This window comes from Bradyrhizobium sp. USDA 4449, from assembly GCF_054056275.1.
The window spans coordinates 281284-335250 of sequence record NZ_JBSRYD010000001.1; the positions used below are offsets into that span (position 1 = coordinate 281284).

The 53967-nt window shown below is 64.1% G+C and carries 58 protein-coding genes, 2 pseudogenes and 1 riboswitch (2 of these 61 cut by a window edge); of the genes and pseudogenes, 34 read left to right on the forward strand and 26 right to left on the reverse strand.

The window, feature by feature from the left end; genetic code table 11:
* From ACVIIW_RS01335 to ACVIIW_RS01375, 9 genes and pseudogenes are all read left to right on the forward strand, one after another.
* Positions 1-44 carry the end of a transglycosylase SLT domain-containing protein gene (locus tag ACVIIW_RS01335; protein ID WP_456699091.1) on the forward strand. Its footprint begins 502 nt before the window's first position, so the window shows 44 of its 546 coding nt (coding positions 503-546); the start codon falls outside the window, past its left edge; its stop codon occupies positions 42-44.
* 77 nt (positions 45-121) lie between these two features.
* Positions 122-266: riboswitch (TPP riboswitch) on the forward strand.
* Positions 254-1279, forward strand: a complete 1026-nt coding sequence (locus ACVIIW_RS01340; protein ID WP_456699092.1) for an FAD-dependent oxidoreductase — start codon at positions 254-256, stop codon at positions 1277-1279. (Overlaps the previous riboswitch by 13 nt.)
* Positions 1270-1467, forward strand: coding sequence for a sulfur carrier protein ThiS (gene thiS, locus ACVIIW_RS01345; protein WP_092228243.1), 198 nt, complete (start codon positions 1270-1272; stop codon positions 1465-1467). The genes ACVIIW_RS01340 and thiS overlap by 10 nt, the downstream gene beginning before the upstream one ends.
* Before the next feature lie 157 nt (positions 1468-1624).
* Positions 1625-2407, forward strand: a complete 783-nt coding sequence (locus ACVIIW_RS01350; RefSeq protein WP_456699093.1) for a thiazole synthase — start codon at positions 1625-1627, stop codon at positions 2405-2407.
* Entirely contained in the window at positions 2394-3038 is a 645-nt protein-coding gene (locus ACVIIW_RS01355; protein ID WP_456699094.1) for a thiamine phosphate synthase, read from the forward strand. The genes ACVIIW_RS01350 and ACVIIW_RS01355 overlap by 14 nt, the downstream gene beginning before the upstream one ends.
* A 162-nt stretch (positions 3039-3200) precedes the next feature.
* Complete coding sequence (gene thiC / locus ACVIIW_RS01360; RefSeq protein ID WP_456699095.1) at positions 3201-5099, forward strand: phosphomethylpyrimidine synthase ThiC; 1899 nt, start codon at positions 3201-3203, stop codon at positions 5097-5099.
* A 5-nt stretch (positions 5100-5104) separates the two neighbouring features.
* On the forward strand, positions 5105-5620 hold the full coding sequence (locus tag ACVIIW_RS01365; RefSeq protein ID WP_456699096.1) for an AAA family ATPase: 516 nt from the start codon (positions 5105-5107) through the stop codon (positions 5618-5620).
* 2 nt (positions 5621-5622) lie between these two features.
* Positions 5623-6984 (forward strand): toll/interleukin-1 receptor domain-containing protein, encoded by a 1362-nt coding sequence (locus ACVIIW_RS01370; protein ID WP_456699097.1) that lies wholly within the window; start codon positions 5623-5625, stop codon positions 6982-6984.
* A gap of 63 nt (positions 6985-7047) precedes the next feature.
* Positions 7048-7302, forward strand: a pseudogene (locus ACVIIW_RS01375) (mismatch-specific DNA-glycosylase); the annotation flags it as partial.
* Positions 7303-7491: 189 nt separating this feature from the next.
* Here ACVIIW_RS01375 and ACVIIW_RS01380 read toward each other — a convergent pair.
* A complete protein-coding gene (locus ACVIIW_RS01380; protein ID WP_456699098.1) occupies positions 7492-8037 on the reverse strand; it encodes an HD domain-containing protein in 546 nt (181 codons plus the stop codon).
* Positions 8038-8085: 48 nt separating this feature from the next.
* On the opposite strand from ACVIIW_RS01380, the gene ACVIIW_RS01385 reads away from it, so the two are divergent.
* On the forward strand, positions 8086-8604 hold the full coding sequence (locus tag ACVIIW_RS01385; protein ID WP_456699099.1) for a mismatch-specific DNA-glycosylase: 519 nt from the start codon (positions 8086-8088) through the stop codon (positions 8602-8604).
* A gap of 156 nt (positions 8605-8760) precedes the next feature.
* Here the strand turns inward: ACVIIW_RS01385 and ACVIIW_RS01390 are convergent, their stop codons facing one another.
* Positions 8761-9489, reverse strand: a complete 729-nt coding sequence (locus tag ACVIIW_RS01390; RefSeq protein ID WP_456699100.1) for an SDR family oxidoreductase — start codon at positions 9487-9489, stop codon at positions 8761-8763.
* Positions 9490-9709: 220 nt separating this feature from the next.
* On the opposite strand from ACVIIW_RS01390, the gene ACVIIW_RS01395 reads away from it, so the two are divergent.
* Both ACVIIW_RS01395 and ACVIIW_RS01400 read left to right on the forward strand, forming a co-directional pair.
* Entirely contained in the window at positions 9710-10102 is a 393-nt protein-coding gene (locus ACVIIW_RS01395) for a hypothetical protein (protein ID WP_456699101.1), read from the forward strand.
* 116 nt (positions 10103-10218) lie between these two features.
* Positions 10219-10914 carry a glutathione S-transferase family protein gene (locus tag ACVIIW_RS01400; protein ID WP_456699102.1) on the forward strand — a complete coding sequence of 232 codons (696 nt, stop codon included), beginning with the start codon at positions 10219-10221 and terminating at the stop codon, positions 10912-10914.
* 97 nt (positions 10915-11011) lie between these two features.
* Here ACVIIW_RS01400 and ACVIIW_RS01405 read toward each other — a convergent pair whose 3' ends face one another.
* Complete coding sequence (locus ACVIIW_RS01405) at positions 11012-11446, reverse strand: hypothetical protein (protein ID WP_456699103.1); 435 nt, start codon at positions 11444-11446, stop codon at positions 11012-11014.
* A 332-nt stretch (positions 11447-11778) separates the two neighbouring features.
* Between ACVIIW_RS01405 and ACVIIW_RS01410 the strand changes: the two genes are divergently transcribed.
* Entirely contained in the window at positions 11779-12039 is a 261-nt protein-coding gene (locus ACVIIW_RS01410) for a hypothetical protein (RefSeq protein WP_456699104.1), read from the forward strand.
* Positions 12040-12233: 194 nt separating this feature from the next.
* A complete protein-coding gene (locus ACVIIW_RS01415; protein ID WP_456699105.1) occupies positions 12234-12485 on the forward strand; it encodes a hypothetical protein in 252 nt (83 codons plus the stop codon).
* 93 nt (positions 12486-12578) lie between these two features.
* Here the strand turns inward: ACVIIW_RS01415 and ACVIIW_RS01420 are convergent, their stop codons facing one another.
* Complete coding sequence (locus ACVIIW_RS01420; RefSeq protein ID WP_456699106.1) at positions 12579-13064, reverse strand: J domain-containing protein; 486 nt, start codon at positions 13062-13064, stop codon at positions 12579-12581.
* 111 nt (positions 13065-13175) lie between these two features.
* Here ACVIIW_RS01420 and ACVIIW_RS01425 point away from each other — a divergent pair, with 111 nt between their 5' ends.
* From ACVIIW_RS01425 to ACVIIW_RS01435, 3 genes and pseudogenes are all read left to right on the forward strand, one after another.
* Entirely contained in the window at positions 13176-13943 is a 768-nt protein-coding gene (locus tag ACVIIW_RS01425; RefSeq protein WP_456699107.1) for an SDR family NAD(P)-dependent oxidoreductase, read from the forward strand.
* A gap of 198 nt (positions 13944-14141) precedes the next feature.
* Complete coding sequence (locus tag ACVIIW_RS01430; RefSeq protein WP_456699108.1) at positions 14142-14390, forward strand: helix-turn-helix domain-containing protein; 249 nt, start codon at positions 14142-14144, stop codon at positions 14388-14390.
* A 123-nt stretch (positions 14391-14513) separates the two neighbouring features.
* A pseudogene (locus ACVIIW_RS01435) lies at positions 14514-15024 on the forward strand (collagen-like protein).
* Between the two features lie 8 nt (positions 15025-15032).
* On the opposite strand, the gene ACVIIW_RS01440 reads toward ACVIIW_RS01435, so the two are convergent.
* Positions 15033-15248 (reverse strand): hypothetical protein, encoded by a 216-nt coding sequence (locus ACVIIW_RS01440; protein WP_456699109.1) that lies wholly within the window; start codon positions 15246-15248, stop codon positions 15033-15035.
* An 83-nt stretch (positions 15249-15331) separates the two neighbouring features.
* Entirely contained in the window at positions 15332-15598 is a 267-nt protein-coding gene (locus tag ACVIIW_RS01445; protein ID WP_456699110.1) for a DUF2277 domain-containing protein, read from the reverse strand.
* Between the two features lie 133 nt (positions 15599-15731).
* On the opposite strand from ACVIIW_RS01445, the gene ACVIIW_RS01450 reads away from it, so the two are divergent.
* Positions 15732-16793 carry an alpha/beta fold hydrolase gene (locus ACVIIW_RS01450; RefSeq protein WP_456699111.1) on the forward strand — a complete coding sequence of 354 codons (1062 nt, stop codon included), beginning with the start codon at positions 15732-15734 and terminating at the stop codon, positions 16791-16793.
* Between the two features lie 126 nt (positions 16794-16919).
* On the forward strand, positions 16920-17522 hold the full coding sequence (locus tag ACVIIW_RS01455; protein ID WP_456699112.1) for a pyridoxamine 5'-phosphate oxidase family protein: 603 nt from the start codon (positions 16920-16922) through the stop codon (positions 17520-17522).
* A 75-nt stretch (positions 17523-17597) separates the two neighbouring features.
* Here the strand turns inward: ACVIIW_RS01455 and bfr are convergent, their stop codons facing one another.
* The 3 genes from bfr to ACVIIW_RS01470 form a co-directional block, all read right to left on the reverse strand.
* Positions 17598-18086 carry a bacterioferritin gene (bfr, locus tag ACVIIW_RS01460; protein WP_011089420.1) on the reverse strand — a complete coding sequence of 163 codons (489 nt, stop codon included), beginning with the start codon at positions 18084-18086 and terminating at the stop codon, positions 17598-17600.
* A gap of 134 nt (positions 18087-18220) precedes the next feature.
* Entirely contained in the window at positions 18221-18493 is a 273-nt protein-coding gene (locus tag ACVIIW_RS01465; RefSeq protein WP_456699113.1) for a (2Fe-2S)-binding protein, read from the reverse strand.
* 164 nt (positions 18494-18657) lie between these two features.
* Positions 18658-18945: a hypothetical protein gene (locus tag ACVIIW_RS01470; protein ID WP_456699114.1), complete on the reverse strand. Its 288-nt coding sequence runs from the start codon at positions 18943-18945 to the stop codon at positions 18658-18660.
* A 128-nt stretch (positions 18946-19073) separates the two neighbouring features.
* On the opposite strand from ACVIIW_RS01470, the gene ACVIIW_RS01475 reads away from it, so the two are divergent.
* Together ACVIIW_RS01475 and ACVIIW_RS01480 are read left to right on the forward strand one after the other, a co-directional pair.
* The gene (locus ACVIIW_RS01475) at positions 19074-19412 is read left to right on the forward strand and encodes a hypothetical protein (RefSeq protein ID WP_456699115.1); all 339 of its coding nucleotides are present in this window, start codon (positions 19074-19076) and stop codon (positions 19410-19412) included.
* Between the two features lie 238 nt (positions 19413-19650).
* On the forward strand, positions 19651-19935 hold the full coding sequence (locus ACVIIW_RS01480) for a hypothetical protein (RefSeq protein WP_456699116.1): 285 nt from the start codon (positions 19651-19653) through the stop codon (positions 19933-19935).
* Positions 19936-20017: 82 nt separating this feature from the next.
* Here ACVIIW_RS01480 and ACVIIW_RS01485 read toward each other — a convergent pair whose 3' ends face one another.
* Positions 20018-21244, reverse strand: coding sequence for a lytic murein transglycosylase (locus ACVIIW_RS01485; RefSeq protein ID WP_456699117.1), 1227 nt, complete (start codon positions 21242-21244; stop codon positions 20018-20020).
* 4 nt (positions 21245-21248) lie between these two features.
* Positions 21249-22898 carry an energy-dependent translational throttle protein EttA gene (gene ettA / locus ACVIIW_RS01490; protein ID WP_456699118.1) on the reverse strand — a complete coding sequence of 550 codons (1650 nt, stop codon included), beginning with the start codon at positions 22896-22898 and terminating at the stop codon, positions 21249-21251.
* Positions 22899-23131: 233 nt separating this feature from the next.
* Here ettA and ACVIIW_RS01495 point away from each other — a divergent pair, with 233 nt between their 5' ends.
* Positions 23132-23347 (forward strand): hypothetical protein, encoded by a 216-nt coding sequence (locus ACVIIW_RS01495; RefSeq protein ID WP_456699119.1) that lies wholly within the window; start codon positions 23132-23134, stop codon positions 23345-23347.
* A 131-nt stretch (positions 23348-23478) separates the two neighbouring features.
* Positions 23479-24441: a D-2-hydroxyacid dehydrogenase family protein gene (locus ACVIIW_RS01500; RefSeq protein ID WP_456705057.1), complete on the forward strand. Its 963-nt coding sequence runs from the start codon at positions 23479-23481 to the stop codon at positions 24439-24441.
* Here ACVIIW_RS01500 and ACVIIW_RS01505 read toward each other — a convergent pair.
* Positions 24404-24589: an NAD-dependent epimerase/dehydratase family protein gene (locus ACVIIW_RS01505; protein WP_456699120.1), complete on the reverse strand. Its 186-nt coding sequence runs from the start codon at positions 24587-24589 to the stop codon at positions 24404-24406. The genes ACVIIW_RS01500 and ACVIIW_RS01505 overlap by 38 nt on opposite strands.
* A 156-nt stretch (positions 24590-24745) precedes the next feature.
* Positions 24746-25921: a L,D-transpeptidase family protein gene (locus ACVIIW_RS01510; RefSeq protein WP_456699121.1), complete on the reverse strand. Its 1176-nt coding sequence runs from the start codon at positions 25919-25921 to the stop codon at positions 24746-24748.
* A gap of 369 nt (positions 25922-26290) precedes the next feature.
* Between ACVIIW_RS01510 and ACVIIW_RS01515 the strand changes: the two genes are divergently transcribed.
* Complete coding sequence (locus ACVIIW_RS01515) at positions 26291-27079, forward strand: hypothetical protein (protein ID WP_456699122.1); 789 nt, start codon at positions 26291-26293, stop codon at positions 27077-27079.
* 2 nt (positions 27080-27081) lie between these two features.
* On the opposite strand, the gene sseA is transcribed toward ACVIIW_RS01515, so the two are convergent.
* From sseA to ACVIIW_RS01530, 3 genes are all read right to left on the reverse strand, one after another.
* Positions 27082-27939, reverse strand: a complete 858-nt coding sequence (gene sseA, locus ACVIIW_RS01520) for a 3-mercaptopyruvate sulfurtransferase (protein WP_456699123.1) — start codon at positions 27937-27939, stop codon at positions 27082-27084.
* Positions 27940-28073: 134 nt separating this feature from the next.
* Positions 28074-28487: a rhodanese-like domain-containing protein gene (locus tag ACVIIW_RS01525; protein ID WP_456699124.1), complete on the reverse strand. Its 414-nt coding sequence runs from the start codon at positions 28485-28487 to the stop codon at positions 28074-28076.
* A gap of 38 nt (positions 28488-28525) precedes the next feature.
* Positions 28526-29701 carry a vWA domain-containing protein gene (locus ACVIIW_RS01530; protein ID WP_456699125.1) on the reverse strand — a complete coding sequence of 392 codons (1176 nt, stop codon included), beginning with the start codon at positions 29699-29701 and terminating at the stop codon, positions 28526-28528.
* Positions 29702-29824: 123 nt separating this feature from the next.
* Between ACVIIW_RS01530 and ACVIIW_RS01535 the strand changes: the two genes are divergently transcribed.
* Complete coding sequence (locus tag ACVIIW_RS01535) at positions 29825-30070, forward strand: GlsB/YeaQ/YmgE family stress response membrane protein (RefSeq protein ID WP_092239638.1); 246 nt, start codon at positions 29825-29827, stop codon at positions 30068-30070.
* 103 nt (positions 30071-30173) lie between these two features.
* Complete coding sequence (locus ACVIIW_RS01540; RefSeq protein WP_063201884.1) at positions 30174-31016, forward strand: AAA family ATPase; 843 nt, start codon at positions 30174-30176, stop codon at positions 31014-31016.
* 359 nt (positions 31017-31375) lie between these two features.
* On the opposite strand, the gene ACVIIW_RS01545 is transcribed toward ACVIIW_RS01540, so the two are convergent.
* The 5 genes from ACVIIW_RS01545 to ACVIIW_RS01565 form a co-directional block, all read right to left on the reverse strand.
* A complete protein-coding gene (locus ACVIIW_RS01545; protein ID WP_456699126.1) occupies positions 31376-33022 on the reverse strand; it encodes a GMC family oxidoreductase in 1647 nt (548 codons plus the stop codon).
* 16 nt (positions 33023-33038) lie between these two features.
* Entirely contained in the window at positions 33039-33632 is a 594-nt protein-coding gene (locus tag ACVIIW_RS01550) for a GNAT family N-acetyltransferase (RefSeq protein WP_456699127.1), read from the reverse strand.
* A gap of 114 nt (positions 33633-33746) precedes the next feature.
* Positions 33747-34673, reverse strand: a complete 927-nt coding sequence (locus ACVIIW_RS01555) for an SMP-30/gluconolactonase/LRE family protein (protein WP_456699128.1) — start codon at positions 34671-34673, stop codon at positions 33747-33749.
* A 136-nt stretch (positions 34674-34809) separates the two neighbouring features.
* Positions 34810-35655: an AraC family transcriptional regulator gene (locus ACVIIW_RS01560; RefSeq protein WP_456699129.1), complete on the reverse strand. Its 846-nt coding sequence runs from the start codon at positions 35653-35655 to the stop codon at positions 34810-34812.
* An 85-nt stretch (positions 35656-35740) separates the two neighbouring features.
* A complete protein-coding gene (locus ACVIIW_RS01565; protein ID WP_456699130.1) occupies positions 35741-36094 on the reverse strand; it encodes a hypothetical protein in 354 nt (117 codons plus the stop codon).
* Positions 36095-36278: 184 nt separating this feature from the next.
* Between ACVIIW_RS01565 and ACVIIW_RS01570 the strand changes: the two genes are divergently transcribed.
* Positions 36279-36503 carry a hypothetical protein gene (locus ACVIIW_RS01570; RefSeq protein ID WP_092239630.1) on the forward strand — a complete coding sequence of 75 codons (225 nt, stop codon included), beginning with the start codon at positions 36279-36281 and terminating at the stop codon, positions 36501-36503.
* A gap of 281 nt (positions 36504-36784) precedes the next feature.
* Here ACVIIW_RS01570 and ACVIIW_RS01575 read toward each other — a convergent pair whose 3' ends face one another.
* Positions 36785-37441, reverse strand: coding sequence for a glutathione S-transferase family protein (locus tag ACVIIW_RS01575; RefSeq protein ID WP_456699131.1), 657 nt, complete (start codon positions 37439-37441; stop codon positions 36785-36787).
* Between the two features lie 120 nt (positions 37442-37561).
* Between ACVIIW_RS01575 and ACVIIW_RS01580 the strand changes: the two genes are divergently transcribed.
* Complete coding sequence (locus tag ACVIIW_RS01580) at positions 37562-38785, forward strand: polyhydroxyalkanoate depolymerase (RefSeq protein ID WP_456699132.1); 1224 nt, start codon at positions 37562-37564, stop codon at positions 38783-38785.
* 50 nt (positions 38786-38835) lie between these two features.
* Here the strand turns inward: ACVIIW_RS01580 and ACVIIW_RS01585 are convergent, their stop codons facing one another.
* Positions 38836-40164: an NAD(P)/FAD-dependent oxidoreductase gene (locus ACVIIW_RS01585; protein WP_456699133.1), complete on the reverse strand. Its 1329-nt coding sequence runs from the start codon at positions 40162-40164 to the stop codon at positions 38836-38838.
* Between the two features lie 177 nt (positions 40165-40341).
* Here ACVIIW_RS01585 and ACVIIW_RS01590 point away from each other — a divergent pair, with 177 nt between their 5' ends.
* The gene (locus tag ACVIIW_RS01590) at positions 40342-42195 is read left to right on the forward strand and encodes an ATP-binding protein (protein WP_456699134.1); all 1854 of its coding nucleotides are present in this window, start codon (positions 40342-40344) and stop codon (positions 42193-42195) included.
* Here ACVIIW_RS01590 and ACVIIW_RS01595 read toward each other — a convergent pair.
* Positions 42184-43224: an AraC family transcriptional regulator gene (locus tag ACVIIW_RS01595; protein ID WP_456705058.1), complete on the reverse strand. Its 1041-nt coding sequence runs from the start codon at positions 43222-43224 to the stop codon at positions 42184-42186. The genes ACVIIW_RS01590 and ACVIIW_RS01595 overlap by 12 nt on opposite strands.
* A gap of 184 nt (positions 43225-43408) precedes the next feature.
* Between ACVIIW_RS01595 and ACVIIW_RS01600 the strand changes: the two genes are divergently transcribed.
* The 5 genes from ACVIIW_RS01600 to ACVIIW_RS01620 all read left to right on the forward strand — a co-directional run bounded on the left by ACVIIW_RS01600 (position 43409) and on the right by ACVIIW_RS01620 (position 51127).
* The gene (locus ACVIIW_RS01600; RefSeq protein WP_456699135.1) at positions 43409-43858 is read left to right on the forward strand and encodes a cupin domain-containing protein; all 450 of its coding nucleotides are present in this window, start codon (positions 43409-43411) and stop codon (positions 43856-43858) included.
* Positions 43859-43960: 102 nt separating this feature from the next.
* Positions 43961-45454, forward strand: coding sequence for a flavin-containing monooxygenase (locus tag ACVIIW_RS01605; RefSeq protein ID WP_456699136.1), 1494 nt, complete (start codon positions 43961-43963; stop codon positions 45452-45454).
* 90 nt (positions 45455-45544) lie between these two features.
* Positions 45545-46618 (forward strand): hypothetical protein, encoded by a 1074-nt coding sequence (locus tag ACVIIW_RS01610; protein WP_456699137.1) that lies wholly within the window; start codon positions 45545-45547, stop codon positions 46616-46618.
* A 130-nt stretch (positions 46619-46748) separates the two neighbouring features.
* Complete coding sequence (locus ACVIIW_RS01615) at positions 46749-47942, forward strand: efflux RND transporter periplasmic adaptor subunit (protein WP_456699138.1); 1194 nt, start codon at positions 46749-46751, stop codon at positions 47940-47942.
* An 11-nt stretch (positions 47943-47953) separates the two neighbouring features.
* Positions 47954-51127, forward strand: coding sequence for an efflux RND transporter permease subunit (locus ACVIIW_RS01620; protein ID WP_456699139.1), 3174 nt, complete (start codon positions 47954-47956; stop codon positions 51125-51127).
* Between the two features lie 144 nt (positions 51128-51271).
* Here the strand turns inward: ACVIIW_RS01620 and ACVIIW_RS01625 are convergent, their stop codons facing one another.
* On the reverse strand, positions 51272-53521 hold the full coding sequence (locus ACVIIW_RS01625; RefSeq protein ID WP_456699140.1) for a cation:proton antiporter domain-containing protein: 2250 nt from the start codon (positions 53519-53521) through the stop codon (positions 51272-51274).
* Between the two features lie 149 nt (positions 53522-53670).
* Positions 53671-53967, reverse strand: partial view of a methyl-accepting chemotaxis protein gene (locus tag ACVIIW_RS01630; RefSeq protein WP_456699141.1) — the 3' end only. Its footprint extends 1398 nt past the window's final position; 297 of the gene's 1695 nt are visible here — the last part of the coding sequence; the start codon falls outside the window, past its right edge — the gene reads right to left on this strand; its stop codon occupies positions 53671-53673.

A 53967-nucleotide genomic window follows, 5' to 3' on the forward strand; every position in this document is an offset into this window, starting at 1 on the left:
CCGATCACCTCCGCAACGCGCGGGCGCAGGCGCCCAACCGCTAGCCACCGTCATGGCCGGGACGAGCCCGGGCATGACGACCGATAACGCGTTGACACAGGCCCCCACAAGCCTACATTAGAGCCGTTCCGAGGGGTGCTCCGAGGAGGAGCTGAGATACCGCTAAACGGGCAAGCCTGCACTTCAGCAAGCCTGCCCAGGACCGCGGTGACCCTTTGAACCTGATCCGGGTCATGCCGGCGAAGGGACAGGGATGTTGCAGACGACCAAGCGAGCGGATTCACCGGTATCCATCATCGGCGCAGGCATTGCGGGCGCGTGGCAGGCGCTGTTGTTCGCGCAGGCCGGCCATGCCGTGACGCTCCACGAGCGCGGTGACGCCGCCATGGCCGGTTCCACCAGCCATTGGGCGGGCGGCATGCTCGCGCCCTATTGCGAGGCGGAGGTCGCCGAACCCGTCATTTCCAGGCTCGGCCTGCGCTCGCTCGACATCTGGCGGCGCGAGCTGCCGGATACGCCCTTCAACGGCTCGCTGGTCGTCGCCCATCCGCGCGAGCGCAACGACTTCGAGCGCTTTGCCCGGATGACCGAGGGGCACCGCCGGCTTGATGCCGCAGGCCTTGCCGCGCTCGAGCCGTCGCTGGAGGGCCGCTTCCGCGATGCGTTGTTCTTCCCGACCGAGGGTCATGTCGAGCCGCGCCGCGTGCTGCCGAAACTGCACGCGCGCATCGTCGCCGCCGGCGGCACCATCAGGTTCGGCAGCGATGTCAGCGCCAACGATCTCGCCAACCTTGATCCCGAAGGCCTGGTGATCGACTGCCGCGGCCTGTCCGCGCGCGACGAGCAAAGCGCGCTGCGCGGCGTCAAGGGCGAGATGATCCTGATCGAGACCAGCGAGGTGCAGCTGGCGCGCCCGGTCCGCCTGATCCATCCGCGCTGGCCGCTCTACGTGATCCCGCGCGAGGACAATCTGTTCATGCTGGGCGCGACCTCGATCGAGACCGAGGATACCGGCGTCAGCGTCCGCTCCGCGCTGGAGCTCTTGGGCGCGGCTTATGCCGTGCATCCGGCGTTCGGCGAGGCGCGCATCGTCGAATTCGGCTCGGGCCTGCGCCCGGCATATCCGGACAATTTGCCGCGCATCGGCGTGCGCGGCGGCAAGATCAGCGTCAACGGGCTCTACCGCCACGGCTTCCTGCTTGCCCCCGCGCTTGCCGAGCTGACGCTCGCCTATGTCGAGCGCGGCCAGATCGACAATGAGGTGATGCAATGCGCGTGATCGTGAATGGTGAGCAGCGGGAGATAAACTCGGCCAGCGTCGACGCGCTGCTCTCGGAGCTCGACTACGAGGGCACCCATTTCGCCATCGCGCTGAATTACGACGTCGTGCCGAAAAGCCGCTGGGCCGAGACCCACCTCAAGGCCGGCGACGAGATCGAGATCATCACGCCGCGGCAGGGAGGGTGAGGAAGATGCAGCTCGCGCCCCACACTCAGCTGTCATCGCCCGGCTTGACCGGGCGATCCAGTACGCCGCGGCTTCGCGATTCCAGCCGCGCCGCCGCGGAGTACTGGATCCCCGCTTTCGCGGGGATGACACTGTCATTCAAGGAGACACCTCGGACATGGTGACCTTCTACGGCAAAACCTTCGCCTCCCGCCTGCTGATCGGCAGCGCGCTCTATCCCTCGCCTGCGATCATGCAGGACGCGATCCGCGCCTCCGGGTCGAACATCGTCACGGTGTCGTTGCGGCGTGAATCCGCCGGCGGCAAAACGGGCGACGCGTTCTGGAAGCTGATCCGCGAGCTCGACGTATCAGTGCTGCCGAACACCGCCGGCTGCCGCAGCGTGCGCGAGGCCGTGACCACCGCCAAGCTCGCGCGTGAATTGTTCGGCACGACCTGGATCAAGCTCGAAGTCATCGCCGACAACGACACGCTGCAGCCTGACGTCATCGGCCTCGTCGAAGCCGCCACCATGCTGATCAAGGACGGCTTTGAAGTGTTCCCCTATTGCACCGAAGACCTCTCGGTCGCGAACCGGCTGGTCGATGCCGGCTGCAAAGTCGTCATGCCCTGGGCAGCTCCCATCGGCAGCGCCAAGGGCATCATCAACCGCGATGCGCTGAAGCTGCTGCGCGAGCGGCTGCCCGACATCACGCTCGTGGTCGACGCCGGCATTGGCGCGCCGAGCCACGCCGCCGAAGCGCTCGAGCTCGGCTACGACGCCGTGCTGCTCAACACCGCGATCGCCAAGGCCGCCGATCCCGTCGCGATGGCGAAAGCCTTCCGCCTCGGCTGTGAGGCCGGCCGCACCGCGTTTGAGGCTGGGCTGATGAACGCCCGCGACTTCGCCTCCCCCTCCACCCCTGTCGTTGGGACCCCGTTCTGGCATGCCGTATCCTGATCGCAACGCGTATCCTGATCGCAACGCGTATCCTGATCGCTTCTACCCCGTCGTCGACAGCCTCGCCTGGGTCGAGCGCCTGACCAAGCTCGGCGTCGGCACCATCCAGCTGCGCGCGAAAAATCTCGACGACGCGCAGGCCTTGCAGATCGTCACCGACGCGCTGGCGATCACGCAAGGCACGCAGGCCAAGCTGGTGGTGAACGACTATTGGCGCGCCGCGATCGTCGCCGGCGCAAAATATCTGCATCTCGGCCAGGAGGATCTCGCCGACGCAGACCTCGAGGCCATCCGCGAGGCCGGCCTGTCGCTCGGCATCTCCACCCATGACGACGAGGAGCTCGCGACCGCGCTGAAGGCAAAACCGGACTACGTCGCGCTCGGTCCGATCTTCTTCACCACGCTGAAATCGATGCGTTTCGAACCGCAGGGCATTCCGAAGATCACGGAATGGAAGAAGCGCATCGGCGACATCCCGCTGGTCGCGATCGGCGGCATCAAGTTCGAGCACGCCGCGGAGATCTTTGCCGCGGGCGCGGATTCCATCGCGGTGGTCAGCGACGTCACCCAGAACGCCGACCCCGATGCCCGCGTACGGCAGTGGCTCGGCCAGGCTACGGAGGCGGCATGATGCATGTCCGTCCCCATTTGATCCGTCACCCTGAGGTGGCCCGCTTCTTCAGCGGCCCTCGAAGGGCGACGGCCCGGCTCTTTCATCCTTCGAGGCACGCAAGTGCGCGCACCTCAGGATGACGACAGCGACAGCATTCATACCAATTAGAAGGAGGATCCCATGAACATCCGCTCCAATCCCGACAAGACCGTCCCCGCCGTCACCACCGGCCCGCTTCCCTCCTCGCGAAAAATCTTCGCCTCGCCCGACGCCGCGCCCGATCTGCGCGTGCCGCTGCGCGAGATCATCCTGTCGGAAGGTGCCGGCGAGCCGAACCTGCCGGTTTACGACACCTCGGGCCCCTACACCGATCCATCCGTGACCATCGACGTGAACGCCGGCCTTCCCCGCAACCGCAAGCAGTGGGTGCTGGAGCGCGGCGGCGTCGAGGAATATGAGGGCCGGCAGATCAAGCCGGAGGACAATGGCAGCGTCTCCACCGACAACGCCGCGCGCGCGTTCAGCGCCTATCACAAGCCCTTGCGCGGCCTCGACGGCCACAAGATCACGCAGCTCGAATTCGCCCGCGCCGGCATCATCACCAAGGAGATGATCTACGTCGCCGCGCGCGAGAACCTCGGCCGCAAGCAGCAGCTCGAGCGCGCGGAAGCCGCGCTGGCCGATGGCGAGAGCTTCGGCGCCGCGGTGCCCGCCTTCATCACGCCGGAGTTCGTGCGCTCAGAGATCGCGCGCGGCCGCGCCATCATCCCCTCCAACATCAACCACTCCGAGCTCGAGCCGATGATCATCGGCCGCAACTTCCTGACCAAGATCAACGCCAATATCGGCAACTCGGCGGTGACCTCGTCGGTCGAGGAAGAGGTCGAGAAGATGGTGTGGGCGATCCGCTGGGGCGCCGACACCGTGATGGACCTCTCGACGGGGCGCAACATCCACACCACCCGCGAATGGATTTTGCGCAACGCGCCCGTGCCGATCGGCACGGTGCCGATCTACCAGGCCCTGGAGAAGTGCAACGGCGATCCCGTGAAGCTGACCTGGGAGCTCTACAAGGACACGCTGATCGAGCAGTGCGAGCAGGGCGTCGATTATTTCACCATCCACGCCGGCGTCCGCCTGCAATACATCCACCTCACCGCCAGCCGCGTCACCGGCATCGTCAGCCGCGGCGGTTCGATCATGGCGAAGTGGTGCCTGGCGCATCACAAGGAAAGCTTCCTCTACACGCATTTCGACGAGATCTGCGACCTCATGCGCAAGTATGACGTCTCGTTCTCGCTCGGCGACGGCCTGCGTCCCGGCTCGATCGCGGACGCGAATGACCGCGCGCAATTTGCCGAACTCGAAACGCTCGGCGAATTGACCAAGATCGCATGGGACAAGGGCTGCCAGGTCATGATCGAAGGCCCCGGCCACGTGCCGATGCACAAGATCAAGATCAACATGGACAAGCAGCTGAAGGAGTGCGGCGAAGCGCCGTTCTACACGTTGGGACCGCTGACCACCGACATCGCGCCGGGCTATGACCACATCACCTCGGGCATCGGTGCGGCGATGATCGGCTGGTTCGGCTGCGCCATGCTGTGCTACGTCACGCCGAAGGAGCATCTCGGCCTGCCCGATCGCAACGACGTCAAGACCGGCGTCATCACCTACAAGATCGCGGCCCACGCCAGCGATCTCGCCAAGGGCCACCCCGCCGCGCAACTGCGCGACGACGCCCTCTCCCGCGCGAGATTCGAATTCCGCTGGACCGACCAGTTCAACCTCGGCCTCGACCCCGATACCGCAAAAAGCTTCCACGACGAAACCCTGCCGAAGGAAGCCCACAAGGTCGCGCATTTCTGCTCGATGTGCGGCCCGAAATTCTGCTCGATGAAGATCACGCAGGACGTGCGCGACTACGCGGCGACGCTCAACGATCCGAACAGCGTGGGCATGTCGATGGCCGGCACCGCCGAAGACGGCATGGCCAAGATGAGCGCGAAGTTCAAGGAGATGGGCGAGAGCTTGTATCTCGATGCGGAGAAGGTGAAAGAGAGCAATCGGGTGCTCTAGGCCCTATGCCCGACATGATAATCATTGCCGGCCCCAATGGGGCCGGAAAAACCTCTTTCGCGAGAGAGTATCTCTCGAAGGATGGGCTACGCTTCGAATTTGTCAACGCTGACGAGATAGCCCGCGGATTGGCCCTGGAGGGTGGAACGCTGGACCAATCCGATATTCAAGCCGGTAGGGTGATGCTCAAGCGGATTGATGATCTCGTTAGCCAGAAACTTGATTTTGCTATCGAAACCACTCTAGCTACATTGATCTACGCTCCCAGGATCGCGGCTTGGCGCAACCAGGGATACCATGTGGCGCTTGTCTATTTGCGATTGGCATCCGAAGAAGACGCGCTTGAGCGTGTCCGGCGGCGTGTAGCGGCGGGCGGCCACGACATTCCCGCTGACGTGATTGCGAGGCGATTTAAGAAGAGCAGAACCTATTTTGAACAGGTCTACAAACCAATAGTCGATCAATGGTATGTTTATGAGAGTCGCGAGGGAGAATTTGCTCCCTTAGAATCTTCGGAATAGCGATGGTCGAGAAGCTTGATACGTCGAAAATCGAAGCCGCTCTCGAAAGAGCGGCTCACAAATCAGTGCAAGGCGGACGAGAGGATCGGTCCGGTCGCTTCATGGCGCCTAGGGCATTCATTTCGTATTCTCACGATTCAGATGAACATAAGCAGTGGGTTCTTAAACTCGGATCAGACCTGCGTAACATGGGTGTTGACGTCGTGCTCGACCAATGGGACCTCGTCCCTGGTCAAGATGTCAGCATGTTTATGCAAAGAGGGATCACAGAAGCCGACTGCGTCGTTCTGGTCTGCTCGGCTTCGTACGTTTCAAAATCCGAGAAGGGAACCGGAGGAGTCGGTTACGAGCGCCTCATTGTGACGGGTGAAGTCGTGCAATCAATCGACACAATAAAGTTCATTCCGATTTTGCGAGGATCCAGTCCCACCAATAAGGTCCCCTCGTTTTTGGGGCCGCGGCTATACATCGATTTCGAGGACGACGGAGACTACGACGTTAAGCTCGTCGAACTCGCCAGACGCATTCATGGCGCACCAGCGGTTTCGAAACCGCCCCTCGGACAAAATCCGTTCTCTACTTCCGCTATGGCTTCTACCCTGAGGAAACCCACCGAGGCCCGAGGAGCAGCAATTCCGAATGTTGATAGCCAATGGTTCACATCGGAAGAAGCCGCCGCCCGAGGTGGAATTGAAAAGCTCAAGCTGCTGGGATGCATGGAGCTTCGCGCGAGCATTTCGCATCCCCTAGCGAAATCCCAAGTTGAGCTCTTGAATGCCGTCAAACACTCTGAAATTCGTACGTTCGGGTGGCCAATTGGCGTTACTTTAGAGAATCGCGAGGAATATAGGCCCCGACCATACGGGGATGGTATCAGAGCAGAAATTTCAATAGGCGACCAGGAAGAGGATGGACGAACATCCTACGACTATTGGGCTCTTCGATCGAATGGCGATTTTTTTCTCCTTCAGAGTCTTTTCGAGGATAGCCGGAAGCCAAGTGAGATCTTCTTTGATACGCGCATAGTGCGGGTAACAGAAAGTCTGATGTTCTTGGAGCGCCTGTATAACAATCTCGGGGCTCCCTCAGAAACACAAGTAAAGATCAGAGTAACTCACAGAGGCTTTAAAGGGCGAACCCTTGGCAGCGCTTCGCCCAATCGAAGCCTATTTCGATCTCGAAGGACCAACGAGGACGTTTCTTCGTTTGAATTTTTTGCTGAACTTGGCGATATGCAAAGCACCAGGGTTGATGACGTCAAGAATATTCTTGCGCCGATGTTTGTGCTCTTCGACTACATGGAGCTCAATACCGACGTTTACTCAGACATCGTTAGAAAATTCGAGGCCGGGCGAGTAAGCTAAGCAAGCCGGAGGGGTGGAAGATGTAAATTCCAGTCATTTCGAACTCCTATGCTTCGGACTTCGATGATCACAGCGCACCGCCTCCCCGATCTCCTCCGCCCCAACCTCCGACTCGTCTTCGTCGGCACGGCCGCCTCGACGCGCTCGGCGAAGCTCGGGCACTATTACGCCCATCCCGGCAACCGCTTCTGGCGCGCGATCCATGAGGTCGGGATCACGCCGCGGCGTTACCAGCCGGGCGAGTTTGCTTCGCTGATCGAGCTTGGAATCGGCTTCACCGATCTCTCCAAGACGGGCGCTGGGATGGATCACCAGCTCGTAAGGTGGGTTAGCGTGGCGTAACCCACCACTTTGCATCCAAGGCCAGTCCGTAGGGTGGGTTAGCGTAGCGTAACCCACCATCTTGCATTCAAAGCCTCTCTAGACATGGTGGGTTACGCCTTGCGCCGTCGCGCGTTGAAAGTCCATGCGTGTGGGCGGCTAACCCACCCTACGCAGCTACGCGGCTCAGCTCAGCGCCGCCAATTCACGCGCGAGATTGGCGCGGGCGCGGCGGTCGTATGTGGCGGCGAAGCTGGAGTCGGGATAGATGACCGGGCGGGCGGCGAACCGGCGCAACACCGCGGCGCGGCCGGCGCGATAGTCGGCGTCGCTGACATGGATGAACTCCTGCCGGATGGCGGCGGCATAGGCGTCGTAACGCGCCGGCTCCGCGCCCAGGATGCCGAGGTCGATCGTGATCAGGATGGCCCCAAGGCGATCGTCGGCCTTCACCTCGTGCGTCCGCGTCAGGCGGATCAGGCGGCCGACCTCGCTGCTGATGTCGGCGCGCACGTGCCGTTCGGCCAGTTGTGCGCTGAGCTCTTCGTTGTCGAAGCGGGTCGGATCGTAGACGACATCGTGCCACCAGATCGCCTCGGACAAAATCTCGCGCTCGCTCGCCGAGAGGCCCTCGATTTGCGCGAGCACGGCGAGGCAGTCCTCGATATGTGCGAGGTTGTGGTACTGGCGGCCGGGTGCCGCATAGGCGGCGGCCAGTGCTTGGCGGTCCATCGCCGAGGTATAGGATGAATGCTGCGGAGATGGTAGCCATGGCTCAAGATGTCCGATAGCGATCTGCACCGCCTCCCCGACCAGCTCCGCGAAAATCTGCGCCTCGTCTTCGTCGGCACCGCCGCCTCGACGCGTTCGGCCGAGCTCGGGCACTACTACGCCCATCCCGGCAACCGCTTCTGGCGCGCGATCCACGAGGCCGGCATCACGCCGCGGCGCTATCAGCCAAGCGAGTTCGCCGCGCTGATCGAGCTCGGGATCGGCTTCACCGATCTCTCCAAATCGGGCGCGGGGATGGATCATCAGATCGCACCTGACACGATCGACGTATCCGGCTTCAGGGCAAAGATGAAGACGTACCAGCCGCGGACGATTGCGTTCACGAGCAAGAAGGCAGCGAGCTTGTTTTACGGCCGGGCGTCAGCTGCGATTTCGCTGGGGCGGCAGGTGCGCGATGCGAGCTTGCCGGAGATCTTCGTGCTGCCGTCGCCATCGGGGGCGGCGTCGGGACATTGGACGCTGGAGCCGTGGCGGGAGCTTGCGAGGTGGATTGGTTCTGATTCGTAGGGTTGGTTAGCTGCGCGGAAGCGCGAAGCGCGGGCCGCGCGGCGTAACCCACCGCTTCTGTCGCCGCGGAAACATACGTGGTGGGTTACGCCTTGCATTTTTCGCCTGATTCACGATCGCGCTTGCGGGCGGCTAACCCACCCTACGAGCCCGCGCCTACAAATCGAAGTTCGTCGGCATCATCACGACGTCGCGGATGGTCATGCCGCGCGGGCGCGTCAGCATGAACATCACGACTTCAGCCACTTCGCTGGCCTCAAGCAGGCTGCCCGAGTCCCTCGCGTCCTGCAGCTTCTTGGCCGGCCAGTCCGCGAGCAGCGCGGTGACGACGGGGCCGGGCGAGATCGAGCCGACGCGGATGCCGTGCTTGAAGACCTGGCGCCGCACGGTCTGGACGAAGCAGTTGATCGCCCATTTCGACGACGCGTAGACCGGCTCCCATGGCGTCGGAAAATGCGCCGCCAGCGAACTCGTGACGATGATGTCGCCGGTCCGGCGCGCGATCATGTGCGGCAGCACGTCGTGCACGTTCTTCATTACGACGTTGACATTCAGGTTCAGCATCCGGTCGATCGCCGTCACGTCGGCATCGACCAGATCGCCGCCGACATAGCTGCCTGCATTCGCATGCAGGATATCGAGCTGCCCTGCCCTTTCCAGGACGCGCGGGAGCAGCGTTGCGCAATCCCCGGGATCCAGGAGGTCGATAACCAGCGGCATCACGGCCTCGCCGTGCTTGTCGCAGAGCGCGTTGAGCGCCGCCTCATCGCGGTCGACCATCACCACGCGCGCGCCGGCGGCCAACATCGCCTCGGTGCTCGCGAGCCCGATGCCCGACGCGGCCCCGGTCACGGCGGCAATCTTGCCTTCCAATTGTCTTGCCATGAGATCACCATCCTGCTGAGGTCAGACAGTATAGCGATCTCAAACGAATTGGCGACGCGGATCACCGGCTTCGTAAGGCCGGTCAGGCCTTCTCCGATCGATCGACGTCGCACGCAGAGACTTGCAAGCGCCTCACGGCAGCGATACGACTTCGAGTGGAAGCACAGAGTGGACCGGCCGGGCCTCACCCGGCGCGCATATGTCGAGGAAGCCGCCGCAAATGAGCGACGATCTCTCCGGTGTCTGGGACGGCACGTACATCCAGCCCGGCACGGGAATGGTCACGTTCACGGCGACGCTGGTCGAGGCCGGCGGTGCGCTGAGCGGCAGCGTGACCGAGCCCTGCTCGAACCCGCGCTGCCCGCTGCGTACTCACAGCGCCTCGATTACTGGCCATCGCTCAGGCCACGCCGTGTCGTTCGTCAAGCGCTACGAGCCGCCGGGTTACGGCTTCGACATCGTCCAGTACGACGGCATCATGAATGGAGAGGCGACCGAGATCGACGGTCGCTGGCGGCTGCCCGGCACCTCAGGCTCGTTCCTGATGATCCGCTCCAGCAAGCGCGCGCAGGCTGCCACCACAGATGACAAGGCCAAGCTGTCAGCGCGCTGAGAGCGAGATGAGATTGATTGAACCGATGTGAGCCGTGGACTTGGATCACCTCCTCCCGGAGGGAGAGGTGTTCAAGAGGCGGCCGGCTTGATTGATATGCGCAAAGAGGTGCCATCATGCTGACCCTCTATTCCTACCCGCAATTGTTCGGCGTCGCCGACAACAACGGCTACGGGCTCAAGGTCTACGCCTTCCTGAAACTGTCGGGCGTTCCGTTCGTGCATGAGCATGTGTTCGATGCCTCCGCGGCTCCGCGCGGGCAGCTTCCCTATGTCGTCGACGACGGCGAGACCATCGGCGACAGCGAGACGATCATTGCGCATGCGATCGCCAGATATCACCTCACCATCGACGCCGCGCTGTCGCCGGCGCAGCGCCGCACCCATCATTTCGTCACGCGCATGCTGGATGATCTCTACTGGGTGATGTCCTATTCGCGCTGGAAGGACGAGCGCTATTATCCCGCGTTTCGCGACGGCTTCATTGCGCAGCATCCGCAGATCGACGTAGATGGATTCGAGAAGGCGAAGGCCTACAACGCGCAGCGTTATCATTATCAGGGCATCGGCCGCTACACGCCGGAGCAGGCCTATGCGCGCGGGCTTGCCGATTTACAGGTACTCGCCGAGATCCTTCCGGCGACCGGTTTCGTCGATGGCGAGCGGCCGACCAGCTGCGATGCCGGCATCTACGGCTTCATCGCGAACATCCATTATTTTCCGATCCCGACGCCACTGAAGGCGTTCGTCGAAGCGCAGAAGAACCTCGTCACGCATTGCGAGCGGGTTCATGCAATGGTGGGGGGAAAGTAGTTCGATCCGTCATTGCGAGCGTAGCAAAGCAATCCAGACTGTTGCCGCGGAGGAACTCTGGATTGCTTCGCTCGCAACGACGGCGTTGATGCACCGTTTAGCGCATCGTGATCGCAAGCCCGCTCAGATCCGCATTCGCCATCAGGCCGGTCTGATAGCCCGACAACTCCAGCACCGCGCCCTTCTGGTTGGTCAGCACGATGGCGCGGGCGCCGCGGCCGAGCGCGAGGCCGGCACCGGCCGCGCCGTAAACGCCGGCGACATCGGAAGGCCTGATGATGTTGGAGACACGGCCGCGCAACACGGTCTTGGAGCCGCCGAAGACGAGGCCGTAGTCGAGGCCGCCGGTCGAGAGTGCATAGGAGCGGCCTCGGAAGTTCAGCACGCCCGAGCCGCCCGAACCGCCGATGATCCAGCCCGCCTTGTAGATCGTCAGCACCACGGTGCCGCCATCGGCCATCGCCGAGGTCGTGAGGCCGGCCAGCGCGGCCAAAGCGACGAGCGCGGCACGCAAGGTGGAAGCAAACTTCATGGGGCGTCTCCGGAGGCTATTTTTCTGCGGGGGATAGCGAATCAGAAACCGCAATTTACCTGATCGATCGCGGCGGCAACATGAAGGGGCACCCGCATCACCCCACGATGCCATCCTGCCGATGTTTTGCCCGACGGGTCAAGACGAATTTTTGTTTTACCGAATTCGGCCGGCCATTGATTTCTACTGTGCATGGGGTTGTTTTCGCGCTTTCGTATCGGAGCACGCGGCCCCGCTTCTGACATATCCGTGAACGGCCCTGCCGCGGCTTGCCAGAGGCGCCGTTTTGCCGCACCAGTTTCCTCGTCACGTTCCCATAGGAGATTTTTTTCATGCGTCGCGTTTTCGCCCTTTGTGCCGTCGCCGGCATCGCCAGCTCCGTCTTCGCCGTGCCCGCGTCCGCAAAGACCGGCTATTACGTGATCCGCTGGGACAACACCGGCATCTGCCAGGTCTGGAACGAGGACCTCCGTTACAAGCCGCTGCAGTGGGGCGTCTCGACCTACAAGGTCGTCAGCAAGCCGCTCCCCACTTTCACTGAGGCGTCCGACCTCCAGATCAAGATGCGCGCCGAGCGTCGCTGCACGCTCTGATCGGGTCCGGCCAGTCCGGTTCGGGGGCGGGTTGCGTGAGCAGCCCGCCCTTTGCTTTTGCGCGTGCGCTTTGAACCCGATCAGCACACCGAACTACTCACATCTTGTCCGGGGCGCAGCTGAGGCGCCCCGCGATCCCCCTCCCCGTCATTGTCGGGAGGCGCATCACATCTTTCATTTTGAGGAGCTGATCCATGCGTCGTATTTCCATGCTTTGCGCTGCCGCCGGTCTCGCCGCTGCCGCCTTCGTGGCCGCGAGCCCTGCCGAAGCCGGCTATCATTTGGTCCGCTGGCACGACAGCGGCGTGTGCCAGATCTGGGACGAGAGCATCCCGACCACGCCGTGGCCGGCCGGGTATCATCGCGCCAGCGCCTCGGTGCCGACCTTCCTGGACGCACTCGCGCTGAAGGATCACGCGTTGAAGGCCGGCCACTGCAGCTGGTAGGAATTCGATCGGCGGACGACAAGAACCGGGCCAGGATGCGATGCCAGCATCCTTGCCCGTGCGTTTTTTACCTCGCAGACGAGCTGAGCGTCGTCACGCGTCCTTGTGCGCGCCGGGATGGATCAGAACATCGCGCGCGGCGGAGAGGTCGATGAAGGCCTGTGCGCTGCCGCCCCGGTCGGGATGCATGCCCTTGGCGGCACGGCGATAGGCCTGGTTGATGTCGTCGCAGGTGAGCTGCACCGCGAGCGGCAGGCCGAGCATCTTGCGCGCACGATCCTCGCTCGACAGTTTCTTCGGTGCTGCGTTGCGCCGGCCGAAGCGTGGCGCGGTCAGATCGTGGATGACGTCGAGAATCACCCCGACACGGCGCCGGGCCGCCAACGCGACGCCGTGGTCGTCGGTGTCCGCGGCCTGACGCAGCACGGGCAGCGCCTGCTCGGCGGCCTGCCGCAACATCACATCGGTGCTCATCCTGATGATCTCGGCCACCAGCCGGGCGGCCTCGGCCCAATCGGCGCCGTCCGTCGACCGCAGCCGCTCGAGAGCGAGTTTCCAGGATTCAAGCCGTTCCATCATGCGCGCAACGTTTAGCAACGGAAATCAGTATGCCAAGGCCGCCGTTTCCGACCGCTTAATTTCGAGTTAGCCTTTCATGAAACTTAGAAACGAATCCGGAAGGAAATCGCCATGGCATTGCTCGCAAACCACATCGCCGTTGTCACGGGCGCTGGCTCCGGCATCGGCCGGGCGATCGCCGCCGGCTACGCCCGCGAGGGCGCGCAAGTCGTGCTGCTCGACGTCAACGCCGACACGGTCGCCGAGGCCGCCGAGGAGATCCGCAAGGCCGGCGGCAAGGCCGAGAGCTTTGTGCTCGACGTGACCCGGCGCGACGATTGTTTCGCGCTGGCGAAGCAGGTCGCCGAAAAGGTCGGACAGGTCTCGATCCTCGTCAACAATGCCGGCATCACGCGCCGCAACGCCTTTACCGCCGAAACGGAAGCGGTGGCGAAAGACTGGAACGACATCATCTCGCTCAACCTCAACGGCGTCTTCAACATGACGCAGGCCTTGCTCGCTCCCCTGCGCGCCAGCAAGGGCCGCATCGTCAATATCGGCTCGATCCAGTCATTCATGCATCTGCGGACACCAAGCTCGGCGGCGTACACGACCTCGAAGCACGGTGTGCTGGGCTTCACCAAGGCACTCGCAGTCGAGCTCGGCAAGGAAGGCGTGCGCGTCAACGCGATCGGCCCGGGCTTCATCGAGACCAACCTGAACGCCAATGTGCGCGCCACCAATCCGGCGCTGGTACAGGCCTTCATCGACCACACCCCGCTCGCACGCGCCGGCAAGCCCGAGGACATCGTCGGCCCCGCGCTCTTCCTTGCGTCGGACTTGTCGGCCTATGTCACGGGAACGATCGTGATGGTGGACGGCGGATATCGGACAGTGTGAGCGAGATCGGGCCACCTTGCTATGCATTTTGCGCCAATCGCGGCGGCGCGGCGGCATTCTCAAGGTCAATTCGTGCGATGTCTCGCGATTTAACCTTTCGTTAACCAAAACCATCGACCGTAGATCTACGGCTTGGGGATCGCTTGTTCTCGATCCGCTTCCAACGGTGGAAGCGGGCGTTGATCGGGGAGTTCGTTGATGACCACTGTTCATGTCGCCGCGCCCGAGCAGGGCGGATACTTGCTGCCCCCCAACAAGATCGTTCCGCTGCTGATCGGTGCGACCGTCGGCGAGATCGAGCGCGAGCTCGTGCTCCAGACGCTGGCACGCTGCGACGGCAATCGCACGCGGGCCTCGCGCGTGCTCGGCCTGTCGGTGCGCACGCTGCGCAACAAGATCAGGACCTACGCGGCGTCCGGCATCAAGGTGCCGGCCTATCACGATTGACGCGTGAGGGCCGCGCGCCGTCCCGCCGATCGATGTTGATCCAGCCCGGCATGATGCGTGGGCGGAATTGCTGCTGTCGTCAAACGCCGCTAAGTAGCTTGCGTGCGCAGAAGGAGCGGCGGCGTGGCAGACGATCAGGGACGGCAGGGACCTCCGGGTCCGCGCGGGCGGCAGGGCGAGCCGGGACGGCCGGGGACCGCAGGGTCATCCAGGCAAGCGTGGCCCTGACGGCGCACGCGGCAAGCCCGGCCCGCAGGGCAAGCCGGGACCAGTCGGAAAGGCCGGTCCACAAGGCAAGGCCGGTCTGCCGGGCAAGCCAGGCGACCCCGGTCCGCGCGGAGCCGCCGGACCGCAAGGCCCCGCCGGTCCTCAGGGCCCGCGCGGCGAGGCCGGTCCGGCCGGACAATTGCCATCCATCGAGCAGATTCTGCCGTGGCTGGAGCAGCTGTTCGACGCCTGGGACGAACGCCGCCGCCAGCGCGAGCAGGAGGCCGCCGAGCGCGCCGCCCTCGAAGCCGCGGTCCACGAGGGTGAAGACGCCACGGTCAGCGACGACGACACCGCGGGCGACGAAGCCGAAGGCGACGAGCACAAGAAAAAGAAGAAAAAGAAGAAGCACGCTCACAAGGGCTGATGGCGCTGCTACTTCGCCTGGTCCTCACGCCGCGGCACCATGCCCATGCGCTCGAACTGCCAGCGCATGGCACGGTACCAGAGATAGCCGACCGCAGCGCCGCAGACAGCGAAGATCACCACGTACTCGCTCGAGAACGAGCCGCTCCACCACATCATCCACGAGGTCCACAACATCGTGAAAACGATGGCACCTGCTTTCAGCGGAAGAAACGGTCGGCTCATCATCGTGCTCCGGTTGTCAAAACCCCGGCCCACATCATTGCGCGTGAGGGTCGCCGCCGCCGTGAGCCAGATCACGGTAGCACCTAGCCGAAGCGCAGCCGCGAACGCTCCTTCGCTTTCTCCGCCTCGACCTCGCGGTCGCGGGCCGGTGCATGGGTGTGCAGCGAGGTCAGAAGCTTCCGCGCAGCTTCCGAGACCTCCGCAACAGCGCGATCGAAGGCCGCTTCATTCGCCTGCGAAGGCTTGTTGAAGCCTGACAGCTTGCGCACGAACTGGATCGCGCTGGCTTGGATCTCATCCTCCGTCGCCGGCGGCTCGAAATTGAACAGGGTCTTGATGTTACGGCACATGCAGTCTCTCCAGTCTCTCCGGCGGCTTCCTCTTAAGACGATCGGCGGAGCCGAAATCCTACATCCTTCCGGCTCGTTCTGCTAAGGTCCATGTCAACGCGGCCGCCTGGTGTGAGCCGCAAGGGAGAGGAACATGAAAGCTTCTTGCGCGGCGCTGGCGGCCGTTCTGCTGTCGATCTCAACGTCGGCACTCGCATCCGACTATCCGGCACCCAAGCAGGGCGACTGGATCGCCAAGGATTTCAAGTTCCACACCGGCGAGGTCATGCCGGAGCTAAAGCTGCATTACACCACCGTTGGCGAACCAACCGGACAGCCCGTGCTGGTGCTGCACGGCACCGGCGGCTCCGGCGCGAGCATGCTGACACCTGCCTTCGCCGGCGAGTTGTTCGGCTCCGGACAGCCGCTCGATGCATCCAAATATTACATCATCATTCCAGACGCGATCGGTCACGGCCGCTCGTCAAAGCCGTCCGACGGCATGAAAGCGAGCTTTCCGAAATACGATTACGACGACATGGTCGAGGCGCAGCATCGCCTCGTGACCGAAGGCCTCGGCGTCAAGCACCTGCGGCTCGTGATCGGCAATTCGATGGGCGGCATGCAGACTTGGATGTGGGGCGAGAAATATCCGAAGGACATGGACGCGCTGGTGCCGATGGCTTCGCAGCCGACCGAGATGGCGTCGCGGAACTGGATGCTGAGGCGGATCATGCTCGACACCATCAGGAACGACCCGGATTACGAGGGCGGCAACTACACCAGCCAGCCCCGCATGATGAAATACGCCATCACCGCCTACGGCATCGCCAGCAGCGGCGGCACGCTGGCCTATCAGCAACAGGCGCCGACCGCGGCCAAGGCCGATGAGATCGTCGGGGAGCGCCTTGCGACGCCGATCACGACGGATGCCAACGACTACGTCTACCAGTGGGACTCCTCGCACGACTACAATGCCGCCGAGAAGCTGGAGACAATCGAGGCTTCGCTGCTGCTGATCAATTCTGCCGATGACGAACGCAACCCTCCCGAGACCGGCATCACGGACGCCGCGATGAAACGGGTCAAGAACGGCAAGCTGTATCTCATCCCCGCAAGCACCGAGACGCGCGGCCACGGCACCACCGCCAACGCAAAATTCTACAGCGAGCAAGTCCGGCAATTGCTGCAAACCGCGCCGCAGCGCACGATGTAGGGGTCGTCGGAACTCGCCGCAGCGGCATCATCAGCATCGCTCGTACCCGCGGACGCGGCTCTGATTTCGTTGGCTGGGGACAGCCGATCGGGTAGTTTGGCTCCGAACCCATGCGGAGGCACGCCGTTGACCGATCTTTGCGCTGAAGACCTCGCCACCATCTATGCGAAACCGACGCCGCGCGTGATCGCGAAAGCGCGTCCTGCGATCGACGTGCATGCGAGGAAATTTATCGAGATGTCGCCGTTCTGCGTGCTCGCGACATCAGGCCTCGATGGCAGCGTCGATGCGTCACCGCGTGGTGGCTGCGTTGGCTTTGTCCATGTCGCTGGCCCGAATCGATTGCTGATGCCAGACCGCGCCGGCAACAACCGCATCGACAGTTTTCGCAACGTCGTCGAGGGCTCGGGCTTCGTCCACTTGTTGTTCTTCGTACCCGGCATCGATGAGACGCTGCGCGTCGGCGGGCGCGGTACGCTAGCGGCCGATCCGGATCTGCTCGCCTCGATGGTTGAGTTCGGAAAGCCCCCACGCGCGGTGTTGAACGTCGCCGTCAGCGAAGTCTATTTTCATTGCGGCAAGGCGCTGATGCGCTCAAAGCTGTGGTCACCGGAGAAGGTGCAGCGCTCGGTAATGCCGAGCATCAGCCAGATCATCCACGACCAGACCAGTCTCGGCGAGCCGGAAAGCCAGGAGATTGTGGAAGAGCGTTACAAGACGCAATTGTAACGAGCGCCCGAACTAAAATGTCGCCCCGGAAGGCGGGACGACATTGAAGGGTGCTGCTGACATGGATGCCGGAGGTTAGTGTCCCTCGCCCTCGAGCCCGCCAACGTGCTTCTGTGTGTAGAGTTCGAGGCCGATGCGGCCGATCAAATCAAGCTGGGTTTCCAGGAAGTCGATGTGGTGCTCCTCGTCGCTCATCAGCTTCTCGAACAGGTCGCGCGTGACGTAGTCCTTGACACCGTGGCAGTAGGTCGCCGCTTCCTGGTAGAGCGCGCGCGCGCTCATTTCAGCAGCGAGATCGCATTCGATGATTTCCTTGACATTCTGGCCAATGCGCAGGGGATCGAGCACCTGCATGTTCGGGAAGCCGTCGAAGAACAGGATGCGGGCAGTGAGCTTGTCGGCGTGCTCCATCTCCTCGATGGACTCCTTGCGCCAGACCTTGGCCATGTCGAGGAGGCCCCAATTGTCGAGGAACCGGTAGTGCAGCCAGTACTGATTGATCGCAGTCAGCTCGTGACGCAGCGCCTTGTTGAGATAGTCGATGACTTTTGCGTCGCCCTGCATGGTTCACTCCAGCTCTTGCAGTCCAAAATCGGACCCGTCCGACTTTAGAAAGCTTCTAAATGACATTAAACATCAGAGCAATCAGCGACAGGACGCAGCCGTGGAAAAGCTCAGCCGAAGTTGCGGAAGCTCTTTCAGCAGGCCGCGAGAGCGAACTGGACGGGACCGGCCGTCTCGTCGTTGGCGGCCACGGTGTGGCTGTGCGGGCAACCGGAACAGCACGAAGCGGCGCAGGGGCCGAGCGCTTCGTCGATGATCGCCTTGATGGTGCGGGCGCACCGGCCGCACTCGGCGCTGCAGCCGAGACATCCATAGACCTGCTTGGCATGACGCACAGCATCATCGGACTCGGCGACGGCGGCGCGGATGTCGTCATCGCTCAGCACGTTACAGGAACAAACGATCATGGAAGCGGTAGGCCCTTCAGTGATGCGTCGTCATCGATATTTAAGGGGCCGCCCGGATGCAAAAGGAAAAACCGGTATTTCAAGCTATTCCAAACTGGCCCGCAGGCAGTCTAGAACGGCTCTAAAGCAGGGAGCTGCGCCGGATCAAGATAATCCCGACGGGCTTAATCGCCGCTCCCGCCACCGCCTCCGCAATCTCCGCCGCTGCTACCGCTATCGCCGGCGGAGCAACTGCCGCTGTCGGTCGAACTTCCGGAACTGTCGCTGGAGAACCAGCTTCCCGGTGAGAAGATGTCACTCGACGTACCCGAATAGCTGTCGCCGCTTCCGCTGCCGTCGCCACTCGTTCGGGCGCGCGGTCGTGGCACGCGGTTCTGCAAATGGGTGATCAGGGCATAACCAACCACGCCGACGGCGCCGAGCGCGATCAGGGCATTGGTCAGGGCGCTCATCCCGTCTCCTGGGCTTGGATCTCGTCCAATTGGTCGCACATGGCCCACAGACCGTTCATTGATCGTTCAAGCGAAATATGGAACTTTAGCCCCGAGAGTTCCGCATTCGCTGTGAAAGGGCCGAGCCAATGAAGACGACGTTTATGGCAGTCGCTGCCGCCGCCACCCTGGTCCTGACCGCGGGAACGCCGGCCCATGCTCAGCGCGGCGTCGCTGCTGGGGTTGCTGCCGGGATTATCGGTGGGGCCATTGTCGGCGGCGCTCTGGCTTCTCCGTATTATTACGGACCCGGCCCCGGCTATGCTTATGGTCCGGGATACGATCCTGGCTACTATCCGCCCCGCTACTACGCGCCGGGTCCCGGCTACGTCGCCGATGACTATTATGGCGGCGGTTGTGTCTGGCAGAAGCAGCGCTTCTGGGACGGCTATGCCTGGCGCGTCCGCCGCGTCCGAGTCTGTGGCTGAGGCGCACCGGACCGCTCGCCCTGCCCCATTCAGCCGGGCCGGTTCAGTACGGATGCGCCGTTCATTTCCGGGCCCGAAAAAGACCGCTTTTTCTCGTCACAGCTCCGTGCGCGTTTACCGTGGATTGACCATTTGCGCGCTTCCTAGCTGCAAGACCAATTCCATCAGCGTGTACGTAGACCTTTGAACCCCGGACGTTCCGAACAAGGGACGTCCTTCTCCCAGGAGAGCCAAGAGCATGAAGAAGACTATTGTTGCCGCCCTCACGGTTGCGACGGTCGCCGGTTCGCTGGTGACCGCCACGCCGTCCGCCCAGGCCCATGACGGCGTCGGCGCCGGCATCGCAGCCGGCCTGCTCGGCGGCGCGATCATTGGCGGCGCTATCGCCTCGAGCCGTCCGGCCTACGGTGGCCCGGTTTACGTCGCCGAGCCCGCTCCGCCCCCGCCACCCTGCTACTGGCAGCGCCAGCGGTACTGGGACGGCTACGGCTGGGTCGTTCGCCCGGTTCGCGTTTGCTACTGATCTGATCGTGAGACGCTCCTGAGCGCCGCGATCGATGCCCGGCCGAGACCATCGGCCGGGCTTTTTCTTTTGGGAAGCTGGTTCAGCGCGCTGCCTGGATCGATCGCAGCACGGCTTCGCTGGGCCAGCAATCGACCTTGAGCCCCGCCGACTTCTGATAGGCGCCCAGCGCGGCACGCGTCTGCATCCCCGCCTTGCCGTCGATCTTGTCCTTGTAGAGGCCGGCGCGCGTTAACCCACGCTGCATCGCCTCGACATCCGTGGTGCGCAGCTGCTTCGACGCCGACCATGGCGTCGCAAACGGCAGCGGGCTCGTCATGCGGTCGCTGAGATGGCCGACGAACAGCACGTAGAGGTCGGAGAAATTGTATTCCTTGATGACAAAGTAGTTCTTCGTCGTCAGGAACGCCGGACCGTAGATGCCCTCCGGCTGGAGCAGCGAAGCGGGCTGTGCCTGCTCGGCGGCACTGAGCTTCTCGCCACGCACCGGCACAAAGCCTTCACGCAGCCACTGGCCGATCGGTTTCGTCACCTCGGGCACGCCGACCGTGCAATCGACTTTCGCCGGCGCCTGCACCTCATAGGCCCAGCGCACGCCGCTCTGCCAGCCCTTGTTGACGAGTTGCTGCGCGGCCGAGGCCAGCGCATCCGGCACCGAGTGCCAGATGTCGATGCGGCCATCGCCGTCGAAATCGACGCCATGCTTGTAATATTCGGATGGCAGGAACTGGGTGAGCCCGGTGGCGCCCGCCCACGAGGAGCGCATGTCCTTGCGCGTCACCACGCCCTCGCCTAGGATCTTCAACGCGAGGATGAACTCGTTGCGATAGGTGTCCTTGCGGCGGCCGACATAGGCCTGTGTCGCCAGCACGCGAACGAGATCGTAGGGCAGCGTGTAGCGGCCGTAGTCGGTCTCGCGTCCCCAAATCGCCAGCATGACGGTTGCAGGCACGCCGGAGCTTTTCTCGATCTTCGTCAGCGCGGCGTTGTATTTTTGCAGCAGCCGCTGCCCCTCGCTTGCGAGATTGGCGATGGAGGCTTCTCTGACATAGTCCGCCGGCACCTGCACGAATTCGGCCTGCGACGGCGCGCCGGTCTCGGGCCGCCCCGGCAGGATCAGATCGGGCAGCTTGTAGTCCGGCTCGAGCCCGCGGGTCTCTCGCTCGAACGTCGCACGCGAAACGCCCGCGGCCTGCGCTTCCGGCCAGAGCGAGGCGATGAACTGCGTGAAGGCAGCATCGGCGGCGCGGGCGGACGACCATCCGCAGGTGAGAACGATCACCACCGCGATGAGCGCCCGCCGCATCATGCCATCACCGCGTCAGCTTCTTGTACTTCACGCGGTGCGGGATGATGCTGTCCTGGCCGAGTCGGCGCATCTTGTCCTTCTCGTAATCCTGGAAGTTGCCTTCGAACCATTCGACATGGCTGTCGCCTTCGAAGGCCAGGATGTGGGTCGCGATGCGGTCGAGGAACCAGCGATCGTGGCTGATGATGACGGCGCAGCCGGCGAAATCCTCCAGCGCCTCTTCGAGCGCGCGCAGCGTGTCCACATCGAGGTCGTTGGTCGGCTCGTCGAGCAGCAGCACGTTGGCGCCTGATTTCAGCATCTTGGCGAGATGCACGCGGTTGCGTTCACCACCCGAGAGCGCGCCGACCTTCTTCTGCTGGTCGGCACCCTTGAAGTTGAAGGACGAGCAATAGCCGCGTGAGTTCACTTCCTTTTTGCCGAGCAGAATCAGTTCGTTGCCGCCGGAGATTTCCTCCCACACGGTCTTCTTGCCGTCGAGCGCGTCACGCGACTGGTCGACGTAACCGAGATGCACGGTCTCGCCGACTGTGATGGTGCCCTTATCCGGCGTCTCCTGCTTGGTGATCATCTTGAACAGCGTGGTCTTGCCGGCGCCGTTCGCGCCGATCACGCCGACAATGCCGCCGGGCGGCAGCTTGAAGGTGAGATCATCGATCAGGAGGCGATCGCCATAGCCTTTGCTGAGCCCTTCGAAATCAACCACGTTAGCACCGAGGCGTTCGGCGACGGGAATGATGATCTGCGCGGTCTGCGTCTGCTTCTCGTTTGCCTGCTTGAGCAGCTCTTCATAACGCTGGTAGCGCGCCTTCGACTTGGCCTGGCGGGCCTTCGGCGAGGAGGCGACCCACTCCTGCTCGCGCGCAATCGTCTTCTGATGCGCGGCGTCTTCGCGGCCTTCCTGCTCGAGCCGCTTCTGCTTCTGGATCAACCAGGACGAGTAATTGCCCTCATAGGGGATGCCGCGGCCGCGATCGAGCTCGAGGATCCAGCCGGTGACGTTGTCGAGGAAGTAGCGATCATGGGTGACGATCAGGATCGCGCCGGGATAGTTGCGCAAATGGCCTTCCAGCCAGGACACCGACTCCGCGTCGAGATGGTTGGTCGGTTCGTCCAGCAGAAGAAGTTCGGGCTGGTCGAGCAAAAGACGGCACAGCGCCACGCGGCGGCGCTCACCGCCGGAGAGCTTGGTCACGTCGGCATCATCAGGCGGGCAACGCAGCGCGTCCATGGCCTGATCGACCTTGCTGTCGAGATCCCAGAGGCCTTGGGCCTCGATCTCGTCCTGGAGCTTGGTCATCTCGTCGGCAGTCTCGTCCGAATAGTTGACGGCGAGCTCGTTATAGCGGTCGAGGATCGCCTTCTGCTTGGCGACGCCCTGCATGACGTTCTCACGTACGGAAAGCGCAGGGTCCAGCTGCGGCTCCTGCTCGAGATAGCCGACACGGGCCCCCTCGGCGACCCAGGCCTCGCCGGTATATTCCTTGTCGAGACCCGCCATGATCTTGAGAAGGGTCGACTTACCGGAGCCGTTGACGCCGAGAACGCCGATTTTGGCGTCCGGATAAAAACTCAGGCGAATGTTGTCGAGGACCTTGCGGGTCGGGTAGCTCTTGGTCAGGCCTTCCATGAAGTAGACGAACTGGCGCGCCATCGGTCCCGTGAAACCTTCAATTTGAGGAGATTTGCTTAGCCAGCGATGTAACGATCCTGCCTCCAAAGGGCAATGTTTTCCCTCCGTTCACCACGGATGAATACTGGGCGGACACCATCCGGACCAGATCCGGACAATTGAAACTATCTTTTAATAAATCAGGCCAAAGCTCGGTTTCGCGCGGCAACAGCGCCACCCGCTCAGAACGAACGGGGAGCACAGCGAGGCCCACCATGGCTCTGATCGAGACCCATCGTCTTCCCGTTCCAGCAGGAACCGGTCGCGCCTCGGCGCTCGTGTCCGAGGTCAAGGGCTTCTGGAAGCGTTTCTTCGCAACGGCCTTCAACCCGTACCGGCCCGAGTTGCACTACATGCGCGGCCCCGGCCCCGCCTGGCGCGCCAAGCACGGCATGGATGCGCCGATCCGGCTGAAGCCACGCGATCGCTAAGCCGCGCTCCGCTATCGGACTTCTGAAGACCCCAGACTGCTTGCGCGCGACGCTGATTACGCGCAACCATGGCCCGGTTCCGACGTGTCGCCCCGGTCGGCGCCGTCACCTCTCGCCATGGATGGACGCTGATGATGCGGCTGCGCTGTGCAATTCTCGACGACTATTTCAAGCTCGCCCTGGACGTCGCCGACTGGTCGAAACTGTCCGATCGTATCGACACCACGGTGTTCAGCCATCCCCTTAACTCCGAGCAGGCCGCGGCCAGCGCGCTCGCCGATTTCGACATCATCTGCGCGATGCGCGAGCGTACGGCGTTCCCCAGGAGCCTGTTCGACAAGCTGCCCAAGCTGAAGCTGCTGCTGACGTCAGGCATGCGCAACGCCGCGATCGACATGGAGGCCGCCAAGGGGCGCGGCGTAGCCGTCGCCGGCACGCAATATTCGCGCGACCCGACCGCACCGCTGGCCATGGGCCTGATCCTGGAGCTGACCCGCGGCATCGGCCGCGAGAATGCGCGCATGCATGCGGGCGAGCCTTGGCAGACTTTCGCCGGCGTGGAGATCGAGGGCCTCACCCTCGGCGTCCTCGGGCTCGGCAAGCTCGGTACCAAGATGGCGGGGATCGCCAAGGCGTTCGGCATGAACGTGATCGCCTGGAGCCCGAACCTGACGCCGGAGAAATGCGCCGCGGCGGGCGTCGGCTACGCCACCAAGGAGGAGCTGTTCGCCAAGGCCGATATCATCACCATTCATGTCGTGCTGAGCGATCGCTCACGCGGCCTTGTCAGCCGCGCAGATCTTGCGCGGATGAAGCCGACCGCCTTCCTCGTCAACACCGCACGCGGGCCGATCGTGGACGAGCAGGCGCTGCTCGAGGCCTTGCAGCAGCGCAAGATCGCGGGAGCGGGCATTGACGTGTTCTCGGTCGAGCCGCTGCCGGTCGATCATCCCTTCCGCAAGCTCGACAATCTGGTGCTGACACCGCATCTCGGCTACGCGACCGAGGACGGCTTGCGCATCCATTACGGCCAGATGGTCGAGGCGATCGACGCCTTCACCAGGGGCAGCGAGCCGCCGCGCAAGCTGGCCTGAGCGCGATGACGTCGGGATGATCAGTCATCGCGCTAGCTGTTTTTGCCGCGCTTCGCGTCGAAGCGACGACCGAGTGACCGGCGGCTCGAAGGAGGGGGACGAGCTGGCGGCCCAAGGCACCCGTGGCGCCCGCGACAAAGATTCGCATCCTGTGCGCTTCACATCCGTTGCAATCAGCCGGGACGTCGTGGAGCCGGACATGGATTCAGGCGAGCGAAGCCGGGAACGCGCATGCGTCAAATGATTGCGGCGCGTGGCCGAAGCATACGCGCCGCAATTGATCGAGCGTTTCGAGCCGGTCTAGCTAGCGTACCGTGACCGGCGCGGGCAGCGGCGGCACGACGGTCGGCTGCGTGCCGGGGACGGGGCCCGCCTGGGCGGCCATCGGAGCCGGTGCACCGGGCACAGGCGCGGCCGATGCGGTTGCCTGCGGCGGATTGCCCGGCATTACCACCACGCGGGTGCCGACCTTGACGCGATCGAACAGGTCCGAGACGTCCTCATTCAGCATGCCGATACAGCCCGAGGAGACGAATTTGCCGATCGTCGAAGGCTGGTTGGTGCCGTGGATCCGGTACACGGTCGAGCCGAGATACATTGCACGGGCGCCCAGCGGGTTGCCTTCACCGCCGGCCATGAAGCGCGGCAGATAGGGCTGACGCTCGATCATTTCCGCCGGAGGATGCCAATCCGGCCACTCGGCCTTGCGGGTGATCTTCTGCACGCCGGTCCAGGTGAACCCGTCGCGGCCGACGCGGACGCCGTAGCGGATCGCCCGGCCGTTGCCGAGGACGTAATAGAGGTAGGTGTTCGGCGTATCGACGACGATGGTCCCTGCCGGCTCCTTGGTCTGGAACGCAACTTCCTGGCGGCGCAGGTTCGGCGCCAGCTGCGCCGGGGCCGCGTCCGGCTGCTCCTCAGGCGGCAGGGAGGCGACCGACATGGGCCGGCCATCGGCGCCGGATTGCTGCGGGACCGCTCCGGTCGCGGTCGGGCCACCAACGGCTTCCGGCGGACGCATGCCGTCGCTGGCGGGCGCCTGGCCCGGGCGGTCGGCATAGATCACCGCGGGCGGAGCGGCGGGGCGGCCGTAGCGGGGATCGTCGGGTGACATCACCGGCCCCTGCGGCGGGGCGGCGGAATAGACCGGCGGAGCGCCAGCCGGACGGCCGTAACGCGGATCATCCGGCGACATCACCGGGCCCTGCGGCGGGGCGGCGGAGTAGACGGGGGGAGCGCCAGCCGGGCCGGTATAGCGCGGATCCTCAGCCGGACCGGGCGGCGGCAACGAAGCCCGCGGCGCCGCATCCTCGTCGTCGTCCAGCGAGTCGAAATTCGGGGTGCGGTCGCCAGGCCGATATTCGGCCGGGGCGCCGTAGCCCGGCGCCTGCTGAACCGGATAGCTCTGGGCGTGTGCAAGCGAGGTTCCCGCCGCAGCGACTGTTGCGGCAGCGCATATCGTCAGAAAATGTTTGATCATCATCGCTCTTGTATAGACCCCGGGCCCCGTCCGGACCACTGACGCGCCAGATGACCGAAGATAGCGGCACATTCAAGACATAACAGGCCGGTTTGTGCCTGATGTAGCGATTTGTGATGTGATCGCACACAGTTGCCCCGTTGCATCACGGGGTGGAAATCGCATCACGCCGTTGATTGCCGGAGTTATCCGCCCCGTTTTTTACGAAACGGCACTGAGGTGTTGCGATATGGTCGAATCAGCCTGATTCGCCACTGCCTCGAGTTCGAATTCCCGCCTGGCGAACGCGGCACCCAGTACCGTCACCGCGTTCGGATGGCTCATGGGCCCTGGCCACACACCGCCGGGGCGGAAATTCGTAACCTGTCCATGCTTCCCGGCTTTCGCTTCCTGCTTGCCGCGATCCTGCTGTCTACCTCCATCCTGGTCTTCGGCTTAGGGGCCACCTCGCTGCTGCGCGCGACCCATGAGCAATATGTCAGCAATCCGTCCTGGCGGAACGGCCCGCAGGAGCAGGTGTTCGCGCAAGGTCCCGAGCCGGCCGAGCCGGTGCTCGCGACCCTGCGCGTCGAGCCCGCCGCAGCGGTCGCCATTGAGGCGACGTCCGTGGTGCCGGATCAGGTCCCGACCATCGCCCTGCCCGCGGTGGAGACCGGCCCCGAGCAGATGGCCGCTGTGACGCTGACAACCCAGCCTGAGCCTCAGGTCGCCGCTGTCGCTCCTGACATCGAGGCGGCTCCCGCCCCCACCGAAGCGCCAGCCCCCGAGCCGACGAAGAGCGAGGCAGCAGCACCCTCGCCCACCGACACACTCATTCCGGCCGACACGACGGCTGCCATCGCCGCCATCCCACCGGCCCCGACGCTGTCTGCCACCGACGTGCCGCGAACCGCGACACCGGCGCTGGCCTCGCGCGTGAGCGACATCGCGGCGGCCCGCCTGGCCGCGCTGAACGAGCTTGCGCCCAGGGCCGCCAAGAAGTCGCCGGCGAAGTCCAAGGCCGACAGCGCGGCGCAACAGAGCAAGCCGCGAGCGCACAAGCCGAAGAAGCGTCATCGGATCGTGCGGCGCCCGCCGCCTCAGCAACTCCAGCAGGCGCTCGATCCGTTCGGCCGGCAACAGCAGACGCTGGCCGCCACGGCCGCCCGAACGCGCTGACGTTACGCAGGCCCGGTCGCGATCGGCGGGCCTTTTTCCTGACCCCATTCCGACCATGAGCCGTCATAGAGCGCGGTGTCGGTGATTCCCAACCGATAGAGCGCGAGCGTCAGCACGCCGGCCGAAACCCCGGAGCCGCAGCTTGTCACGATCGGCTTGTCCAGCTTGACGCCAGCGCCGGTGAAGGCGGCGCGGAGATCGTCGAGCGGCTTCATCGTGCCAGTCGCCGCGTCGAACAGTTGGCCATAGGGAACGTTGCGCGCGCCGGGAATGTGGCCAGAGCGGATGCCGGCACGCGGCTCGGGCGCACGGCCTTCGAAGCGATCGGCGGCGCGTGCGTCGATCACCTGCTCCTTGCTGCTTTCGACGTTGGCGATCAACTGCTCCATGCTGCGCACGCGCTTCGGATCGTAGCTCGCCTCGAACGACGCCGGCTTCGGCTTGACCTCGCCGCTCTCCACGGCGCGCCCCTCGGCGCGCCATTTCTTCAGGCCGCCGTCGAGGACGCGCACATTGCGGTGGCCGAAGGCCAGGAACATCCACCACGCGCGCGGCGCGGCAACCCAGCCGCCGGCATCGTAGATGACGACGGTGTCGGCATTGGAGATGCCGAGATTGCCGACATCGCGACCGAACTGCTCGGCGCTGGGATACATGTGCGGCAGCGGGTTGGAATGATCCGACACCGCATCGACGTCGAAGAACACAGCGCCCGGCAGATGCGCGGCCAGATAGTCATCCTTCGGCAGCGGCAGCACGCCCGGCAGCTTGAAGCTGGCATCGAGCACCCTGACGTTGGAATCGTTGATGTGGGCGGCGAGCCATTCGGTGGAGACGAGGGGGTCGATGGCGGCGGTCATTGGCGTGCTCCGGCAGTTTTCTCAGTCGTCCCGGCCGGGCTTGTCCCAGCCATCCACGTTCTTCTTGCGGCAAAGACGTGGATGCCCGGGACAAGCCCGGGCAGGACGTCGTGCCTCGTTGTGTGCGTCCAAATCTAGGCTCTCTTCTTCGGCTCCCACGCTTCCGTGGGCCCACCGGCATCTCGCCAGGCGGCGTAGCCGCCGGCGATGTGAGCGACGGGCTTGAGGCCCATGTCCTTTGCGGTCTTGGCGGCGAGCGCGGAGCGCAGGCCACCGGCGCAGTGGAAGACGAATTTCTTGTCTTCCTGGAAGATCGGCTTCGCATACGGGCTCTGCGGATCGATCCAGAATTCCAGCATGCCGCGCGTGCAGGAGAATGCACCGGGGATGCGGCCGTCGCGCTCGATCTCGCGCGGATCTCTGATATCGACGATGACGACGTCACCGTTCTTGGAGATCTCGATGGCGTCCTTGGCTGACAGCGTCTCGATCTCGGCATTGGCCTCGTCGCAAAGCTGCTTGATGCCGCGGGTGATGTTTTGGGGCATGTGGTTCTCCCTCTTGTCGTCGTTCCCAGGCGCGCGTGCTAGTGCGTCAGTTCCTTCATCGCACCTTCGAGACCCTCGATCGTGATCGGGTACATGCGGTTGGCAAAGATGCGTTTGATGATGGTGGTCGATTCCGAATAGTCCCAGTGCTTCTGCGCGACCGGATTGAGCCACACCGTGTGCGGATAGGTACGGATGATGCGGTCGAGCCAAACCGAGCCGGGCTCCTCGTTGACGTGCTCGACCGAGCCGCCGGGCACCATGATCTCGTAAGGCGACATCGAGGCATCGCCGACGAACACGACCTTGTAGTCGTGCGGATATTTATGCAGCACGTCCCAGGTCGGCGTGCGATCGGTGAAGCGGCGCTTGTTCTGCTTCCACACGCCTTCATAGAGGCAGTTGTGGAAGTAGAAATACTCCATGTGCTTGAACTCGCTCTTCGCCGCCGAGAACAGCTCCTCGACCTGCTCGATATGCGAGTCCATGGAGCCACCGATGTCGAAGAACACCAGGAGCTTCACCGCATTGCGCCGCTCGGGGCGCATGTGAACGTCGAGATAGCCGTGATTGGCAGTCTCGCGGATGGTGGTGTCGAGATCGAGCTCGTCAGGCGCGCCGGTGCGCGCGAATTTGCGCAGGCGGCGCAGCGCCACCTTGATGTTGCGGATGCCGAGCTCGACATTGCCGTCGAGATCCCGAAACTCGCGCTTGTCCCACACCTTCACGGCGCGGTTGTTGCGGTTCTTCTCCTGGCCGATGCGGACGCCCTCGGGATTGTAACCGTGCGCGCCGAACGGCGAGGTGCCGGCGGTGCCGATCCATTTCGAACCGCCCTGGTGCCGGCCCTTCTGCTCCTCGAGCCGCTTCTTCAGGGTCTCCATGAGCTTGTCCCAGCCCATGGCCTCGATCTGCTTCTTCTCTTCCTCGCTGAGGTATTTCTCGGCGAGCTTCTTCAGCCACTCCTCGGGGATCTCCGCCTTCTCCATGGCGTCGAGCAGGCTCTCCAGCCCCTTGAACACGGTGCCGAAGACGCGATCGAACTTGTCGAGATTGCGCTCGTCCTTCACCAGCGAAGTGCGCGACAGGTAATAGAAATTCTCGACGGAATAGTCCGACAGGTCAGCGTCGAGCGCCTCCATCAGCGTGAGGTATTCGCGCAGCGTGACGGGGACCTGCGCATCGCGCAGCGACGTGAAGAATTGCAGGAACATGGGTGACAGATTGCCCGTCGGATGGCGAACGTCAAGGGGCGGAGACCGGCGCGGAGCGCTGGACCGGGAGGCTTTTTGCTCTAGAATTGCGGCTCTGAAGGGGTTGTTCGGGGAGCGTTTGCAATGGGGATCATCGCAGCACTGATCATCGGCGCGATCGCCGGCTGGCTCGCGGGCAAGATTGTCCACGGGGCGGGATTCGGGCTGATCGGCAACATCGTGGTCGGCATCATCGGCGCGCTGGTCGCCGGCTGGGTGCTGCCGCAGCTGCATATCGAGGTCGCGACCGGTACGATCGGCGCCATCGTCGATGCCACGATCGGCGCGGTGATTGTGCTCGTCATCCTTTCGCTGATAAGACGGGTCTGAAAGCATGACCGAACCAGGAACGGCCGCCATCTGCGGCCGTTCCCATGTCGGGGCCGGGCCATGAATTGGCAATGTCCGGCACGACGACCAACAGGGACGCGCAATGAAATTTACCGGCACCAAGGACTATGTTGCGACCGACGATCTCAAGGTGGCCGTCAATGCCTCGATCGTGCTGGAGCGCCCGCTCCTCATCAAGGGCGAGCCCGGCACCGGCAAGACGGTGCTGGCGGAGGAAGTGGCGAAGGCGCTGAACGCGCCGCTTTTGACCTGGCACATCAAGTCCACCACCAAGGCGCAGCAGGGCCTCTACGAATACGATGCAGTGTCGCGCCTGCGCGACAGCCAGCTCGGTGATAGCAGGGTCTCCGACATCAAGAACTACATCAAGCGCGGCAAGCTGTGGGAAGCCTTCACCGCCGAGCAGCGCCCGGTGCTGCTGATCGACGAGATCGACAAGGCCGATATCGAATTCCCCAACGACCTGCTGCTCGAGCTCGACCGCATGGAATTCCATGTCTACGAGACCGGCGAGACGATCAAGGCGAAGCAGCGCCCGATCATGATGATCACCTCCAACAACGAGAAGGAGCTGCCGGACGCCTTCCTGCGCCGCTGCTTCTTCCACTACATCAAGTTCCCCGACGCCGACACGATGGGGCGCATTGTCGACGTCCACTTCCCCGGCATCAAGAAGCGCCTGGTCGAGGAAGCGCTGCGCATCTTCTTCGAGGTGCGCGAGGTGCCCGGCCTGAAGAAGAAGCCGTCCACGTCCGAACTGCTGGACTGGCTCAAGCTGCTGCTCAACGAGGACATGAGCGTCGAGCAACTTAGGGAACGTGACCCGCGCAAGCTGATCCCGCCGCTGCACGGCGCGCTGCTCAAGAACGAGCAGGACGTGCATCTGTTCGAACGGCTGGCGTTCTTGAGCCGACGGGAAGTGTAGATCCGGTCATCCTGAGGTGCGAGCCGCGCGGCGCGAAGCGTCGCGAGGCGAGCCTCGAAGGATGAACGGCCGAGATGCAGCTGGGCCGTCGCCCTTCGAGGGCCGCTGAAGAAGCGGCGCCCTCAGGGTGACGGTGATAGATAGAGGCGCCCGCTCTCTCCTCCACGTCATTGCGAGCGCAGCGAGGCAATCCAGAGTCTTTCCGCGGTGGGATTCTGGATGGCTTCGCTGCGCTCGCAACGAGGGAGTGTGAGGCGGCTGCTCCCTCCTCCAACCCGCATCTCAGTCCCAGACACACCTTCGCATCCTCGAACGACCGCGCTTCGCGCAGTCGCTCGCCAACCCATGCTCCGAAGATGTCACGCCACCGCGGCGTCCGGAATCCGTGCCGCTTCCATCGGCGCCTTGCCGCGGATCAGATCCGAGGCGCGGTCGGCGATCATCATGGTGGAGGCGTTGAGGTTTGCCGAGATCATGCGCGGCATCACGGAGGCGTCGATCACGCGAAGGCCTTCGAGGCCGTGGACCCGGAGCTGGTCGTCGACGACCGCCCAGGTCGAATCCGCCGGACCCATGCGGCAGGTGCAACCGGGGTGGAAAGTGGTGGTGCCACGTTCGGTGGCGGCGGCGAGAAACTCGTCGTCGGTGTTGATGTTCGGACCGGGGAAATCCTCGTACGCGTAGTACGGCGACAGCGGCGCCGACTTCAGAAGCCGCCGCGCGAGCTTCATGCCGCCGACGATGACGCGGCGGTCGAGCTCGGCATCGAGATAATTGGTCTGGATGATCGGCGGCGCGAACGGATCGTTGGAGCGGATGCGGACGTAGCCGCGGCTCTCCGGGCGCTGCTGCCAGGAAGCGACCGTCATGCCGGGCTCGTCCTCGAGCTGGCCCTGCACGCCTTCCTTGTAGCTCGCCGGCGTGAAGGTGAGTTGCAAGTCGGAGCTGTCGGCGCTCTCGCCGGAGTGCCAGAAGCAATAGACCATGGTCGGCGACAGCGAGAGCAGACCGCGGCGCGCGGTCGCCCATTTCATCGCCTCGACCCAGAGACGCCAGCCGCGGCGGAGCTCGTTGATGGTTTTGATGTCCTTGACGCGCGCCACCGTGCGCGGCGCGTAGTGGTCCTGAAGTCCTTCGCCGACCGGCAGCGCGTGACGCACCTGGATGCCATGGGCGCCGAGCAGCTCCGGCGAGCCGATGCCGGAGAGCTGCAGCAGTTGCGGCGAATTATAGGTGCCGCCGGACAGGATGACTTCCTTGTTGGCGCGCACTTCCACCGGCGTGCCGCCGCGGCCGCCCTTGCTGTAGCGCACGCCGACGGCGCGCTTGCCTTCAAAAATGATCTCGGTCGCGTGTGCATGGGTGTGCACATGCACGTTGGGCCGCTTCATCGCGGGCTTGAGGAAGGCGGTCGAGCCCGAGACGCGCAGGCCGTTGTCGATGGTCCGCTGGCAGTAGGAGACGCCTTCCTGCTTGGCGCCGTTGTAGTCGGGATTGCGCGGGATGCCGAGCGAGACCGCGCCTTCCATGAAGGCCTCGCAAAGTGGATCGCGCCACTCCATCGTGGTGACCGTGAGCTTGCCGTCGCGGCCGCGGAAGGTGTTGTCGCCCTCGCCGACCCGCTTCTCCAGGCGCTTGAAGTAAGGCAGCACGTCGGCATAGCCCCAGCCGCGATTGCCCATCTGCGCCCAGGTGTCGAAATCCATGCGCTGGCCGCGGTTGTAGATGTGTCCGTTGATCGAAGACGAGCCGCCGAGCGTCTTGCCACGCGGCGCGTAGATGCTGCGGCCGCCGGTGTAAGGCCCGACCTCCTGCTGGTAGGCCCAGTTGATGCTCTTCATGTGGAAGGTCTTGATGAAACCCGCAGGCAGATGGATGTAGGGGTGCCAGTCGGACGGACCTGCCTCCAGCACGCAGACGCTGGTGTTGGGATCTTCGCTCAGCCTGGAGGTGAGAATGCAACCGGCGGAGCCCGCGCCGATGATCACATAGTCGAATCTATCCATGGTGCCTCGGCCGCCTTCAGCGCGGCTTGTCGTTGAGTTGATATTCGAGATGCGCCTTCACCGTCGGCCATTCGGCGGCGATGATGCTGTAGACGACGGTGTCGCGCAGCGAACCGTTCGGGGCGACCTGGTGACTACGCAGAATACCGTCCTGCTTGGCCCCGAGGCGCTCGATGGCGCGGCGGCTCTGGTGATTGAAGAAGTGCGTACGGAATTCGACCGCGATGCAGTCCAACGTCTCGAAGGCGTGCCGCAGCAGCAAGAGCTTGCACTGCGTGTTGAGCGGGCCGCGCTGCGCGCTCTTGCCGTACCAGGTCGAGCCGATCTCGACGCGGCGGTTGGTGGCATCGATGTTCATGTAGGTCGTCATCCCGACGATGGTGCCGCCGGCGTCGAACACCGTGAACGGCAGCATCGAGCCCTTGGCCTGGAGGTCGAGGCGACGATCGATCTCCTTGCCCATGTTCTCCGGCAGCGGGATCGCCGTGTACCAGAGCTTGGAGAGCTCGCCGTCCTTGACGGCCTCCGTCAGCCCCTGGAGATGCTCTTTCGAGAGCGGCTCGAGGCGGGCATGCTGTCCGCGGAGCGTGATGGGATCAGGCCAGGGCATTGAAGTCTCTCCTTACGTCTCGTGATTGCGAGCGGAGCGAAGCAATCCAGGCTGGCACGCCGAGGCATTCCTGGATTGCTTCGCTCCGCTCGCAATGACCGTAACTAGCACCCTTTATTTGTTTAGGAAATTGAGAGGCAAACCGCCGCGGGGCCAGTTCATGCTGACGAGCTCGCCCTTGCCTGACAGCGTGATGTAGGCGGTCTTCAGCTCGGGGCCACCGAAGGCGATGTTGGTGGTGACGCGATCGCCGGTCGGGATCTGCTCGACCAGGGTGCCATCGGGCGCGATCACCGAGATGCAGCCGGAGACGAGCGTGGCGACGCAGACATTGCCGTTGGCCTCGACCGCGAGCGAGTCGAACATCTGGTAGCCGCCGAGGCCGCAGATCGGCTTGCCCCGCTCGCCGCGATAGACGGCGTCGCGCGGCTTCAGCGTGCCGGGCGCGGAGAGCTCATAGGCCCAGAGCCGGCCCGTCGGCGTCTCCGCGATGTAGACGGTGTTTTCATCGGGCGAGAGCCCGATGCCGTTGGCCGGCAGCACGCCGTGCACGACTTCCACGATCTCTGTCATCCCGGGCTTGAGATAATACATGCCGCCGACGTCCATCTCGCGCGGGCGGCGCTTGCCGAGATCGGAGAACCAGAGGCCGCCGTGCTTGTCGAACACGAGATCGTTCGGCCCGCGCAGATCGTGCTCGCCGCATTTGCTGACGACGGTTTCGATCTTGCCGGTTTGCAGGTCGATGCGCTGGATCGAGCCGCCGAGGTAATCATCAGGCTGCGGCCCCGGCATGATCATCTTGCCGGTCGGGATCCAGGAGAAGCCGCCATTGTTGCAGATGTAGATTTTTCCGTCGGGGCCCAGCGCTGCGCCGTTGGGGCCACCTGGCACTTTCGCAACGATCTCCTTGCGGCCATCAGGGTAAACGCGGGTCAGACGCTGGCCGCGGATTTCCACCAGCACCACTGATCCGTCAGGCATCACGACCGGACCTTCGGGAAATTCGAGATCGGTGGCGAGAACACGGACGTCAGGCATTTGGGGACCCTCCCGGCTGCTTGTTATCGCTTGCTCGGGATGTCCGGCACGGGCCCCGCTGGCAAGTTTTGCCAGCGGTTATGACAAAGTCGATCTCCCTTGCCAAGCAAGCGGCACGGTATGCCAGCGTTGCGCGTTATTCTCGCACCGGTATCCAAATCTCGAAGCCGCCATTGCCGGTCACCGGATCGAACGTCCCGTCGTAGCGCTCGAAGTTCGGCGCGTCGGCGGCCTTCAGGCCGGAGGCCGGCAGCCATTGATTCCAGATCGCGTTGACGGTGCGCCTGACCGAGGCGACGTGGTCGGTATGGGTGAACACCGCGTAGCGCTGCTCGGGAATGCGGATACGCGTGAGACCGCGCGGCAGGTCGGAGAAATCAGCGACCTCGACGCCGGCAATGTAATCGAAATTGCCGGAATCATCGCCGTTGCAGCAGACGCCGTAGGCGACCTGATCCTTCCCTCGGCCGATGCGTTCGGGAATGTCGGCGACCTCCTGGTGGAAGCGGGCCCACATTCCGGGAATGATGGCGCCGTTGTCGCAGGAGATGCGCTCGCCAAGGCCGGCGACGAGGAAGGCTTTCGCGGTTTCGAAACGCGGGGCTTTGAGATTGTCTGACATGGTGGAATCCATGAGAATCGGCTCCTGAAGCTCGAGCTGGTCGGTGCACGTCGCCGCCCTCACCGCTTCGGGCGTGGTTCCGAAATGGTCGCGGAACGCGCGGGTGAATGCTTCGTGCGAGCCGTAATCCGCCTCCAGCGCCAGTGACAGAATGTCCGGCGCGCCCTTGGCAAGACTGCGCGCCGCCTCACTCAGCCGCCGTGCACGCACGTAGCGCATCACCGGCAAGCCGGTGGCGGCGGCAAACGCACGCACCAGGTGGAACCGCGACACGCCTGAGATCGCAGCGATCTCGTCGAGCGTCATCGGCTCGGCCAGATGGCTTTCGATATACCAGAGCGCGCGCTGGGCCGGGTTCATGGATCACGTTTCTCCTTCGAAGCGATGCGATGCTGCGCTTGCGCTCTCCGCTGCGCTTGATCGGGATTGCTCTCGCGCCTCGGGCTTACTTGTCCTTCGCCTCTTTCGGCGGTGGTGCGTCCTGCTTCTTCTTCAGATCCTCGGCCTGCTTCGTCTGCGCGGCCTGGAGATCGCCGATGGTCTTCTGGAGGCCTGCGAGCGTCACCTTCAGCGCGTCAATCTGGCGGTTCGCGGCGTCCAGCTTCTGCTGGTGATCGAGATTGAGCCGGGCGATGGTCTTCTGGAGGAAGTCGACGTTGCTCTGGAGACAGCTGGTGCGCCGCTCCATGGTCTTCTCGACCGTGCAGATCTCGATGCCCGGGACGTCCTGCGCCCGCACCGGCATGTGCGCGACGAACGGTAACATGGCGACGCAAACGACGATGGTCCGGCGCAGCATTCAAGTTCCTCATCAAGATGATCACGGCAATGTGCGCCGATTGCGCGCCGCCGCGCGAGGCTACCACACTCGCACCGCATTCTCGCGTTGAGCTTGGCGTGTTCCCCTTGGAGGGGGAGCAGTAAACCGCGCGCGGAAGAAGTGGGCGCTCTCTCCGCGGCTTTGATTAGGGGAGATTTTTGGAATGGCAACGCGCGATAGACGACTGGCGGAGTTCGATGGCGCCGGAGAACCGCCTCCCGGCCTGCCGGTCGAAGTGCTGTGCGAGGATCACAGCGGAACGTATCAGCTTCCGTTTGCCTGCCGCTATGTCGAGGGACGCTGGCAGAACCATGCGGCCGGCGTCCCGGTCGAGGCAACCGTCATCGGATGGCGAGTGCCCCGCATGAAGCATTCCGGCGTGGCCTGACGGCCAGCTTCTGTCTCAAAATGCAACGGGGCCGCGCTCTGCCTTAACCAAGGGAACGCGGCCCGAACGAATCGCGTCCGAATCAGCCTGATCGTCTCGTACGCGCCTGTTCACGGCTAGATCTCGACAAGGCCCTGCCGCCACGCACAAGATCTGCGCAGGGCAATTGCGGCCCGACGCCGCCGACCGGCGCCAAAGGTTAACGATGGCAAGGGCATGGAGGTCGGCGAGGACCCTGGCTGTCCCCGCCCCGGAAACGGGCAGAGCCGGCCGCGGCCTGCCTAATATTCGACCTCGAGCTCCTCGATCTCGGCCGGCTCTTCCCTCGCCGCCGCCACCCATTCCTTCATCTCCGGCATTGCCATGATGGTGTCGGCGTAGGCCTTGAGAACTGGCTCGAGCCTGACGTCATAGGTGGCGAAGCGCGTCACCACGGGGGCGTACATCGCGTCCGCCATGGTGCGCGTCTCGCCGAACAGGAACGGACCACCTGACCTGGCCAGACAATCACGCCAGATCGACCAGACCCGGTCGATGTCCGCCTGCGCGCGCGACCAGATCTTGAAGCCGGGGAAGTGCCCCTTCAGATTGACCGGCAGCGAGGCGCGCAGCGTGCTGAAGCCGGAATGGATTTCGCCTGAGATCGAGCGGCAATGCGCGCGCTGGACACGATCGGCCGGCAACAGGCCGGCATCAGGCATCACCTCGTTGAGATATTCGGCAATCGCCAGCGTATCCCAGACCGTGGCGCCGTCATGGCGCAGGCAGGGCACCAGGATCGAGGACGACAGCAACAGGATTTCAGCACGCGCCGAGGCGTCATCCGGCGCGGTGACGATCTCCTCGAAATCGATCCCGGAAAATTTCGTCAGCAGCCAGCCCCGCAGCGACCAGGACGAGTAATTCTTGCTGCTGATGGTCAGTGTCGCCTTCGCCATGGGGCGCTTCCCTCACGTATCCAGCCAAACGCGCAGCAAGTGACGTGCCAATTCCGGGCAAGCCTCTTCTGCTTGGCTCCGATATTGCATGGATGCAGGGGATAGGGTGGGCGCTTCAGTATGATGTCGATGTATTATCAGGCGTTTCAGAACCAGATGGACCTGACGGCCCCGTGGCGGGCGGGAGCCTCGTCGGCGCTGAAATTCCTCAATCTGGTACCGCAGGGGATGTCGGACCACGTCGTCGGCCGGCTCTCGGCGGCAATGGAGCTGATCTCGCGCTCGACCCTCACCTACGACCGACCGGCCTACGGCATCGACAGCGTGATGGTCGGCAATCGCCAAATCGGCGTCACCGAGGAGGTCGCTTACGCGACCCCGTTCGGCTCGCTGCTGCACTTCAGAAAGGACGGCGTGAGCGAGCAGCCGCGCATGCTGCTCGTGGCGCCGATGTCCGGCCATTTCGCGACGCTGCTGCGCGGCACCGTGAAGACGCTGCTGCAGGACCACGACGTCTACATCACCGACTGGCACAATCCGCGCGACATTCCGCGCAGCGAGGGCCGTTTCGGGCTCGACGACTATACCGAGCACCTGATCGACTTTCTCGGGCACTTGGGGCCGCGCCCGCATATGGTTGCGATCTGCCAGCCTTCGGTTTCGGCGCTCGCGGCTGCCGCCATCATGTGCGAGGGCAATCATCCGTCGCGGCCGGCAACGCTGACGCTGATGGCGGGGCCGATCGACACCCGGATCCAGCCGACCAAGGTCAACGAGTTCGCCAAGAGCAAGCCGATTGAATGGTTCGAACGAAACCTGATCAACTACGTGCCCGTGCAGTGCCGCGGCGCGCTCCGCAAAGTCTATCCCGGCTTCGTACAGCTCACCGCCTTCGTCTCGATGAATCTCGAGCGCCACATCAAGCAGCACATGGATCTCGCCAATCACATCGCCAAGGGCGAGAAGGAGAAGGCGGCCAGCATCAAGACCTTCTATGACGAATATTTCGCGGTCATGGACCTGCCGGCCGAGTTCTACATCGAGACCGTGCGCGACGTGTTCCAGGAACATCTGCTGCCGCAGGGCAGGCTGATGCATCGCGGCCGTCCCGTGGACACCAGGGCCATCAGCCGCATGGGGCTGATGACGGTCGAGGGCGAGAAGGACGACATCTGCTCGATCGGCCAGACGCTCGCGGCGCAAGACCTCTGCACCGGCGTGCGCGCCTATCGCCGAGTGCATCACATGCAGGCCGGCGTCGGCCACTATGGCGTGTTCTCCGGCAAGCGCTGGAACAACGAGATCTATCCGCTGCTTCGGGATTTCGTGCACGTGAATTCGTGAGACGCCCTCCGCGCATCATGTCGGCGTCGTCGAAAGCCGTGATCCGGCCTTCAGAACGGGCTGACCGGCGCGAGCCGCCTTCCGTCGATCATGCGCTTGTGGCTGTAGGCCGCGGGATCGACCAGCGGCGTCGCGCCGGTGACGATGTCGGCGGCGAGCTTGCCGGCTGCAGGGCCGATGCCGAAGCCGTGGCCGGAGAAGCCGGTGGCAAGGAAGAAGCCAGGCAGCGCATCGACCGGCGAGATCACGGGGATGGTATCCGGCGTGCAGTCGATGGTGCCGCCCCAGGCTTCCGCGATCTCGATGTCCTTGAGCTCCGGGTTCGCCTTGATCAGCGCGGCCAGCGCCGCATTGACCAGCGACATATCAGGCTCGGGATCGCGCACGCGTTCGGCCTCGAACGGTGACGGCTTGTCGAAGCTCCAGTTGGTGCCGCGGGCCAGTTGATTGAAGAACGACTTGCCGAACGACATCTTCAGGCCGTTGCGGCGGTGCAGATAGGTCGGCCAGAAGGTGCGCGCGTAGCGGAACAGGTCCGGCGAGAGTTCGACCGTGCCGCGATTGCGCAGCGCCAGCGTAAAGCCGCCGTCGAGGCGGCGACGGATGCAGTAGAGGTCAGTTCCGACTGCGCCGGTCGTGATCTCCGGCGCCGGCGTGGTCCGGCACGCTGTGGCGTTGACGAGGCCGATCGGCAGCTCGATGCCATGACGGCGGCAGAACAGCGATGACCACGCTCCGCCCGACAGCAGCACCGCCTGCGTGCGGATGGTGCCCTGCTCGGTGACCACGGCGCTGACCTTTCCGCCTGTCGTTTCCAGTCCGCGCGCGGCGCAGCCCTGATGAATGGTGACGCCGTGCTTGCGCGCAGCCATCGCGAGCGCAGGCACGGCCATCGACGGCTCGGCGCGCCCGTCGCTCGGTGTGTGCAGGCCGCCGACCCATTTGTCGATATTCCCCGGCATCCGCTCGGCAATTTCGGCGGGCGTCAGCACGGTCGAGTGCACCTGCATCTCGCGTGCGACCGCCGCCCAGCGCTCCCAGCTGGCGAGTTCGTCCTTGCTTTCGGTCAGGAACAGCACGCCGGTGCGGCGGAAGCCGGCATCGACGCCGGCGTCGTTCTGCATGTCCTCCCACAGCCGCAGCGCTTCGCGCGCGAGCGGAATTTCCTCACGCGCACGGCCCTGCTGACGGCACCAGCCCCAATTGCGGCTCGACTGCTCGCCACCGACATGTCCCTTCTCGATCAGCGCGACGGAGAGGCCTCTCCTGGCCAGATGATAGGCCGCGGAGACGCCGATGACGCCGCCGCCGATGACGACGACGTCCACCTGCGCCCGCAGGCGTTCATCGCTGTCGATATGGTTGAGCGGCGGAGACATCAGAGGGGTCGCTTTCGTGTTTCTAAATTTTCTGCCAAAATGCATCACGGCTGACAAAGCTGTCAATCAGTGCCGGGATGCGCGGCGCGCAGGGAGTCTGGAGCTGACATGGAGCCGGACTCACTTGACCAGGCGGACCTCGGGATCCGCCGCGCCTGACGTCGTTGGTGTGAGAGCATGAAACTCAGGGGGCTTCTGACAGTCGCGATGACCGCTCAGGTCATCATGACCGCCGTCGCTCTCCTCGTCTCCAATTTTGTGGCCGGACCCGGGTTCGGCGTTGCCCAGATCGTCGCCGTGCTCGCAAGTGGCGCCGGCGCGATGCTGCTCGCGCGGCTCTGCACGCGCACGATCGAGACGGTGCAGGACAAGCGCGCTGCAGCGCAACTGGCCGAGCAGGCGCTGTCGAGTGCGCAAATGACCCAGGCCGTCATCAAGACCGCGCTGGATGCTTTCGTTCAGACCGACGCCAACGGGATCATCGTGGAGTGGAGCGTTCAGGCCGAGGCGCTGACCGGATGGACGCGCAGGGAGGCCCTCGGCTCTGATGTCGTCGACCTTCTCATCGCCGAGCCGCTCCGCGACGTGTTCAGGCAGCGCATGATGCGCCTCCTGCCGGAACTCTCGAATACGCCGATCGGCATCCGGTTCGAGGCGACGCTGCTGCACCGGGAAGGGAACGAGATCCTGATCGAGGCGTCGAGCACCGCGCTCCGCCTCGGCAGTCAAACCATGATCAACGTCTTCATCAAGGACGTGACGCAAAAGCGCGCCGCCGAGGAGCAACTGATCCAGGCGCAGAAGATGGAAGCGGTCGGCCAGCTCACCGGCGGCATCGCGCATGAATTCAACAACATGCTCACGGTGATCACGGGCACGATCGAGACCCTCGCCGACGCCGTGAGGGACAATCCACCGCTCGCGACCATCACCAAGCTGATCAGCGAGGCCGCCGATCGCGGCGCCGCGCTGACGTCCAGCCTGCTGTCCTTTGCGCGCAAGCAGGCGCTCCAGCCGGCCGAGATCGACGTCAACGACCTGCTCGAAGAGCTTTCAAAACTGCTGCTGGCGACCTTCGACAAGAAGATTGCGATCAAGACCAGGCTCGACGGCAGCGCCTGGCTCGCCTTCGCCGACCGCGGCCAGCTCTCATCGGCCTTGCTCAACCTCGCGATCAACGCCCGCGACGCGATGCCCGAGGGCGGCCGGTTGACGCTGTCGACGCGCAACGTCGTCTTCGGCGTCCGCGAAGCCGTCGCGGTCGGCGCCGGCTACGCCGGCGACTATGTCGAGATCGAGATCGCCGACACCGGCACGGGCATTCCGCAGGCGATCGCCGAACGCATCTTCGATCCGTTCTTCTCGACCAAGGACGTCGGCAAGGGCACGGGGCTCGGCCTCAGCATGGTGTTCGGCTTCGTCAAGCAGTCGGGCGGCGGCATCAAGGTCGATTCAGCCGAGGGCTGCGGCACGACGTTCACGATCTATCTCCCGAAAGCCGAGACCAGTGTGCTCCGCCCGGCCGGCTACGACGAACGCAAGATCGTGGGCGGGACGGAAACCATCCTCTGTGTCGAGGACGACCGCGATGTCCGTCACTACGTCACGCTCCAGCTCGAAAGCCTCGGCTACAAGGTCATCCCGGCCGCCAACGCCAGCGACGCGCTGGCCATCGCGGCGAAGGGGACGCAGTTTGATCTGCTGTTCACCGACATCGTGATGGCCGGCGCCCTGAATGGACGGGAGCTCGCCGACGAGATGGTCGCCGCGCGGCCCTCGTTGCGGGTGCTGTTCACGTCGGGCTATGCCCACGACGCCCCGCATGGACCGATACGCGCCACCATGGGTGCGCCGCTTCTGACAAAGCCCTACCGCAAGGCCGAGCTGGCACGCATGCTGCGCCGCTCGCTCGACACCGCCGTCGATGCCGCCGGCGATCCGATCCCGACGCCCTATTCGGTGCAGGCCGAGCTCGAAGGCTTCTTGCGGAAGCAGGAGAGCGACGAGCGGGCAACGCGATCAGGACAATAAACGCGAGCTCATCCGCCGTCGCAGCGTTGCCGACGGCGTTTCGCCGAATTTTTGGCGGTAGGCTCCGGACATGCGGCCGAGATGGGTGAAGCCGAGATCGAAAGCGATGTCGGTGATGGACACGCCTGGCGATGCCAGCACGAGCCGGGCATGGAGGCCGGCAAGCCTGATATCGAGCAACATCTCCGAGATCGACACGCCGAAGTGACGGCGGAAGCCGAGCTGGAGCGCGCGGATGCCTATCCCCGACGCAGCGGCCAGCTGTGCGAGGTCAAGCGCCTCGCCGGCATTGTCGGCGAGATGGTCCCGCGCCGCGCGAAGTGCCCGCGGCAGGCGTTCGGCTCGGCCCGAGAAGGTCCTTATGGCATCCGACAGGCCATGCCGCTGGCGGTTGAGAAGATGTTCGAGCAGCGTCTCGCGCCAGCCGGCCATCGCTGCCGGCGAGGGCCGTGCGGACGGTCCGAGACGCTCGGCGAGCATCATCAGCTCGGCCAGACTGGTCTGCAGCTGGCGGCCGGAGGGCGCGTTCAGGTCTATCGCGGGATCGAATTCGACCGCACCGGCCACCCCGCCGGACAGCGCTGCGGCGCGCTGCTCGACCATACGACGGTCAAACAGCAAAATCGCTTGCGCACAGTCATGCCACATCATCCGGGTCGGGAGGGTCGGCGACAGAAGCGACGCCGTGCTGCCGGGCCCGACATCGAAACCGGTGGCGCCCACAGAAATATGGGCGGTGCCCGTGAGCGGGATCTGCACAAGAAAGAACCGGTCGAGGCAGCCGGGATCGATGCTGACGGTCCCGCCATAGGCGACGTAGTTGATGGAAAACCCGTCGAACCCTGCGCAATTGTGTCGGGCCGAAAATCCGGAAGCACGCGCCTGCGCCGGCTTGAGATGGTGCGGGCAGAAGATGCGTCCAATCTGCTCGGCCGCTTCGTCGACGTCATTCGTGGTGACGCGGGCGAACGCCGCAAGCCTTTCAGCTGGCGACGAGCGTGTGCTCATTTGCTGCACGGCTGCGGACATCATCGACCCACGCTTCGCGTCGCTGAATTGTTTTAAGCCTATAATAGTTCCGCGGAGACGAAAAGGGGCACGCCGGCAAAATCGTCGTGCTGCACAGCAACAACACGACGGGATTCGTTTAGCGGATAGACAGGCGACCGGTCCCGGCGGAAGCTTCCTCGCCGGAGTTCACATGGAGGCGAGCATGACTGCACTCGAAAAGGGCATTACCGCAAACGGCACAGGCTATGGCGGCAAGACCTGGAATATCCTGGGTCAGGTCTATTTCCCAAAGGCCGTGACCGAGTCCACCTTCGCGTTCGAGACCAACAGCGATCCCGGCCAGTTCGTGCCGGTGCACATCCACCCGACCCAGGACGAGTTCATCCTGGTGCAGGAAGGCACACTCGACCTCAAGCTCGACGGCGCCTGGGTCAAGGCGCATGCCGGTGATCTCGTGCGCATGCCTCGCGGCATCCCGCATGGCTATTTCAACAAGTCCGACAAGCCATGCCGCGCACTGTTCTGGGTCTCGCCGATGCAGAAGCTGGAGGCGCTGTTCAACCAGCTCCACAATCTGACAGACCCCGCCGAAGTCGTGCGCATCTCGGCGCTGCATGAGGTCGAGTTCCTGCCACCCGAGGCCAACGACTAGCAACGTCCTCGTCTCGTCCCACCTGCTCGCGGTTCCGGCGGCCGCGCCTCGCGGCCGAACGAGGCCGCTTGCGCGCGAAACACTTCGATTGCGAGCCATCCCATGGTCAGCTCCAAGCATGTCTGCGTGATCGGCGCCGGCGTCTCCGGCCTCGCCACCGCAAAGGCGTTCTCTGCCCGCGGCCACCGCGTCACCATCGTCGAGCGCAGCGCCGATCTCGGCGGCGTCTGGGAGCCGGCGCGCTCCTATCCTGACGTGCAGACGCAAAGTCCCAAGGATCTCTACCGCTACACCGATCGCGCCATGCCGCAGGCCTATCCGGAATGGCCAACCGGGCCGCAGGTTCATGCCTATCTCGCCGGCTACGCGGAAAGTTTCGGCCTCGACCGCATGCTGCGCCTCAACACGAACGTTGCCGGCATGGCGCGACGCGCCGACGGCAAACCGGGCTGGACGCTCGCGCTGACGAACAAGGACGGCGCGACCACGAACGAGGACTTCGATTTCGTCGCGGTGTGCACCGGGCAGTTCAACGAGCCGCGCGCGCTGCATTGCCCGGGCGAAGACGGCTTTGTTGCGCAGGGCGGGCAGACCCTGCACTCGTCGAAATACAACGATCCCACGCTGGCGAAAGGACGCCGCGTCGTCGTGCTCGGCGGTTCGAAGTCGGCGACCGACATCGCCGTGAACGCGGTGAAGTCAGGCGCGCGCGAGGTCACAATCGTGATGCGCGAGCCGGTCTGGCGCCTGCCCTATTTCATCGGCGGGCTCGTGAACTTCAAGCGCATCCTCTACATCCGCGCGCAGGAGGAGATGTTTCCGGGCTGGGGCATCGGCGCAATGTCGAGGCTCGCATACCGTCTCGCTGGACCGCTGATCTGGGCGAACTGGCGCGGGCTGGAGAGCCTGCTGAAGGCCCAGCTCAAGCTCAACAAGTGCAACATGGTGCCGAAGGAGCGGATCGAGGACGGAGTCAACTGCTCGGTGCCGCTTGCAACGCCGGGCTTCTACCCAATGGTCGCCGACGGCCGAATCAAGGCGGTGTTCGGCACGTTCGATCATTATGAAGGCGACACCATCGTGATGAGCGGCGGCGAGCGCGTCGGCGCCGACGTCGCGGTGCTCGCGATCGGCTACAAGCTCGGCGTGCCATTCCTGCCCGATACCTATCAGTCAAAGCTGGTCGATCCGGACGGGCAGTACCGGCTTTACCGCCTGATCGCCAACCCTGATCTGCCCGACCTCGGCTTCGTCGGCTTCAACTCGTCGTTCTGCACCGTGCTCTGCGCCGATCTCGCCGCGAACTGGTTGGTGCGCTATGCCGACGGGCAACTCAAGAACCAGCCGACGGCGCAGCAGATGCGCGACAACATCGAGATGATGCTGCACTTCAAGCGCGTCGAGCGGCCCGCCGCCGGTGTCTATGGCGGCCTGTGTGTCGCGCCATATCATTACCGTCATTTCGACGAGTTGATGGCCGATATTGGCGCAAAGACGCAGAAGCGCGGCGGGCTTGCCGGACATTTCCAGCCACCCGACGCTGATGCCTATGCAAAATTCCTGGCGTCGGCGCCGGAATACAGGACCGCGGGATGAGATCAGACAGGCCGATTTGCGGCTCGCCAGATCGCGGGTTTGATGTTTACGATCCCATGACCAACGAATCTCCGGGACATGGGAACCGCCATGCGACCATCACCTCACATCGCTGCGGCCATGGCGGTGCTCGGGCTGTTCCTCGCGGCGCCCTCCCCGAGCCAGGCGCAAGCGCTGACCCCGACGCAATCGGAGGCGCAAGCCGCCTACGATCGCGCGCTCGGTGACTTCAAATCGGTTCTCGCCGAACGGCGCAGCCAGATCGAGGCGAAGCAGAAGCTGCCGAACCTGCCCGGCCAGGCGCTTTATCTCGCGCGCGTCGCTGTCATCAGCACTTACAAGGATCTTACGGACGCCGTGCCGTCGCGCATCGGTAAGCCGAACAAGTTCGGGATTCCGCCTGCTTATTTCGACGCCGCGATCGAGCCGCTGGTCGACGAATATGCAGATATTTTCGAAATCATGGAGGCGCCGCCCGCAAGCGCGCAGGCCTCAGTGACACCGTTCAAGGACGTCGTCGATCTCGGCACCGCGATTGCGCGCGCCAAGGGACTTGCACCGGCTGAAGCCGACGCTGCGGGCCGCATCAGCCTGGGGCTGTTCTATGCCGAGACGAATGGCAAGCAGAACGTCCGCAATGCGCGCTCGAACACCTATATGGGGAGCCTGCAGACCGGCCCGTCCGAAGACCGCAACGGCCAGCGCAAATGGGATGCGATCAAGGGTGCGATTGCGGCCGCCAATCCCGCATTGAACGCGCGCGACGACAAGGAAGAGGCGCGATCCCGCGGCACCGATCGTCGCTTCAATCACTGGACCAATGTGCGCGACGGTCTCATGAACGCGCATGCGGAGCTGTTCGCTGAAATCCCCGCGATCGTGAAGACGCTGCCCGATCCGATCGAGCAGATGAAGCTGTTCGAACTGATCCAGATCATCCCGAGCCCGACGCGGTCGGCGCTGAAATCCGGCGACCTCCTGAACTACAGAGTGTCCGATCCCACCATCATGAAGCACTTGCGCAACAACAGCATCTTCGCTTTCGGCAAGGCCGACCGGGCGCGAAGCTCGGCCAGCTTCCGCGAGATCCTGGGCGCGATGTGGCTGTTCAAGCGGAAGTTCGACAAGGCGATGACGAAATACGCGGAGATCAAGCCGCGCTAGTTCTCCACCTTGTATCCGTTCCGTCGGCGTTTCAGCCAAGGCGGGCTGGTGACTGCCAGGGCTATGCTGTTCCACGGCCGGCGATTTGTTGCTAGCTTGGCGCGCCGACAGGCAATCATGGGGGCGACCGATGACCTCAGTGTATCCCGCCTATCCCGCGCAACGCCGTCACGCGTGGAGACCTATCGGGCAGGCTTTGGCGGCAACTATGGCCATGGTCGCGCTGGCCGGCTGCGAGGAGAAAAACACCTTCGTGGCACCGCCGCCACCCAAGGTCGATGTCGCAACGCCGGTGCAGCGCCCCGTGACGCGCTATGTCGAAGCCACCGGCAACACCGCGCCGATCAAGAGCGTCGATCTCGTCGCACGCGTGCAGGGGTTTCTGCAGACGATCGAGTACACGGACGGCACGTTCGTCAAGCAGGGCACGCAGCTGTTCACGATCGAGCCGGAGACCTACAAGCTGAAGCTGGATCAGGCGCGGGCGGCCGAGGCTGGCGCCGAGGCCTCGGTCCGGCAAGCTGAAGCCGATTTCAACCGACAGGCCGAACTGGTGCAGCGGCAGGCCGTCTCGCAGGCGACACTCGACACCTCGACATCGACCCGCGACAATGCCCAGGCCAATCTCCAGCAGGCCCATGCCAACACTGGGATCGCGGAGCTCAACTACAGCTATACCAAAGTGAGCGCGCCGTTCGACGGCATCGTCAGCGCGCACATGGTCTCGGTCGGCGAACTCGTCGGCGTCGCCTCCCCGACGCAGCTTGCGACCATCGTTGCGATGGACCCGATCTGGGTGAACTTCACTGTCAACGAGCAAGACGTGCTGCGGATCCGCGCCGAGGCGCAGCGGCGCGGATTGACCGCCGCCGACCTCAAGCAATTCCCGATCGAGATCGGCCTGCAGACCGAGACGGGCCATCCGCATGAGGGCAAGCTCGACTACGTCGCGCCCACCCTCAATTCGTCGACCGGCACGCTCGCGGTGCGCGGCCTCGTGCCCAACGACAAGCGCGTGCTTCTTCCCGGTTATTTCGTCCGCGTCCGCGTGCCGTTCGACCAGGACAAGAACGCCCTCCTCGTCCCCGACAGTGCGCTCGGCAGCGACCAGGGCGGGCGCTATCTGCTGGTGGCCAACAATGACAATGTCGTCGAGCAGCGCAAGGTGCAGATTGGGCCGACCGACAACGGCCTGCGCGTGATCGAAAGCGGCCTGAAGCCTGATGACCGGGTGGTCATTTCGGGGCTGCTGCGTGTGATCCCGGGCCAGAAGATCGACCCGCAACAAACCAAGATCGAGCAGCCGCAGGCGTCAGCCAATTAGGAGCGCCGGCCATGATCTCAAAATTCTTCATCGAGCGGCCGGTCCTCTCGAACGTCATCGCGCTGCTGATGATCCTGATCGGCGGCGTCGCGCTGTTCAATCTCGCGATCGCCCAATATCCCGATGTGGTGCCGCCGACGGTGCAGGTGACGACGCGCTATCCCGGCGCCAGCGCCAAGACCGTGATCGACACCGTGGCCTTGCCGATCGAGCAGCAGGTCAACGGCGTCGAGGACATGCTCTACATGCAGTCCTACAGCGGCTCCGACGGCACCTACACCCTGACGGTGACCTTCAAGATCGGCACCGATCTCAATTTCGCGCAGGTGCTGGTGCAGAACCGTGTTTCCAGCGCGCTGTCGCAACTGCCGCAGTCGGTACAGAACCAGGGCGTCACCGTGCAGAAGAGGTCGACCTCGATCCTGCTGTTCGTGACGCTGACCTCTCCGGACAAGACCTTCGACAGCCTCTATCTGAGCAACTACGCCACCATCAACATCCGCGACGAGCTCTCCCGCCTGCCCGGCGTCGGCAACGTCACGGTGTTCGGCGCCGGCCAGTATTCGATGCGGATCTGGCTCGATCCGAACAAGCTGCAGGCGCGCGGATTGGTGCCGCAGGATGTCATCCAGGCAATCCAGCAGCAGAGCCAGCAGGTCTCGGCCGGACAGGTCGGTGCGCCACCGACGCCGCCGGGACAGGCGTTCCAGTACACGCTCAACGTCAACGGGCGGCTCGACGACGCCACGCAGTTCGAGAACATCATCGTCAAGGCGGGCAGCAGCGGCGACGTCACGCGCGTGCGCGACGTCGGCTCGGTCGAGCTCGGCGCGCAGACCTACAGCCAGATCTTCTCTCTGAACAAGCAGCCCGCCACCGGCATCGGCGTTTTCCAATCGCCCGGCGCCAACGCGCTTCAAGTCGAACAGGCGGTCGAGAGGAAGATGGTGGAGCTCGCCAAGCGCTTTCCGGAAGGAATCAAATACGACACGCCGTTCGACACGACGAAATTCGTGAACGCCTCGGTCCACGAGGTCTACATGACCCTGATCGAGGCCGGCCTGCTGGTGCTGGTCGTGATCCTGGTGTTCCTGCAGGACTGGCGCGCGATGCTGGTACCGGCGACCACGGTGCCGGTGACCATCATCGGCGCGTTCGCCGCGATGGCGGCGCTCGGATTCACCATCAACATGTCGACGCTGTTTGCGATCGTGCTGGCGATCGGCATCGTCGTCGACGACGCCATCGTCGTGGTGGAAGGCGCCGCCCACAATATCGAGCAGGGCATGAACGGCCACGACGCCGCTATCAAGGCGATGGACCAGCTGTTCGCGCCGATCGTCGGCATCACACTGGTGCTGATCTCGGTGTTCCTGCCGGCCTCGTTCCTCGCCGGCCTCACGGGCCGCATCTACTCGCAATTCGCGCTGGTGATCGCGGCGACCGCGCTGCTGTCGGCCATCAACGCGGCGACCCTGAAACCGACGCAATGCGCGCTGTGGCTGCGTCCGGCCGTGCCCCCGGAGCGGCGCAATTTCTTCTATCGCGGCTTCAATGCGGTGTATGACCGCGTCGAGCGCGGCTACGCGCGGCTGATCACTTTCCTGGTCAAGCATGCAACCGTCTCGGTCGTATTCGCACTGATCCTGATCGGGATCGGCGGCTACGGCCTGTCTCGGGTGCCGACCGGCTTCCTGCCGATCGAGGATCAAGGCTACCTGATCGCCGCCGTGCAACTGCCCGACGGCGCCTCGCTCGAGCGGACCCAGAAGGTGCTCGACAGGGCCGCCGACATCATCAAGGCCACGCCCGGCGTCCAACAGGTCATCACCATCGCCGGCATCTCCGCGCTCGACAACAGCGCGAGCCTCGCCAATGCCGGCGTCGCCTACATCATCCTGAAGGATTGGGATGCGCGCGGCAAAGGCGAGGACCTGCGCTCGCTGGTGTACGGGCTCAACGACAAGGTCGCCGATATCATGGAGGCACGCACCCTGGTGCTGCCGCCGCCCCCCATCCAGGGCATCGGCAATGCCGCCGGTTTCTCGATGCAGGTCGAGCTGCGCGACGGCAATAGCGATTTCGGCAAGCTGCAGGCCATCACCGCCGCGATGGTCTCCAACGCCCAGAGCCAGAGCGCACTCCAGCGCGTCTCGTCCTCGTTCCGCTCGGCGGTGCCGCAATTCAACGTCGAGATCGACCGCGTCAAGACGCAGACGCTGCACCTGACGACGGACGCCGTGTTCTCGGCCCTGTCGACCTATCTCGGCTCGTCCTACGTCAACCAGTTCAACAAATTCGGCCGCGTCTTCCAGGTCTATACCCAGGCCGATCCCGGCTTCCGCGTCACCGAGCGCGACATCGCCAACATGCAGGTGCGCAACTCGAACGGCGACATGATCCCGATCGGCACGGTGGCCACGATCACGCCGGTCACCGGGCCGTCGCTGATCAGCCTCTACAACCTCTACCCCTCCTCGACCATCGTCGGCCTGCCGGCGCAGGGCTATTCGTCCGGCCAATCGCTCGAGCTGATGGAGGAGATCGCGGACAAGACGCTGCCGCCGGGCACCGGCTATGAGTGGACGGCGATGTCGTACCAGGAGAAGGCGGTCTCGAACCAGATCTACTGGGTGTTCGGGCTCGCCATGCTGCTGGTCTATCTCGTGCTCGCCGGCCAGTATGAAAGCTGGTACGCGCCGATCTCGGTGATCCTGGCGGTGCCGCTCTCGCTGCTCGGGCCGATGCTGATCCTCTCGGGGCTGAAGATCGAGAACAACCTCTACTGCCAGATCGGCCTGATCCTGCTGATCGCGCTGTCCGCCAAGAACGCGATCCTGATCGTGGAGGTCGGGCTCGAGCTGCACGGCCGCGACGGCAGGCCGGTGCTGGAAAGCGCGGTCGATGCGGCGCGCGCGCGCTTCCGCCCGATCCTGATGACCTCGTTCGCCTTCATCCTCGGCGTGGTGCCGCTGGTGATCGCGACCGGCGCCGGCGCCAGCGCCCGCAAGTCGATCGGCATCACGGTGTTCTCGGGCATGCTGGCCTCGACCTGCCTCGCGGTGCTGTTCGTGCCGGCCTTCTTCGTGGTGGTGCAGCGATTCGAGAACTGGCTGGAGCAACGCAAGACACCGAAGGCGCAGGTGGGCGGCGGTGAAATCTTGAAACAACCCCATGCACAGTAGGGATGGGGTTGAAAAGGCCCAAGGACTTCGTTTTTGCAGAATTTAGCTTGCACCGTCGGGCAAAACACCGGCATGATGGCATCATCGGCGGCATGCGTGAGGTGCCTGCTCCGTCATTGCGGGCGCAGAAGAGCGCACCGTCGTTCAACCCTTCTCGCTCGCCACCTGCCGCGCCTCGCCGCTCGAGACCAGCAGCACCGAGACCTTCGACTGCCTGAGCACCGCGTCCGCGACGCCGCCGAAGGAGAGATGCTCGCCCTGGATGCGGTCGACGCCCATGACGACGAGATCGACGTCGGTGGTGTCGATCTCGCGCAGGATCGCCGCCTCCGGCGCCCGGTTCACGCGCAGGGTCGTGGTGAGGTCGACGTCGTAGCGGGCGGCGAGATCGCTGGCGTCCTTGAGGATGCCTGCTTCCTGGGTCAGCCCGCGCGAGGCGCCGCGCTGCGCGCCCTTGTCGCGCGTCGTCGCGACATAGATCACGCGCAGCGAGCCCGATCCCGCCTGCGTCAGCGCCACCGCAACCTCGGCGCCGCGCTTGGAAATGCTGCTGCCGGAGACGGGAACGAGGATGTTGAGCCCATCGGGAACCGGCTGCTTCAGATGCTTGCCCTTGGCCGCCACGATCGCGAGCGGCCCCTCGAACTTTGCAGCGATGTCCTCGATCTTGCGGTCGAAGCGGTCCTTGGTCGCGGTGACCTTGTCGACGCCGACGACGAGGAGATCGAAACCCTTGCGCGCCTCCTCAGTGATGGTTTCGCCGAGCTCCGCGCGCCGCGCGCGGGTGACGACGTCGACATTGCCGGCGTCACCGCTGGGGGCGACGGTTTCGGCGGCCTTCTTCACGACGGTCTCGTGGCTCTCCGCCTCGGCCTGCTCCTTGGCGCGCATGCCGATATGCAGCACGGTGACGGGAAAGCCGCGCATGCCGGCGATCAGGCCCGCGACGTGGGCGGCGAAGGTGGCATTGACGCTCTCATCGACCGCGAGCAACGGACGCTCGAGATTGGCGACGAAGCCGCGCTTCTCGAACTCCTCGCGCTCCAGCCGCTCCTTCTCGTCCTTGTTCATCGGCAGCTTTGCCAGCGCCGCGCGCAGCATCGGCGGCATCGCCATCGTGGTCACGATCGCCATGGTCACGATCATCGTGAACAGATTCTGGCTGAGCACGCCGATGGAGAGGCCGATGGTGGCGATGATGACCTCGGTCGAGCCGCGCGCATTCATCCCGCTCGCCAGCGCCAGCGATTCCCGCGTGCTCAGGCCGCCGACAGTGCCGCCGACGAAGGCGCCACCGAACTTGCCGAGACTTGCGATCACGACGAGCAGGCCGGTGAACATCAACAGACCGGGATCGCGCAGCACCGAGAGATCGGCGCTGAGGCCCGCAAGCCCGAAAAACACCGGCATGAAGAAGCTCGAGATCAGCCCGCGCAACCGCTCGTCGATCTGCCGAGTCAGGATCGGCGACTCCCCGACCAGGATGCCGGCGACGAAGGCGCCGAGCACGGTATGGACCCCGATCGCATGCGTGATCAGCGCCATCACGCCCATCAACAGCAGGATCACGGTGATGACCGCCGCCACGCTGACGAGGTTGTCGTTGGCCCAACGAATGAGCTGAAACACCAGCCTTCGACCAATGGTGAAGCTGACGGCGAGGAAGGCGAGCGTGCCGAGCACGGCTTTCGCCACCGAGGCGATGTCAGGCGAGCCCTGCGAGGCCAGGCTGAAGATGACGGCAATGATGATCCAGCCGATCGTGTCGTCGATCACGGCGGTCGCGACGATGATCTGGCCGACATTGCGGCGCATGAAATTCATCTCGCGCACGACCACGGCGACGATCTTGACCGAGGAGATCGACAGCGCCGTGCCCATGAACAGCGAGGCGACGAGACGCTGCTCCGGCTTCGGCAGCAGCGCATCAGGGAGGAATTCGCCGAGCGCGAAGCCGCAGGCGAACGGCACGAGGATGCCGGCGATCGAGATCGCGATCGCGGCCTTGCCGACCTTCCTGACCAGCTTGAGATCGGTCTCCATGCCCGTCAGCAACAACAGCAGCAGGATGCCGACTTGCGCGATGCCGTCGAGCATCGCCTTCTGCTCGGGGGTTTTGGGAAAGATCGCGGCCTGCGCCTCCGGCCAGATCCAGCCGAACAGCGACGGACCGAGGATGATGCCGGCGAGCAGCTCGCCGATCACCGAAGGCTGGCCGATGCGCTGCATGATCTCGCCAAGGCCGCGGCCGACCGCGATCAGCAGCACGATCTGGGTCACCAGCAGGAATTCGGAAGGCGCCGCCGATTTGCCGCCCTCGGCGCCGGCCGCCATGGTGGTGAGGACAAGCGCCGCGGGGACAAGGCCGACCGGCCGGAGCAGGCTCCACTGCATGCAGGCGTCTTTCCCCCGTTTGCTGTCCCGGCAAAGTGCCGGGGCCACGGCGATAGAACCCGCGGGAGGTGGAGCGGGTTCCCTGCGTGTCGCGGCGGGGTTCGGGTCCCGCAAGCGGGAAAGGGAGCGCAGGCGCGGCAGGCGGAGCTCTAGGCTGCCGACTGGAGAGCCTGGAGTCTCCGCACGAATCCCAACGCCGCCTCGTTCAGATCGCCAAACCTGCTGCGCAGCGCCTCGGCGCGTGAGCCCGCGCCCTGCGCAATCGACTGGCCCATGACGGCCTTCGAACATACATCCTCCACTGACTTCTGGAGATGCTCGGCGCCCTCCGCGGCGCTGCGGGCGGCGCGATTGATGTCGCTTGTGGCGCCGCTCTGTTCCTGGACCGCTCTCGCAATCGTCGCGCTCTGCTCTCTGATGTCCCTGATGACGTCGACGATCGCGGC

Excerpts from the sequence above, each read along its gene's own strand:
- ACVIIW_RS01380 (WP_456699098.1), bottom strand. The coding sequence starts at position 8,037 with ATGGACCGCCAAGCACTGGCCGCCGCCTATGCGGCACCCGGCCGCCAG.
- ACVIIW_RS01410 (WP_456699104.1), top strand. The coding sequence starts at position 11,779 with ATGCGTCGCGTTTTCGCCCTTTGTGCCGTCGCCGGCATCGCCAGCTCC.
- ACVIIW_RS01440 (WP_456699109.1), bottom strand. The coding sequence starts at position 15,248 with ATGAGCCGACCGTTTCTTCCGCTGAAAGCAGGTGCCATCGTTTTCACG.
- ACVIIW_RS01425 (WP_456699107.1), top strand. The coding sequence starts at position 13,176 with ATGGCATTGCTCGCAAACCACATCGCCGTTGTCACGGGCGCTGGCTCC.
- sseA (WP_456699123.1), bottom strand. The coding sequence starts at position 27,939 with ATGACCGCCGCCATCGACCCCCTCGTCTCCACCGAATGGCTCGCCGCC.
- ACVIIW_RS01595 (WP_456705058.1), bottom strand. The coding sequence starts at position 43,224 with ATGTCCGCAGCCGTGCAGCAAATGAGCACACGCTCGTCGCCAGCTGAA.
- ACVIIW_RS01530 (WP_456699125.1), bottom strand. The coding sequence starts at position 29,701 with ATGTTCCTGCAATTCTTCACGTCGCTGCGCGATGCGCAGGTCCCCGTC.
- ACVIIW_RS01400 (WP_456699102.1), top strand. The coding sequence starts at position 10,219 with ATGCTGACCCTCTATTCCTACCCGCAATTGTTCGGCGTCGCCGACAAC.
- ACVIIW_RS01370 (WP_456699097.1), top strand. The coding sequence starts at position 5,623 with ATGGTCGAGAAGCTTGATACGTCGAAAATCGAAGCCGCTCTCGAAAGA.
- ACVIIW_RS01555 (WP_456699128.1), bottom strand. The coding sequence starts at position 34,673 with ATGCCTGACGTCCGTGTTCTCGCCACCGATCTCGAATTTCCCGAAGGT.
- ACVIIW_RS01550 (WP_456699127.1), bottom strand. The coding sequence starts at position 33,632 with ATGCCCTGGCCTGATCCCATCACGCTCCGCGGACAGCATGCCCGCCTC.
- ACVIIW_RS01470 (WP_456699114.1), bottom strand. The coding sequence starts at position 18,945 with ATGAGCGCCCTGACCAATGCCCTGATCGCGCTCGGCGCCGTCGGCGTG.
- ACVIIW_RS01340 (WP_456699092.1), top strand. The coding sequence starts at position 254 with ATGTTGCAGACGACCAAGCGAGCGGATTCACCGGTATCCATCATCGGC.
- ACVIIW_RS01485 (WP_456699117.1), bottom strand. The coding sequence starts at position 21,244 with ATGATGCGGCGGGCGCTCATCGCGGTGGTGATCGTTCTCACCTGCGGA.
- ACVIIW_RS01395 (WP_456699101.1), top strand. The coding sequence starts at position 9,710 with ATGAGCGACGATCTCTCCGGTGTCTGGGACGGCACGTACATCCAGCCC.
- ACVIIW_RS01350 (WP_456699093.1), top strand. The coding sequence starts at position 1,625 with ATGGTGACCTTCTACGGCAAAACCTTCGCCTCCCGCCTGCTGATCGGC.
- ACVIIW_RS01450 (WP_456699111.1), top strand. The coding sequence starts at position 15,732 with ATGAAAGCTTCTTGCGCGGCGCTGGCGGCCGTTCTGCTGTCGATCTCA.
- ACVIIW_RS01390 (WP_456699100.1), bottom strand. The coding sequence starts at position 9,489 with ATGGCAAGACAATTGGAAGGCAAGATTGCCGCCGTGACCGGGGCCGCG.
- ACVIIW_RS01500 (WP_456705057.1), top strand. The coding sequence starts at position 23,479 with ATGATGCGGCTGCGCTGTGCAATTCTCGACGACTATTTCAAGCTCGCC.
- ettA (WP_456699118.1), bottom strand. The coding sequence starts at position 22,898 with ATGGCGCGCCAGTTCGTCTACTTCATGGAAGGCCTGACCAAGAGCTAC.
- ACVIIW_RS01430 (WP_456699108.1), top strand. The coding sequence starts at position 14,142 with ATGACCACTGTTCATGTCGCCGCGCCCGAGCAGGGCGGATACTTGCTG.
- ACVIIW_RS01510 (WP_456699121.1), bottom strand. The coding sequence starts at position 25,921 with ATGATCAAACATTTTCTGACGATATGCGCTGCCGCAACAGTCGCTGCG.
- ACVIIW_RS01545 (WP_456699126.1), bottom strand. The coding sequence starts at position 33,022 with ATGGATAGATTCGACTATGTGATCATCGGCGCGGGCTCCGCCGGTTGC.
- ACVIIW_RS01365 (WP_456699096.1), top strand. The coding sequence starts at position 5,105 with ATGCCCGACATGATAATCATTGCCGGCCCCAATGGGGCCGGAAAAACC.
- bfr (WP_011089420.1), bottom strand. The coding sequence starts at position 18,086 with ATGCAGGGCGACGCAAAAGTCATCGACTATCTCAACAAGGCGCTGCGT.
- thiS (WP_092228243.1), top strand. The coding sequence starts at position 1,270 with ATGCGCGTGATCGTGAATGGTGAGCAGCGGGAGATAAACTCGGCCAGC.
- ACVIIW_RS01625 (WP_456699140.1), bottom strand. The coding sequence starts at position 53,521 with ATGCAGTGGAGCCTGCTCCGGCCGGTCGGCCTTGTCCCCGCGGCGCTT.
- ACVIIW_RS01605 (WP_456699136.1), top strand. The coding sequence starts at position 43,961 with ATGGTCAGCTCCAAGCATGTCTGCGTGATCGGCGCCGGCGTCTCCGGC.
- ACVIIW_RS01525 (WP_456699124.1), bottom strand. The coding sequence starts at position 28,487 with ATGCCCCAAAACATCACCCGCGGCATCAAGCAGCTTTGCGACGAGGCC.
- ACVIIW_RS01495 (WP_456699119.1), top strand. The coding sequence starts at position 23,132 with ATGGCTCTGATCGAGACCCATCGTCTTCCCGTTCCAGCAGGAACCGGT.
- ACVIIW_RS01570 (WP_092239630.1), top strand. The coding sequence starts at position 36,279 with ATGGCAACGCGCGATAGACGACTGGCGGAGTTCGATGGCGCCGGAGAA.
- ACVIIW_RS01515 (WP_456699122.1), top strand. The coding sequence starts at position 26,291 with ATGCTTCCCGGCTTTCGCTTCCTGCTTGCCGCGATCCTGCTGTCTACC.
- thiC (WP_456699095.1), top strand. The coding sequence starts at position 3,201 with ATGAACATCCGCTCCAATCCCGACAAGACCGTCCCCGCCGTCACCACC.
- ACVIIW_RS01505 (WP_456699120.1), bottom strand. The coding sequence starts at position 24,589 with ATGCGAATCTTTGTCGCGGGCGCCACGGGTGCCTTGGGCCGCCAGCTC.
- ACVIIW_RS01535 (WP_092239638.1), top strand. The coding sequence starts at position 29,825 with ATGGGGATCATCGCAGCACTGATCATCGGCGCGATCGCCGGCTGGCTC.
- ACVIIW_RS01415 (WP_456699105.1), top strand. The coding sequence starts at position 12,234 with ATGCGTCGTATTTCCATGCTTTGCGCTGCCGCCGGTCTCGCCGCTGCC.
- ACVIIW_RS01480 (WP_456699116.1), top strand. The coding sequence starts at position 19,651 with ATGAAGAAGACTATTGTTGCCGCCCTCACGGTTGCGACGGTCGCCGGT.
- ACVIIW_RS01385 (WP_456699099.1), top strand. The coding sequence starts at position 8,086 with ATGTCCGATAGCGATCTGCACCGCCTCCCCGACCAGCTCCGCGAAAAT.
- ACVIIW_RS01475 (WP_456699115.1), top strand. The coding sequence starts at position 19,074 with ATGAAGACGACGTTTATGGCAGTCGCTGCCGCCGCCACCCTGGTCCTG.
- ACVIIW_RS01565 (WP_456699130.1), bottom strand. The coding sequence starts at position 36,094 with ATGCTGCGCCGGACCATCGTCGTTTGCGTCGCCATGTTACCGTTCGTC.
- ACVIIW_RS01560 (WP_456699129.1), bottom strand. The coding sequence starts at position 35,655 with ATGAACCCGGCCCAGCGCGCGCTCTGGTATATCGAAAGCCATCTGGCC.
- ACVIIW_RS01585 (WP_456699133.1), bottom strand. The coding sequence starts at position 40,164 with ATGTCTCCGCCGCTCAACCATATCGACAGCGATGAACGCCTGCGGGCG.
- ACVIIW_RS01465 (WP_456699113.1), bottom strand. The coding sequence starts at position 18,493 with ATGATCGTTTGTTCCTGTAACGTGCTGAGCGATGACGACATCCGCGCC.
- ACVIIW_RS01590 (WP_456699134.1), top strand. The coding sequence starts at position 40,342 with ATGAAACTCAGGGGGCTTCTGACAGTCGCGATGACCGCTCAGGTCATC.
- ACVIIW_RS01575 (WP_456699131.1), bottom strand. The coding sequence starts at position 37,441 with ATGGCGAAGGCGACACTGACCATCAGCAGCAAGAATTACTCGTCCTGG.
- ACVIIW_RS01615 (WP_456699138.1), top strand. The coding sequence starts at position 46,749 with ATGACCTCAGTGTATCCCGCCTATCCCGCGCAACGCCGTCACGCGTGG.
- ACVIIW_RS01580 (WP_456699132.1), top strand. The coding sequence starts at position 37,562 with ATGATGTCGATGTATTATCAGGCGTTTCAGAACCAGATGGACCTGACG.
- ACVIIW_RS01600 (WP_456699135.1), top strand. The coding sequence starts at position 43,409 with ATGACTGCACTCGAAAAGGGCATTACCGCAAACGGCACAGGCTATGGC.
- ACVIIW_RS01420 (WP_456699106.1), bottom strand. The coding sequence starts at position 13,064 with ATGATGGAACGGCTTGAATCCTGGAAACTCGCTCTCGAGCGGCTGCGG.
- ACVIIW_RS01355 (WP_456699094.1), top strand. The coding sequence starts at position 2,394 with ATGCCGTATCCTGATCGCAACGCGTATCCTGATCGCAACGCGTATCCT.
- ACVIIW_RS01610 (WP_456699137.1), top strand. The coding sequence starts at position 45,545 with ATGCGACCATCACCTCACATCGCTGCGGCCATGGCGGTGCTCGGGCTG.
- ACVIIW_RS01540 (WP_063201884.1), top strand. The coding sequence starts at position 30,174 with ATGAAATTTACCGGCACCAAGGACTATGTTGCGACCGACGATCTCAAG.
- ACVIIW_RS01445 (WP_456699110.1), bottom strand. The coding sequence starts at position 15,598 with ATGTGCCGTAACATCAAGACCCTGTTCAATTTCGAGCCGCCGGCGACG.
- ACVIIW_RS01405 (WP_456699103.1), bottom strand. The coding sequence starts at position 11,446 with ATGAAGTTTGCTTCCACCTTGCGTGCCGCGCTCGTCGCTTTGGCCGCG.
- ACVIIW_RS01620 (WP_456699139.1), top strand. The coding sequence starts at position 47,954 with ATGATCTCAAAATTCTTCATCGAGCGGCCGGTCCTCTCGAACGTCATC.